The sequence below is a fragment of the Nostoc sp. genome (genome assembly GCF_036917415.1).
GTDB lineage: Bacteria > Cyanobacteriota > Cyanobacteriia > Cyanobacteriales > Nostocaceae > Nostoc.
In genome coordinates this window covers 1-57671 of sequence record NZ_JBALDJ010000123.1, presented here as the reverse complement: position 1 = coordinate 57671, position 57671 = coordinate 1, and the positions used below count along the sequence as shown (strand labels likewise).

Below are 57671 nucleotides of genomic sequence, written 5' to 3'. Positions count from 1 at the left end.
CTTGCCAGAGTCGGATTATGTTGTAAAAGCTTCCTAATCAATGCATTTTGCTCACCCACTGGCAGAATTCGCTGGCAGTAACATGAAACAAAATGCAAGAATATATAAAGCTATTTATGAAAATACACCTATCTAGTGCCGCTACGCCCAAGTCTAAAGTCTAAAGTCTAAAGTTAAAAACACCTATGTCTTCAAATCCCCAGTACCTAAGCGGTAACGAAATTCGCAACATATTTCTCGACTTCTTTGCTCAACGGGAACACCAAATTCTCCCAAGTGCCTCCCTCGTGCCAGAAGACCCAACTGTACTGCTGACGATCGCGGGGATGCTACCATTTAAGCCAATATTCTTGGGGCAGCGCACACCAGAATTTAAACGGGCTACGACTTCGCAAAAGTGTATCCGCACCAACGACATCGAAAATGTTGGACGCACCAAACGGCATCACACGTTTTTTGAGATGCTGGGCAATTTCAGCTTTGGTGATTATTTTAAAGAACAAGCGATCGCTTGGGGTTGGGAAATCTCTACACAAGTTTTTGGCTTTTCCCCCCAAAATCTCGTCGTCAGCGTTTTTGAAGATGATGATGAAGCCTTTGGGATTTGGCGCGATCAAATCGGTGTGCCGGTAGCGAGAATTAAACGCTTGGGCGAAGACGATAACTTTTGGGTATCTGGCCCGACTGGACCTTGTGGCCCTTGTTCAGAAATTTATTACGACTTCCACCCAGAACGCGGTGACGAAAATATCGATTTAGAAGATGATTCCCGGTTTATCGAGTTTTACAACCTCGTGTTCATGCAATATAACCGGGATACTTCAGGCAATTTAACGCCACTGCAAAACAAGAACATCGACACTGGTATGGGTTTGGATAGAATGGCACAAATTCTCCAAAAAGTGCCCAATAACTATGAAACTGACCTGATTTTCCCAATTATCCAAACAGCAGGGCAAATTGCTGGTGTTGAGTACCACAAAAGTGATGAAAAAACCAAAGTTTCTCTAAAAGTCATTGGCGATCATATTCGCGCTGTCATCCACATGATTGCTGATGAAATTCGTGCTTCCAATGTCGGACGCGGTTATGTGCTGCGGCGATTAATTCGGCGGGTGGTGCGTCATGGGCGATTAATTGGGATTTCTGGCGAATTTACTACTCAAGTTGCGGAAACTGCGATCGCTCTTTCCGAATCAGCTTACCCCAATGTGCGCCAACGAGAAGCAGCAATTAAAGCTGAGTTGCAACGGGAAGAATCCAATTTCCTCAGAACTTTGGATAGAGGCGAAAAACTGCTAGAAGAAATCATTCAAGAGGTGAAACAGCGAGGGGAAACTCAAATTAGCGGTGAAAGTGCATTTACCCTTTATGACACCTACGGATTTCCCCTTGAACTTACTCAAGAAGTTGCCGAAGAAAATAATCTGACAGTCGATGAAGCGGGATTTGATGCCGAAATGCAAAAGCAGGTGGAACGTGCCAAAGCAGCACATGAAACCATCGATTTAACTGTGCAAGGTTCCCTCGACAAATTAGCAGAACACATCCACGCTACCGAATTTATAGGCTATACCCAACCTGCGGCAACTACGAAAGTCGAAGCGATTTTGGTAGAAGGTGTTTCTCAAGAAGAAGCAGAAGCCGGCACACAGGTGCAAATTGTTCTTGACAAAACGCCATTTTATGCTGAATCCGGCGGACAAATCGGCGATCGCGGTTATATCTCTGGTGATGGTATCGTAATTCGGGTAGAAGACGTGAAGAAAGAATCTGATTTCTTTGTTCACTTCGGACGCATCGAACGCGGTACACTGCGCGTAGGCGATCGCATCACTGCCCAAATCGATCCAGCTTGTCGGCGTCGCGCCCAAGCAAACCATACCGCAACGCATCTATTGCAAGCGGCATTGAAGAAAATTGTTGATGAGGGCATATCTCAAGCAGGTTCCCTCGTTTCCTTTGACAGGTTGCGCTTTGACTTCAACTGTCCCCGCGCGTTGACAGCAGAGGAAGTTCAACAAGTTGAGGAACAGGTGAACACTTGGATTGCTGAGGCTCATGCTGCAAAAGTGGAAGTATTACCTTTACCAGAAGCGAAAGCTAGGGGTGCTGTTGCCATGTTCGGAGAAAAATACGGTGAGGAAGTGCGCGTGATTGACTTTCCTAGCGTATCAATGGAATTATGTGGTGGGACTCATGTAAGTAACACTGCTGAAATTGGCGTATTCAAGATTATCTCGGAAGCTGGTGTAGCTTCTGGAGTGCGGCGTATTGAAGCTGTTTCGGGGCCAGCAATACTAGATTATCTCAATCTTCGGGATAAAGTAGTTAAAGATTTGAGCGATCGCTTTAAAGTGAAACCTGAAGAATTACCAGACAGAATCACAAGTCTGCAAAGCGAACTGAGAAATAGCCAAAAGGAATTAGAAACCTTAAAGGTACAGCTAGCGATCGCTAAATCTGACAGCTTGCTACAAACAGCCCAAACCGTAGGCGATTATAAAATTATTGTCGCCCAACTAGAAGATGTCGATCCAGAATCATTGAAAACCGCAGCCGAACGCTTGTTGCAAAAAATCGGTAACGGTGCAGTGGTGCTGGGTTCTGTTCCTGAAGAGGGAAAAGTGAGTATAGTTGCAGCTTTTAGTCCAGAAGTGAACAAAAAAGGTTTGCAAGCTGGTAAATTTGTGGGTGCGATCGCTAAAATTTGTGGTGGCGGCGGCGGTGGAAGACCGAACTTAGCCCAAGCCGGCGGACGCGATGCAAGTAAATTACCAGATGCGTTGGCACAAGCGGAAAGTGATTTAAAGTCCGCGTTGGGTTAATTTTCAGATCAGGTCGAAAAGTTAACCCCCAAGGCTCATTTTCTACAGAACTTACGCACAAGCACTCAGGGGCAATTCATGAATTGCCCCTACAAAAAAAATCAGGGTTTCGGCTATTGTTTGCGTCAGTCCTGTTGTATTTACAAAGCAGGTCTATTGTTATTTATTATTATTCCCCCCTGCTTCCCCTGCTCCCCCTGCTTCCCCTGCTTCCCCTGCTCCCCCTGCTCCCCCCTCTCCCCATTCCCAATTCCCCATTCTTCAGATATGCTTCAGACTTTTCTATAATAATGAAGTCATTCCCGTCATCAAAAACAGCCTGTGACTACCACTCCCCTATCTCCAAGTTCAACTGCTCAGGTTCCAGATCCGCTAGGCCGCTTCGGACGCTTTGGCGGTAAGTATGTACCTGAAACGCTCATGCCTGCCCTGGCTGAATTAGAAACAGCTTATCAGCAATACCGCAATGACCCTGGTTTTCAAGCAGAACTACAGCAGTTGTTACGAGACTATGTAGGACGTGCAACACCATTGTATTTTGCTGAACGCCTGACTGCTCATTATGCCCGACCCGATCGCACCGGGCCACAAATTTACTTGAAACGTGAAGATTTAAATCATACTGGCGCTCACAAAATCAATAATGCCCTTGGTCAGGTATTGTTGGCGAAACGCATGAAGAAGCAACGGATTATTGCTGAAACGGGTGCTGGACAACATGGAGTTGCTACAGCCACAGTTTGTGCTCGTTTTGGGCTGGAATGCGTAATTTACATGGGTGTTCAGGACATGGAACGCCAAGCTTTAAATGTTTTTAGAATGCGGCTGATGGGGGCAGAAGTGCGACCTGTGGACGCGGGAACCGGAACTTTGAAGGATGCTACTTCCGAAGCAATCAGAGATTGGGTGACAAATGTGGAAACTACTCACTACATCCTGGGTTCGGTAGCAGGGCCTCATCCTTACCCAATGATGGTACGTGATTTCCATGCAGTAATCGGCGAAGAAACCCGCGCCCAAGCAATGGAGAAGTGGGGTGGATTACCTGATATTCTCTTGGCTTGTGTCGGTGGTGGTTCCAATGCGATGGGACTATTCTATGAGTTTATGAATGAGCCTTCTATACGCTTCATTGGGATTGAGGCAGCCGGGGAAGGTGTTAATACCGAAAAACACGCAGCTACATTGACAAAAGGACGAATTGGTGTATTGCACGGAGCCATGAGCTACCTACTGCAAGATGAAGATGGGCAAATCATTGAGGCACACTCAATTAGTGCGGGGTTAGATTATCCCGGCGTGGGGCCAGAACATAGCTATTTAAAGGATACTGGTCGCGCTGAATACTATAGTGTGACAGATGCAGAGGCTTTGGCGGCATTTCAGCGATTATCGAAATTAGAGGGGATTATCCCGGCATTGGAAACAGCCCATGCGATCGCTTATCTCGAAACTCTCTGTCCTCAACTAATCGGTAGTCCTCGGATTGTAATTAATTGCTCTGGACGTGGTGACAAAGATGTACAAACGGCAGCCAAATTATTATATCCAGCGTAAATCTACATAAAATATTTGGGAGAAAACAATAATGGATCGACAACTCCAACACCCAATGTTACCGCAACCCACTCACGACGAGTTGGCACGCCAAAGCTTTGTGCAAACTATGAAAATGCACATTTTCAAGAATATCCTTCCTGGTAATAAGGAAGTTTATGAAAAACTAGGCAAGCCGAAGTTTGAACAAGCACATCAGCGTTCTCCCCAGAATCGTTATGAAATTCGGGAAGTAATGCAGCACGAACCCTACTATCGCTGGACTAGTGCTCTGAAGCGCATCAACCAGGAAATGTTATGGGATGCTGTAAATGCCAACGTTGACAGACAACTGCCAGAATTGATAGAGCGTGCCAAAGATAAGGGCGGTGAACTGGGTACTTTAACCCTCGACCCAAATTTTCAAATACCTACTCATCAAAAGGCTGTAGACATTCACTGTATGCCCGGAGGATATCACAGTGAATTCACTGCTGATGATGTCGCAGCCGGTGCAACCTACGATCGCGGCGCTTACGTTTATGGATTCGGTTGGTTGGGGCCGCTCAACGATGATATGGGGCTATCTATAGTCCAAAACTACCTTTTAGCAGAGTTTCCCAACTTTCGACCGAAAAGAATCCTTGATATGGGATGTTCTATCGGCAATAGCACATTACCTTATGTCGATGGTTTCCCAGATGCAGAAGTCCATGCCATAGATATAGGCGCATCTATGCTGCGTTATGCTCATGCAAGAGCCGAAGCCTTGGGAAAAGGGGTACATTTCTCTCAGCAAAATGCCGAACAGACTAACTTCCCCGATGAATCATTTGACTTAGTGGTTTCTCATATTTTGCTGCATGAAATTCCCCCGCCATCTGTGCGTAAAGTTATGCAAGAGTCTTATCGTTTACTGGCTCCCGGTGGCATGATGATTCATTTAGAAGCACCTCTGTATCATCACATGGATGTTTATACACAGTTTATTTCTGATTGGGAAACTGCTAACAACAACGAACCTTTCTGGAGTGCTGTACGCGATTTAGATTTGGTGCCGCTAGTTACTGAGGCTGGTTTTGGAGCAGATAAGACATTCGAGAAATTTGTCCCCAATGGGGCATGGAAAGCAAAAGAAATTAATGGTATGTTTCTAAATCGGAACTCAGCCACCCAAGGCACTTGGTTTATGGTTGCTGCAACTAAGTAAGCTGAGGAAGTTTCGTAATTCGTAATGGGCTATGGCCTGCTACGCTAACATAATTCGTAATTGAGAAAGTCAGATTTTATCTGGCTTTCCTCGTTTTGTGTGTCTAGTCTTATTTTTGGAGAATTAGTATTAGGATGAGAAAAATAGCCAAAGGTAAACGACCTGTTTACTTAGAAAATCCGCAAACTGATAAATTGTTAGCGATCGTCATGGCTTTGACTGGTGAGGTGTCCGTGCTGCATGAGCGGCTAGACACCATTGAACGGTTACTAGAGATTAAAGGTATTTTATCGGCTAGTGAAATTGAAGCTTACGAGCCGGATGCCAAAGTAGCTAAAGAACGGGAACAGTGGCGTGCAGAATATATTGCACGGGTGTTGCGCGTGGTACAGGAAGAGTTAGAAACCCTCAACCAAAGCTAGTTGAAATCACGCAGATATTTTGCTGAATAAATCTAGCCTATTTATATTCTATATTCCGTATCTTCAACTGTCACAATCGGTTTTTACTGTTTTTTGTAAACAAATAAAGCTATTAAATATACTTAAAAACAGTAAAGCAACTGAATTTCTCAGGTAGATAAGCATAATCTGAAACTAAAAAATCCCAAAAAATCTAGTAATTACACTACTATATGACAGCTAAGTGCGGAATGTAGATATAAATAATCATACTAATGGTAGAAGACGATTATTGATTAAACAGCACTTTTTTTCCGTTAAATCGTGCATTTAAACGTTTGCTAGTAGTTTTTGAACAAAAAAGCCTACAAATAGAGCTATATAGACCTATAAGCAATTTGTCACATTGATATTAGTTGGTTACATTGTCTAAAAGTTTACTTCTAGCAAATGAGCAAACCAATAATTTACAGCGTTGCTTTAGGCACTATTATTCTCAGTAGTGGAGCGATCGCTACTCCTGTAACAAATCCAGCTTTTACGCCGATAGTTTCAGATGTATCAAATAGTACTGTAAAAATTGCAGCATCTAGCATCAACACTGCCGCTCTAGAACAGTCGATTTTTAACCAAATTAATAACTACAGAATTTCCCAAGGGCTATCAGCACTGACTCGTAATCCTGCCATCGATAATCAAGTTAGGATTCACAGTCAGAACATGGCTAATGGTACAGTTCCCTTTGGACATACTGGATTTTCAGAACGTGTTAAAGCAACCCGTATTTCTTACAAAGCAGCTGGTGAAAATGTCGCTTACAACCAGGGATATAGCGATCCTGCCACAATAGCTGTTCAAGGCTGGCTCAAAAGTCCAGGGCATCTTGCCAATATCAAAGGTAATTATAATCTGACGGGGATTGGTGTTGCCAAAAACAGTCAAGGTGCAATCTACTTTACACAAATGTTCATTCGCTCATAAGTTTGACGCAATGTGCGACTATAATATTCTGACCTCACTTCCATTCTTCTCTCCGGCAAAAAGAGGCTTTGAAAGCAAGGGGTTGGGAGATGAGGTTTGAGTAAAAATTGCACACAGCGTTAGCATTTGGTAAAATTTGGGTTTTTCTCAAATTCCCCAGACTTCAACCTGTCAGCAAAGCTTTTGCAAGATATTTCATGAAAATCTTAAATTATCAACAAAATTAACCGTGATTTTCATGAAGCTGACTTATTGAAATACTGACAATTGGAAATGATTGTTTGTGTTACTTGTAAAGGATGTAGCCAAATTGCCGAAATTCATCATTACTTAACAGTATTGTGGTATATATCCTTGGAACAATAGGGTAGAGTAGAAGTCTTATATCTCTACACATTACGCAATTCTCCATGTTCCGACAAACTGCTTTTGGCATCGCTTTAAGTGCGCTTGTCCTTGCTAGTGGATTAACGACTGCTCCGATACCAAATCATACTTCTACAAATACATCCACCCGTAATAAGCTGTTGTCGCTTTTTTCTAGTCAGGTTGCAATATCGACTCCTACTTTTAAAACTACTGAGCTAGAAAAATCAGTATTTGACCAAATTAATCGATATCGGGCTTCTAAAGGGCTGCCAAAGTTGACCTTAAATGCAAATTTAACTCGACAGGCAAGAATTCATAGTCAAAATATGGCTAAAGGCAAAACCCCATTTAGCCATCAGGGATTTGAAGGGCGAGTCAAAGCTATCCCGATTCGCTACAACAGTGCAGCAGAAAATGTTGCTTTCAACCGGGGATATAGCAACCCCGTAGAGGAAGCTGTTACTGGTTGGATCAACAGTCCCGGACACCTAAAGAATCTTAAAGGAAAATACAACCTGACTGGAATTGGTGTTGCTACTAATAACCAAGGCGAAGTCTACCTGACGCAAATGTTTTTTCGCACTAGATAGATTTAATTTTTGATTTTTTGCACAATAATAATGTAGTGTCTGACAAGATTTTTGTCTGCTGGACACTGCTATTATTTTTGAACCATTGATGACATTACCAGATTTTCAGGTGAGCGATCGCGACCTCAGTGACGCAGCCCTTAGCCAGTATTTAGAATCTACAGCGATCGCAGTTGATACAGAAACGATGGGATTGTTGCCGCTGCGCGATCGCTTGTGTCTCGTCCAGCTGTGCAATCTAGAAGGGAAAGTGACTGCAATCCGCATAGCCAAAGGACAAGCTGACGCTCCCAACTTAAAAAAACTCTTAGAAGCAGTCAATGTTGTGAAAGTGTTTCACTTTGCTCGATTTGACCTTGCCACTTTGCGAGCCAATCTGGGGATTCAGGTAAGGCCAATTTTTTGTACCAAAATTGCTAGTAAATTAGCTCGTACTTACACAAATCGCCACGGACTCAAAGATGTGGTACAAGAGTTAGAACAAGTGGAACTAGATAAAAGCTCTCAAAGTTCTGATTGGGGTAACGCCGTGAGCTTATCTGAAGCTCAACTAAGTTATGCTGCCAATGATGTGCGCTACTTACTTAGTGTGCAGCAGAAGCTAATACAAATGCTCAAACGAGAAGAACGCTGGCAAATTGCTCAAGAATGTTTTGAATTTCTACCAACGATAGTTTCTTTAGATTTATTGCAATTTAAGGATTTGTTTGAACACTGATCAAACCGTAAACCTATTGTAAAAGTTATTGATCTGGAGGACAAATATCACTAGATAGAATATTCTGTCTTCTGGTGGGAGCTTGGGAGTTTCCGGCTCCATTTGTGAATTCTGACTTTTCTGCTGATGAAAAATCGAGATTAGACCTCTTGGAAAATTTTCTAACACCGCACCCCTAACCTCTCCTCACAATCAAAAAGGAGAAACTTTGACGTTAGTCAAAGGCAGAGTGGGGTTCTTATGCTTGATTTATACAAGAGGTCTAGTCGCTAACTTTCTAAGTTATTTTTTGCCTAAGCTCCAATATTGGAATTATTCAGTGTCTCTAGGAGTTTTAGATTCACTAATGCCTTCTTTGACATTACTGGCTCCCTCTTGAACGTTTTCTTTGAGGTTACTGGCTCCCTCTTGAACGTTTTCTTTGAGGTTACTGGCTCCTTCTTGAACGTTTTCTTTGAGATTACTGGCTCCCTCTTGAATGTTTTCTTTAAGGTTACTGGCTCCCTCTTTAATGCCTTCCTTAAGGTTAGCGGCTCCCTGTTTAATAGATTCTGTAGCGCTAGTGCCTCCCTTTTGCAGGTTTTCTTGGTGATTCTTTAGCCGATCTACCACATTGTAGTCGTCTGCACCTGCGGGAGTTTTTGATTCAACAATGCCTTCTGTTGGACCACCGATCGCCTTCCATGCGCCAAGACCACCTTTGAGTTGGGAGACATGCTCAAATCCATTAGAACGCAGTTGTTGTGCGGCTTGGGCAGCTTCTTCTTCATTAGCACCGTAAATGTAAATATCACGACTCTTATCCAAAGAAGCTACTGCACGCTCTACCAATTCATTTGCTGGCATTGGCATCGCTCCCATAATGTGACCTTCGTTGTAGGTCGGGCGATCGCGCACATCCAGGATTGTAAAAGCTGGTTCACCCCATTCCAGACGAGTCTTTAGGGTATGAGCCTCAGTTTGTGCTTCTATTGGTGGTTGTGGGGGAATGATGCCGCCGACTAAATTATTAACCATAATTTTTCCTTACTGACGATATTAATAGCAATTTAGCGAACTGAAGATATTTAATTGATCTTTCTCTGGTATGAATATTCTCAAACTCTCTCTTCAGATAGATGGAGTGATTTTCAAAAATTCTACCAATTAATCAATTGTAAATAACGCCATTTGAGAGTATGGATAGACATGATTTCCTCTAAATCTAATTAAATATATTTATAGTTTATGTTTTTGATATTTTAGTCATTTAGATATTTTTCATTTTACTAAATTCCTCATAAATCGAGAAAAACATTAGTTTAAAATGAAGAGTATTTAGCGATGAATATAGTAATTGATACCTTTTTAATATGAGCGATCGCTAATATGGCAGTCCTAAATCATTTGTGAAATATTTTTGGAGTTGGCTGTCATTTGTCTTTTGTAATTACAAATGACTCTTGACAAATAACCAAGGACGACCACCATAACAAAAATTTTCATAACTCAAATAGGATTGCTATAATAATATTTCTTTAATTTCCTGCCACGCTTATAGAGTTATATACAGCAGATTAGAAGTTTGTGAGATACACAAACTAAATCTGTTAACCAGATATAAAGGGTGTTTTACTTCTCTTAGCGCAGCGTGGCGTAGCCCATTGTGAATTCTGCTATCAGCAGTACTATTGAGGCAAGCTATCAGCAATTTATTGACATCATAATAGCATTGCTAGAGCAATACTATTATGATGTTGCTTTTGTCTGTTAAAGCTGGTTTTGCTGCCCTATATACCTTCTGGGGATGCTTTCAGTCCTTAGCTTGTTATAGTCTCAGGCTGAAACTTGTAGTATAGTATATGCTTAAGAGGGCAGCTACATGTAAATGCACCAGGGTAGATTTTCGTAGACCTTCTTCAAGAGAACATACCTATTGGCTAGAGTACAGTCGAGTAAGTAGGAGTTGAGAATCTAGATTGGCTGATAAGTTAGTTTGTCAGCTTTTGTAGAGAACTAACTAATCAGGGAGTGTGTTGCTCTTTTAAAGTTGTAGCAATTGCCGTCGCTTCTGGATGTGTCTTTTGACTATTTGCGGTTACGGAGATGGGTTTTAAGTACACTTATCCAAAAGGAAAACATTAATATTATACAATATAAATTTAAAATTATGCAAGAATAATGCGATAATTATGAATTTTATCGGCATGACAATGGCTGAGGTTGTCATAAGCTTCATGAAAATTAAATATATACAAGTACTACAGTAGCGATGGTACTCAGCAGAGAAGCGCCTAAATAAACTCTCAATAGAAACACGTAAAGTAAAACTGGTGCAACAGCAAATCGCCCAATCTACAATAGACAGCATTATGGTTATGGTTACTGCTACTACTCCCAAAATTCTGATCGTTGATGACGACTTCGGCGTCCGAAATCTTGTATATCGTTTTTTAAGCCGGAAATATCAAATAGAGTCGGCAGCAGATGGTAGGACAGCCTTATCGTTGTTTGAGCAATTCAACCCAGCTTTAGTAATTCTGGATTGGAATTTGCCGGATGTTACTGGTTATAACCTTTGCCAAGAAATGCAGAGTCGTACTAATGTTTTAGTGCTGATACTGACTAGTAGGACTGACGAGGCTGATAAAATTAAAATTTTAAGCGCAGGTGCTGATGATTTCATGACTAAACCATTTAGTCTTGCAGAAGTTGAAGTTAGAGTAGAAGCTCTTTTGAGGCGGATACGCTACATCAGTCCTTCCCCAACACAAAGTATCATTTTCAAGCAACTAGTAATTAATCCAGAGGGCCGGGAGGTAACACTTAACGATAAAATCCTTGCCTTAACAGCGTTGGAATTTAATATTTTACATTTTTTGGCAAGTCATCCTAATCAGGCTTGGAGTCGTCCACAACTAATCCAACAAATCTGGGGTTGCGACTACGTAGGAGATGGCCGGGTGGTTGATGTGCATATTGGTCAGCTTCGCAAAAAGATGGAAGTCGATCCTAGCATACCGGAGTTTATTAAAACTGTGCGAGGCTATGGTTACAAGTTTGAAGCACCCGATGAGAATACTAGTTTTTAAGGTTACCACAGAGTTACAAACAACATTGAAATAAGAAAGAAATGCTTAACTGAACCATATTGGGAACTGATTTGGTCGTGTCTTAACTATTTTCAGCAAAGCTGTACTTTAAAGACTATTCATTATTTTTCTTAGCCAATCTTTGACTAACCAACTCAGCTGCTAAATGTATCGCTGCTTTCATACTCGTAGCATCAGCAATTCCTTTACCCGCAATATCAAACGCTGTTCCGTGATCGGGTGAAGTCCGAACAAAAGGAAGACCTATAGAAGTATTAACTGCCCGATCGAACGCCATCAGCTTCATTGGAATTAAGCCTTGGTCGTGGTAAAGTGCCAAGTAGGCATCAGCGGGATTTTGTACTAAAGAATTTCCATACCAAGCTTGACCAGGTTTAACCCACATTGTATCTGGCGGTATTGGCCCATCTAGTTGCAATTGTGGTCGGTTTTGTTGCTCTTGCTCCAACCAGGGAATTAACCAATCTTGTTCTTCATCTCCAAGTTGTCCCTGTTCCCCACTGTGGGGATTTAACCCGGCGATCGCAATTCTTCCTCTATATATACCAAAATCTTTCTCTAAACACTCCACCAGCAAATCCAGTTTTTGTGTCAGCAACTGCGGTGTCAACACATCAGCTACTTGACGTAGGGGAATATGTGTGGTTGCAAGTAAAGCGCGGAGTGTCCAACCAGTATGGGGCGATCGCGCTACGAATAACATCCCAAAACGGTCAACACCTGATTTTTGTGCTAAAAGTTCCGTTTGCCCTGGATAATTGTACCCTGCGGCTTTCCAGGCAGATTTAGCGATCGGCCCTGTGACAATACCATCAAATTTACCAGCCAGTGTTTGAGCGATCGCATATTCCATATATGCAAAACTAGCCGCACCACTGGCTGCATTACCTATTCCTGAAATAATTCGATCTTTAATTTTTCCATTTAACTGCACATCGCTGACTGACAACTCATCTGGATTTGCCAAAGCTACTAAATTCTCAGTTAAATTCAGTTTGTGATACATCTGTGCAAGCAAATCCCTGTTACCCACTACTGTAACGTCATATTTTTTACGAATTTCTGCATCGGCTAAAGCTTTCAAAATCACCTCCGGCCCAATCCCCGCCGGATCTCCCAGCGTCAGCGCCAAACGCGGACGATTTTCTTTCACAAAATTTCTTAAACTACCTTGATTATTTGGATACATAAAATCTCTTCATAATTATTATCATCAAAGTTTCCCAATTTACCCATCTCCCTACTGTCATCAGTAGGGATTGCCCCCCGAACCAGTAGGGATTACCTGCTAAACTAGTTTAAAATTATTTACACAGGTCTAATCCTACAGCAACCATTGAAAAGCTTCTGTTAGACCTAGTTTACACACCACTTTGCATAAGGAGAATCATACTAATGGGCGGCGAAATTTTGAATGCAGCTCTATTGTCTTTCGGTTTAATCTTCGTGGGCTGGGGCTTAGGCGCGTTGTTATTGAAAATTCAAGGCACAGAAGAATAATTAGTACTGAGTTAAGAGTTAGAAGTAGAGACGCGATTAATCGCGTCTCTACAGGGGTTATTATTCTCCCCACTCCCCACTCCCTTTTTCATCGAAATGAGAAAAAAGCTTGTCCGTTAACCGGACAGCTATTTTCCCATCAGTCTATCCAAATAAATTGATTTTCTGAGAAAAGATGTAAACTTTTGTTTGCATAGGTTATTCTGATAACATTCTTTTCATAAAACATTAAAATTTATTACAACCCTCATGACATTATTAATCGTCGGTGCCACTGGCACCTTAGGAAGACAAGTGGCTCGTCGTGCTATCGATGAGGGATATAAAGTACGCTGTCTTGTCCGCAGCAGTAAAAAAGCAGCTTTTCTCAAAGAGTGGGGTGCAGAACTCGTACCCGGAAATTTGCGTTACCCCGATACCTTAGCGGAAGCATTGTCAGGTGTAACCCAAGTTATTGATGCTTCAACATCTCGCCCTACAGATTCACTAAGTATCAAACAAGTAGACTGGGAAGGCAAAGTAGCATTGATTCAAGCAGCAATTGCAGCAGGTGTCGAACGTTTTATCTTCTTTTCAATTTTAGATGCTGATAAATATCCAGAAGTGCCGCTAATGGAAATTAAGCGGTGTACAGAACTATTCTTGGCTGAGTCAGGCTTGAATTATACCATATTGCGACTAGCTGGATTTATGCAAGGGTTAATCGGTCAGTATGGGATTCCCATTTTGGAAGGACAGCCAGTTTGGGTAACAGGTAATTCTTCTCCCATTGCCTATATGGACACTCAGGACATTGCTAAGTTTGCGATCCGAGCATTGAGTTTACCAGAAACGGAAAACCAAGCTTTTCCTGTAGTCGGTACTCGTGCATGGAGTGCAGAAGAAATTATTAACTTGTGCGAACGCTTATCTGGAAAAGATGCCAGAGTAACGCGGATGCCAATAAACTTACTGCGTGCTGTTCGTGGCATAATGCGGTTCTTTCAGTGGGGATGGAACGTAGCAGACAGGCTGGCGTTTACAGAAGTATTGGCTAGTGGTAAACAGTTAAATGCTTCAATGGATGAAGTATATACAGTGTTTGATTTAGATCAGCAACAAACCACAACTCTAGAAAGCTATCTACAAGAGTACTTCAGCCGAATAATGAAGAAGCTCAAAGAAGTAGACTACCAGAAAAATAAAAATAAAAAGCAGAAACCTAAAAAAACTCCTTTTAAACAGTCTTCAAAAGCCAATAGTCAATAGTCATTACGAAACAGACATTAGTCGTAAAACTCTAGACTCTGGATATTTGATTCTAGATTAATGACTACATGACCAAAAATGTGTAACGATTACATAATACAGAGCATCGCCTAAACTTGGATATTTGAATGTGCCGAAAGCAGGCATTATCTACAATGACGTTAAACCGATAGCGGGTCGTGTCGCTATCGAGTTGAAAGACAAGCTAACCGCAGCCGGTTGGAATGTATGTATCACATCGAGTATTGGTGGTATACTGGGCTACCCTAACCCGGAGAGTCCTGTGTGCCATACCCCCATTGACGGTCTGACACCCCCTGGTTTTGACTCAGATATGGAGTTTGCAGTGGTATTAGGGGGAGACGGCACTGTTTTAGCAGCGTCTCGTCAAGTAGCCCCTTGTGGTATTCCACTACTAACAGTAAATACCGGCCACATGGGATTTTTGACAGAAACTTTCCTGAATCAATTGCCCCAAGCGCTAGAACAGGCGATGGCAGGTGAGTATGAAATTGAAGAACGAGCTATGCTCACTGTCAAAGTGTTTCGGGATGATTCAGTGCTATGGGAAGCCCTATGCTTGAATGAAATGGTGCTACACCGGGAACCTTTGACCTCTATGTGCCATTTTGAAATTGCCATAGGGCGTCATGCACCAGTAGATATTGCCGCAGATGGTGTGATTGTTTCTACGCCTACTGGTTCTACAGCTTACTCATTGAGTGCTGGTGGCCCAGTGGTGACTCCTGGTGTACCTGTTTTACAGCTAGTACCAATTTGTCCCCATTCCCTAGCTTCTAGAGCATTGGTATTTCCAGATACTGAATCGGTCAATATCTACCCAGTCAATATCCCTCGGCTGGTAATGGTAGTAGATGGGAATGGAGGGTGCTATATCTTACCAGAAGATCGAGTATATATGGAGCGATCGCAATATAGTGCCCAATTTATTCGCCTGCAACCGCCTGAGTTTTTCCGAATTTTGCGAGAAAAATTAGGTTGGGGTTTGCCACATATCGCTAAACCAACTTCGGTAGAATTGCCGTAAGGATTGGGGATTGGGGAAGGTGGGGTTCCCTCTGGGGATAAGGGGTAATGGGCATTGGTTATTAATTCTTTTCCCTTATCAAGGAAGGCAGGAGGCAGAGGGCAGTTCAAGAGTGGAGGAAAACTGCCCTCTACCTCCTGCGGCGATCGGAGGGAGCAGGGGTTTAAGACCTCACCGTTTATACGGCGCTTAAAATTGGGAGGGGTCTGAATCCTCTTCCAATTGTTCCTTCTGCCTCCTACCTCCTGCCTCCTTCAACGCTTTCATCAACCTACTCTCCATGCCCCATGCCCCCATTTGCTGATTTACTTGCAAAATTACTGGTATGGAGATGGAATTTGGAGTTAGTTATTAAGATTGCATCGGAGAATTCGATAGCTGACACCTGAACGTGCTAAAACATCCTTAGCAGCGCGTCAAATCAGGATTGTTACATCACTAAAAGCTCGTAATTGCACTTTATAACTGATGTAAAGATTTTCCCTGGAATATCTTTACAATCCCAAATCAAATATCCCAAATTGTTATGACAGTTGCTCAAAGTCCCTGTGTTTTGGTGATTGAAACCGATGAGAGCCTAGCAAATCAGCTTTCTTGCGATTTGCAAGAAGCCGGTTATGAATCAATTTTGGCTCATGATGCGAGGAGTGGTTTACAACACTGTCGCGATCGCCAGCCTGCTTTAATTGTTTTAGACCGGATGCTAGCAGGAGAATCAGGACTCTCATTGTGCAAAAATATGAGAAGCACTGGTATGCGATCGCCTGTATTGATTTTAATGGCAAGGGATACAGTTGACGATCGTGTAGCTTGTCTAGAAGCTGGAGCGGATGATTACATCCTCAAACCTTACCGTTCAGAAGACTTTTTGAAGTTGATTCGCCTCTATTTAAAACCCGATGTCGATACCACGGAGCAATTACGCTTTGGGGATTTAATTTTAGACATAGCAACTCGCCGTGCCATACACAACGGACGACCAATTGACTTGACAATGAAAGAATTTGAACTATTAAAATTTTTAATGGAACATCCCCGTGAGGTATTAACTCGCGAACAAATTCTAGAAAATGTTTGGGGTTATGACTTTCTGGGTGAGTCGAATGTAATTGAAGTGTATATCCGTTACTTGCGGTTAAAAATTGAAGATGAAGGTCAAAAGCGCCTCATTCAAACAGTGCGAGGCGTAGGGTACGTTTTAAGAGAATCCTAATACACTAGTACTGCAAGGCAGAAGTCAAAAGTCAAAAGAATTGTATTCCGGGCTTTTGTGCCATTTTGAATGGTCTGTTATTTACACCGTGGTGTACTAGGAAGTTTGCCTATCTCCTTGCCTTGTTCCCAGTCTCAGCCAGGGAATGTATATTTGGGTGTTGCTGCCTTCCACCCAAGGGGTTTTTCTGCCTACAACACTGTAAAATTGAAGTCTAAATTACAAAATCGAAAAACTATATGACTCGTCGGCTAAGTTTGCTCTCGATGTTGCTGAGTATTTTTCTGATGGGTTGTTCTGTGCCAACAACAGCTAAATCTCCCAGCCTCATGTCTGATTCTCAAACTCCAGCACCAAAGAGTTTAGGTCAAACACTACCAATTTCTGCTAAAGCGATTGTTCCTAATGGTACAACGATTCAATTAGAGGTAGCGCAGACGCCACAACAGCAACAGATGGGGTTGATGTATCGACCAGCTTTACCAGATGACCGGGGAATGCTGTTTGGGTTTCGTTCAGCACAATCAGTCAGTTTCTGGATGAAGAATGTACCTGTACCTCTGGATATGGTATTTCTACATAAAGGTGTAGTTAAATATATTCAGGCTGCTGCACCTCCTTGTGCAAGTGAGCCTTGCCCTACCTATGGCCCCAATACACCAATCGATAAGGTGATTGAACTTCGCTCTGGAAGAGCTGTCGAATTGAAGTTGAAAGTAGGCGATATTCTCAAAATTGAGTTTTGAGACTCCAGTGCGTTGCAAGGATAAAAATTTGGGTGGTTGCTCTGTTGAGAACCTAATACGGTCGAAATATATGTTGTTTCTGTAAAAAATGTCACTTTATGTGGCAAAACAGTCACTTGTAACGCTACTATTTAAAAACTGTGGTAATAATGTAAAATTCTACTGTCTCCAACCTTAAATCACAGTCTTAAGGTTTGGTTGCAAAAATATTCCCTTGGGCGTAACTGTAAATAGTCGCTAATAAGAGAGTATAGGCTATGGAATCTTTGTTACTACCTGTGTAATTAAATAAAGCACAAAAGTAAACAGGATGGAGCCAATTTAACTAAGTAAAAATACTGCTTGAGAATCGAGCAGATGATTTATACGAAAATTTCTATCTTTTAGAACCTCTATGAGAAGCCTCTGTTGAAGGCAGATCAAAAAAACTGTGCTGAGGTGTATAGCCGATAACGGCACAGTGACAGATGAAATACTGGCTACTGTCTACCAAGTAATAGTGAAGTGATATATGACAATACATTCTGCACAAGGAGGTGAGATACAAATGTCACCATCAAAATATTCTCGACTGATTCATTTTTTGCAAGAAGATTTGGCAATTTCCACAGCATCACTAGCGGTGGCGCTTCGGCATCGGGAGCAAGACCCAGGCCCTTTGGCAATGATTCTTTGGCAGTATGGGTTAATTACTCTAGAGCAATTAGAAAAAATTTATGATTGGCTGGAGACGGCATAGGTTATACCAATTTTGGATTTTAGATTTCGTCGTGACATTTCCCTACGGGATGCTACGCGAACGACAAGCTCAGTAGAAAGATGCTCAGTCGAACGATTTTGGATTTTGGATTAAAAGTTTTTAGCAAATGCCTGTTACCAGAATCTTCAACAATACTATTTATGCCAATTTGGTATGATACTAAGTTGCCTAAGTTAATATTGTTTGGTATCAAAGACACTGTGCGATTGTCTCCAGAGCAAATAATACTATCTAGGGGAAGTTGGTATCATTTAGGAGAATTGAGGCATGTTTTATCAAGTCTACCTGATGGAAAAGTTGATATATAGCTCTCTTGACTCTGACGATTTCTACTTATTTATATACAAATTAAAAGAGCGAGTTGATAATCTAACTCGCTCTTTTAATTTAGTACTCAGGACTGACTAAACACTCTGACTGCTGCTGCTACACCAGAACCAGGGGTAAAGTCTTCGTAGCCAAGTTCTGTGAGGACAACTTCTAAGGATGCTATACAGCTAAGGATATCGCGATCGCTCACAAAACCCAAATGACCAATACGGAAAATTTTATTGCTCAAATGATCTTGACCACCGGCTAAAGCAATATCAAAGCGTTTTTTCATCAATGACCGAATCTTATCCGGTTCAATTCCTTGTGGTGCTACAGCCGTAATCGCCGGACTAGCGGAATTGTCTGCTGCAAGTAAGGGTAAATTTAATCCTTTAATGGCGGCGCGGGTAGCATTTTTGAGCCGTTCATGTCGAGCAAATATTGATTCTAAGCCTTCCTCTTTCATGATTCGCAACGTGGTGTATAACGCTACGATCAAGTTCACAGGCGGAGTAAATGGAGTTGTATTTTTGGCTGTGGCTTTGCGATATTTGCCTAAGTCCAAATAATATTTCGGTAGCTTCGCAGTTTTGTAAGCTTCCCAAGCTTTGGGACTGACAGAGACAAAACCCAATCCCGGCGGAATCATATAACCTTTTTGGGAACCGGAGGCGACGATATCCAAACCCCAAGCATCGACGGGTAGATTGAACGCACCCAAGCTGGTGACGGCATCAACGATAATTAAAGCTTCACCGTGTTCTTTGACATGGCGGTTGATGGTTTCTACGTCATTCAACACACCCGTCGAGGTTTCGCTGTGGGTAATGATTACGGCTTTGATTTGCTTTTGGGTATCTGCTTGGAGTTTTTCGGCAAATACTGCGGGGTCTAAGGGTTTTCCCCATTCCACCTTAACTTCTTCTACATTCAAACCATAGGCTTGACCGATTTCTACCCAGCGTTCACCAAATTTACCATTAGAGCCAACTAAAATGCGATCGCCTGGAGAGAGAAAATTAATTATTCCCGCTTCTACAGCACCCGTACCACTGACATTCAGCATCAGCACATCACTTTGAGTTTGGTGCAACCACTTGAGGTTTTCTGTCACCTCTGCCAAGATGTTGCTAAATTCATTAGTACGGTGCCCAATCGGATGCTTGGCTAATGCCAGTAAGGCAGCTTCTGGCACCGGTGTAGGGCCTGGAATCATCAGCATCAGCTTATCGTTCATGTGTCTATCCTAAAAGTCAAATAAAAGTCAAAATTGTGGAAAGTTGGTTAAGTCTGATAGCAAATCCTAGATGTTCATCTACAAATTCCACTCAGATTGTTTACCAACATTGTTGTATATTTTCCAAATTCATAGGAAAAGTATCGTGGGAGTTAACGATCGGTCAGCTTGACCTTTGCAATTTATACCAGACTCCAACTCAGATAAAACCTTTGTTCCAGGCAATCTTACCACACACTTAGACGCCAGGTTAAAGTGTCTGTTCGTAGGCGAACGGCTATTTTAGGCAAAGATGAAACATCTATCTAGATGAGGCATAGGTACGAGAAATTTTTAAATCTACCTATAATCCACCTCAGTTGTTTTTATAAAAAACGCGAAATTGTTTTGAACATCGCGGTAATTGTCAGTGAAAAAGTTGTGTTTTGCTTCCACGAAAGAAGTAACCCCCTACACTATACAGAAGACTTGGATGTTACCGTTTGCTAAGAGATAGAAGATACCCAACCCAAACTTTTCAATCTATTTGATTCAAAGATTTGTTCTTGGGTTGCCATTTTCTAAAAAATACCTTCATCTATGATTTATTTGAGTCAAAATCGCTTCGATGCCAATATCCAAGACTTTTCTGGCTTATTTGTAGCGACTAATTTGACGCAGAATTTGAGATATCTATGCTACTAATTGCTGCACTTTTTGATACTGTACTTAGTGGTAAGCAATGCCGACGGCGGGTACTAATAAACTATAAGTTTTTATACTATACTTACAAAATTGCTACAATCGTGCTTAGTCTCCTTAGTTACTATTCACGGTGAGTCGTTTTTAACTAGTGTTCAGTTCATAAACTGTCACTCACTAGATCCCCGGTATTCTTACAAAAGAGATATTCTTAGTTAGTGCAAGGAGTGATACCATTTCACCACATGTTTGTCACAAGTTATCCCCGTAATACTCCCTCCTCAGGGAGTGTTGCAGATTTCAAATGTTGCATCAAACGAGTGAGTTGGTATAAGCTTTTACGGAAAAGCGTTTGAGTGAGCAAAACTCTCAAGCGCTTTTTTGTGTATAAATAAAACAGTCCAACTTTCTAGACGAACGGTATAGATGTTTTTAAATACACATACACCAGAGAAGTCAACTACTAAAAGAGTTGTTGCAACATATACTTGATGAGTTTAGCATTTGGTGTTCCATCAAAACCTTTTTAAGTGACTGGACGTACCACACGAATTAGTTTTCCTTACAACGGTTCTTCTGCTGCCACAGCCTCATCTATCCGTGCTGCAAATTGTTACCAATTACGATTGTTTGTGCAAACAATAATACCGAAGTGGTTAGAATCACGACGATGCAAACGGATAAAATCAACTCTGTTGATAATTAATATTGAGTGTTCTTGACTTATGGCAAATGCTAGTACTTCCTCATCAGATATACCTCGGTCTGTATTTTCTGCTTCTTAAACTGTCAAAACATCATGTCTCAAAGCGCGTAATAATTCCACAACTGGAAATGAAACTGCTCATCTGCATAAAATCGTGCCATCGATTAGGCAGCCTCATTACGCTCAATTGCCAATTTGATTTCATCGGGATAAGCTTTTGCATATACCCAAGCATTAGCTAAATCTGTAGCTGTAATGGTTGGATAGCTCGTCAAAAAGTCAGCATCACTATATCCAAGATGGTGAGCTTCCACAATTACCCAAACGGGAATACGAGTTTTAGCGATGCGAGCCTCTCCACCACAGACTCTATGAATTTTTTCAATTCCTTTCCAATTGTTACCAAGACTTTGAGCAAGTAACTGTATAGCCTGCAATTTTTCATCAGGATTCAGAGCAAGAAGTTGTTGTTCTAACTCTTTGAGTGTCATGGATGTAAATCCTCTGATGTTTTGTCAGGCTACATTTACAATTTTATCGATTCTAATACAAGTACAAAATTTAATTAATTCGTAGCGAATTATTTGCGCCCCTACCCTGCAAAAAGGCGAAGCGCATCTGCGTTTAAATTTAAACCCTCAATTCGCCACGATTTTATGCAAAGCTGTACTTAGCTAACTACAAAATTCACCAACTTTCCAGGCACTACAATTACCTTTTTAATCTCTTTACCTTCAATGTAACGCTGGGCAATTTCTGATTCACGGGCATATTTCTCCAACGCTGCTTTATCTGCTTGTGCTGGTACTTGAATCGAGCCGCGAGTTTTACCCATAACTTGAATCACTAAAGTAATTTCATCAGCTACCAAAGCATCAGGGTCAAATGATGGCCAAGTTTGAGTGTGAACTGAATCACTTTCACCCAATAAATGCCACAATTCATCAGCAATGTGTGGTGCAAAGGGTGCTAGTAAGACCACCAAAGTCTGAATTCCTTCTGCGTAAATTGGTGAATTTTTCGCTTCGGCATCAGTTAAAGCATTACTCAACTTCATCAATTCTGAAATAGCTGTGTTGAATTGATATTCGTCTTCTACGTCTTCTGTCACCGCTTGAATAGCCTTATGAATTACCCGCCGCAATTCCTTTTCTGCCTTAGTTAAATCAGATTGGGCTTTTTTACGGGATACCCCAGCAGCAATATAATCTGTCACCAAACGCCAAACCCGATTTAAAAAGCGAAATTGTCCTTCTACATCGGCTTCATCCCATTCCAGGTCTTTTTCTGGCGGCGCTTTGAACAAGATGAACATCCGCGCTGTGTCTACACCGTATTTAGAAATTACATCTTCTGGCGCTACACCGTTACCCTTTGATTTAGACATGGTGGCATAGAGACGTTGTAATGGTTCACCTGTCTCGGGGTCACGGGGGTCGGCTGAATTTACCAGATTAGAAGGAATCCATTTATCTTTACCACCCTTATTAGGATTTAGGTAAGTTAAACCCTGTACCATCCCTTGAGTTAACAGGCGTTGAAAGGGTTCGTCAAAATTTAACAAACCTCTGTCCCGCAGAACCTTAGTAAAGAACCGCGAATATAACAAATGTAAAATTGCGTGTTCAATCCCACCTACGTACTGATCAACTGGCATCCAGTCGTTTATTTTACTAGAATCGAAAACCTGTTGTTCATTTTTAGCGTCAGGGAAGCGCAAGTAATACCAGGAGGAATCAATAAAAGTATCCATCGTGTCAGTTTCCCGCTTCGCTGGAGTGCCACAAGTCGGACAAGGTACATTTACCCAGCTTGACAACTGAGTCAAAGGTGAACCGCCACGTCCAGTAAATTCCACCTCTTCTGGCAACTCTACGGGTAAATCTTTGGCAGGTACAGGAACTATCCCACAGTTGGGACAGTGAATTACAGGTATCGGTGCGCCCCAGTAACGCTGCCGCGAAATCAACCAATCCCGCAAGCGATATTGCACCCGCACTTTACCAAAACCTTGTTGTTGGGCGTATTCAATTATTGCTTGTTTAGCATCTGTGGAAGTCATACCAGTAAAAGCCCCAGAATTAATTAAAATTCCTGGTTCTGTGTATGCCTGGTTGTATTCAATTTGAATGAGTTGTGTGACTTCATCAATCTCTGATGTTGGGGTTAAGTCAAAACCTGCAACATCATCTGGGGAAACAATGACAAAATCAATTGGCAAATCGTAATTTTTGGCAAACTTAAAATCCCGGACATCGTGTGCTGGTACACCCATAACTGCTCCAGTACCATACTCATACAGTACATAGTCAGCAATCCAAATCGGCACTTCTTCCCCTGTAAATGGGTTAATTGCCTTACCACCTGTGGGGATACCCCGCTTCGGTTTATCTTCAGAGGTACGTTCCAACTCACTTTGATGGGAGACTTCTTTAATAAAGGCTTCTACCGCTGCTTGTTGTTCTTTTGTGGTGACGCGCTTTGTTAAGGGATGTTCTGGTGCTAACACTAGGTAGCTAACACCATAAACTGTATCTGGACGTGTAGTGTACACTCCGATTTTTTCATCTATCCCAAGAATGGGAAATTCTAAATAAGCGCCTGTAGATTTGCCAATCCAGTTTGCCTGCATCGATTTGACGCGTTCCGGCCAACCTGTCAATTGATGCAAGTCATTGAGCAATTCTTCGGCATAGTCGGTAATCTTGAAAAACCACTGGCGTAATAATTTGCGCTCAACTATTGCCCCACTCCGCCAAGAACGTCCCTCGTTATCAACTTGCTCATTTGCCAGCACAGTTTGATCAATCGGGTCCCAGTTTACAGCTGCTTCTTTTTGATAAGCTAACCCTGCTTGCAAAAACTGCAAAAAAATCCATTGTGTCCACTTGTAATAATCTGGCGAACAGGTAGCAAGTTCACATTCCCAATCAATGGATAAACCAAGACGCTGCAATTGTTGCCGCATCTGAGCCATATTCTGATAAGTCCACTTTGCTGGTGGTACACCACGGTCAATGGCAGCGTTTTCTGCTGGCAAGCCAAAGGCATCCCAACCCATTGGGTGTATTACCCGATACCCTTGCATTCGTTTGAGGCGGGCAATCACATCGGTAATCGTATAATTACGGACGTGACCCATGTGTAGGCTGCCCGATGGATAAGGGAACATGGAAAGAGCGTAGAATTTTGGCTTGTTGCTAGCTGTAGGTGTCTTATCTAAGCCAAGTTCTACCCATGTTTTTTGCCATTTTTCCTCAATTGCTGCTGGGTTATATCGGGAATCAACAGAATCACGTATTTCCAATGGTTTCATGCCTGTTACACTTTACTTCTACTAATTTTCTAGTATTTGATCTTTACTAGGACATTTGAACTACTATGTTGAGGGAATTATCTGTCTAGTAATTTTCTAATTTAATTTATAAAATCAATTTACTATTATTTCTTTCTACCCTCTGTTTCTATCTATCTTATATCTCTAAAGTCCAACAACTTTGGGTATATAGGACATAAAAAAGTCCCTAAGCTTAGGATGTTGGGGACTAAATGTGTTATGGTTTTAAACTGATTTACTGAGTTAGCAGTCCGATCGCCATTTCAAGGTGCATCTTAGCCTTGTGCAAGTTAAGCAAATTCTCTTGAGCATATCTGTCAGGATAGCTCATCGCTTTGCCCTCCATCGTCAGCTTGATCAGCGCTGCTTGCTCATCAGTGGGTGAATTCATCTCATCTACCACCCCTTCAAGGAATTGAATAACGCTAAAGCCTGGTGACTTCAATCCTCTTCCCTGGCTTAGTTGAATGAGTGCTATCTGTGGGAATGCCATTAAGGTGACAATCCAACTAGTCTTGTAGCCTCCATTCCCAGTAGGCTTTAATCCGTAACGCCTACACAAGTCTCTCAACTCAGCAGTGGTTTTGATTTCGAGTTCTGACCTTGTGAACATAAAATAGAGTTACCCATTTGTAAAAGTGGTATCGGTGGTGAACCATTTACCAGGATGAAAGCACCACCGATTTAAAATCATATTTACTCGCTTCCACGTAGATCAAGCTATATTTACATCTCTCAACAATGGCTAATCCTAAAGGAAATCCAGAAAATTTAAAAAAATTCACTACTGACAGAGAGGAGCCACTGACCGAGAAAATGAATATACGCATGACTAAGACAATGAAAGAGGAAGTGCAGCAACAAGATAACCCTCCTGAATTTTGTAGAGAAGCTATTCAAGAGAAGTTAGATAGGAATAAAGGGCAAGAGTAGTACTTAATTGTTTAACTATTAATCTAAGTAAATAAAAATACCTCTAGAACTGATATCTAGAGGTATTCAACATCATAGGTTTTTATTGCTGTCAAGTTAGATGGTTAAAATAGGCGATGGTTGAATCAAATCTAAAATTTACTGATTTGGTGAGGGTTTTTGTCTACGGCACGCTCAAACCAGGTGAAGCTAACTATAAAAGATACTGTAGTGGCAAAGTAGTTGATGTCAAAATAGCTCTTGTACAAGGCAAATTATTTGCTCTGCCAATGGGCTACCCAGCGATGACACTGGGGGATAGCCAAGTTTACGGATATTTACTCTCTTTTTCCAACCCAAGGATTTTAAATGAGCTAGATGTGCTGGAAGATTACCAGCCCAATAGAAAAACACCAGAAAACCTCTATAATCGGCAAATTATCGAGGTTTATGACCCACAGTCGCTTTATCTGGGTTGGGCTTGGGTTTATTTAATGACTTTAGAGAAAGTTGAGCGATTAGGAGGATTCCTCCAGCCTGGGGGCTGGTGGAGCGGCTGTGGTTTAACCCCAAAGTACAGTTATGAACTGTAAACTGTTAACTTTGCGATTAGTTTATATCCTGTTTGGGGTCGTGTCGTTGCGGCTGTACCTGATAAATTGAATTTTCTGGAGAGGCTACTGCTGCTTTCGGAATTTCAATTACCGGGTTATTTAGTCCCACCATCAGCGGGGAAGGGGGAACTATAGATGCCGAGGACGTTTGTATAGGTTCTCTTTGTGGTCGTTGTGCCAGTTGCGGCACCATCGAACCACCACCTACTAAGCCAGATACTGCACCGATTACACAAGCAGCAACGGCTGCACCTCCCACCATCCAGTTTAAACGGGAGCGACGGCGCAAACGTGTCAATACTTGCTGAACTGTTTCTTCTGGCGACTGTTGGGCTGCTGGCACTGGGAGCGTCCGCAAGCCTTGGCGCAGCTTTAACAGTCGAGCATACAAACATTGAACTGAGGCATCATTTGCCAGCCATTCTTCTACTTGCCTGCGTTCGGTGGCTGTGACTTCACCATCCAGGTAAGCACTTAATAATTCGAAGCGATCGCGCTTCACTATATTCATAAGACCCGTTGATTCATTGGTATGCTTGGCCATTCCATCTGACAAATCTTGAGGAAGTTGCAAAGGAGAACGGTCGTAAAACTGAGAATCAGTAGTCATCTTAACATTATTACCAATTCATACACGGGTAAACTGGGTGCAAATTTCCGGAAAATTAGCCAATTTTCCTCTTAAAGGGAGAAACAATCTACGTCTTTCTAGTAATTTTTAATCTATGCTTAAATTCTGCCATTGGGCAGAGGCAAGATACTGTAAATTAGGAGTCTAGATAATTCTGCAAGTGGGCTTGCAACCTCGATCTAGCTCTGGCTATTCTTGACTTCACAGTTCCTAGAGAAACTCCAGTGATTTCGGCAATTTCTTCATAAGCCATGCCTTCGATTTCTCTGAGGACAATGGTAGTACGAAAAACTTCTGGTAAATCCGCGATCGCTTCTTGCAATTGCTCGTAAAATTCTCTAGTTGTCAGTTCTTCCTCAGGACCTGGGGTATCGCCAGCTATTTCCCAATCCATCTCGCCGTCCTCTAAGGAACGGGGAGCATCCAGTGACAAAGGACTCATAACCCGCTTGCGTTTCCGTAACTCGTCGTAAAACAAGTTCGTGGCAATGCGGCTTAACCAGCCCCGAAATTTAGCAGGCTCTTGTAATCGGTTAATATTCCGATACACTCGAATCCAAACCTCTTGAGCTAAATCGGCTCTGTCAGGCCAATCTGGAGCCAGGTGGTATAGAACTCGATCGACTTGACTTTGATAGCGGCGTAATAGTTCCGCAAAAGCAGCACGATCTGGTCGCAGTCCGGCTTGACAGCGCAAAATTAAATCGTGGTTAGGGAGTTTGTCAACTTGCACTGATGCTTCTGGATACTTTGCATCAACCGTTGACCAGGATACAGTAATCGATTGACTCATAGATCGTACTGGCTCTAAATCATCCCTATCTATTAGACCTGCTAATGGGACAGAAGTTCCACGCTCAGGTGACGGATTGATGACTGGAACACTGAAGCATACAATTTTGGATACATTTATAGCAATAAGCAGAGCCACTTTTCCTTATACTGCTCCCATAGTTGCCTAAGACCCATCAACGAACAAAGGCGCAATTCAATGCACATTTTAGGACTTTTAGCAACTGGGTATATACGCTTGCTCGAGATAATTAAATTTGGCTATAAAAATGAAGATAAAATTTTGTAATTCTAACTTCTTGATACCTTTAAAATTCGGGTAATAATTACTGGAAGTTAGGTTGCTGTGGTTGCTAAGATGGTGATTTAATTTTTTGATTTCGTTAGCAGAATAGTTGCTGATTGTTCTGCTTGTGGTCCGAAGGCAGCACTAGAGTTATGTTGCTCTGGTACGCGAACTTGAAAAAAGAAATTCAGGGAAAATGTAATTGTTACCGCTAGCAATAGTTTTTCAAACATGATTTTTCATCCACCCACACCATTAATGATTGATTGCTACATTTCAAGAGTTCCACCAAAAAGTCCGAGGAGAGGCTTACGATCCTCAGAATTTTTGAGGAATGAGGTTGCTCACTTAGAATTTTGCCGCTGGGACAATTTGTATAGTCTTAGTTTGCCCAGAGGTGTTGGCAGATTTACAAAGGAAATGATAAGTATTGATAAATTTTTGATAATTAGATGATGAACTCATCCAATTACTCGGCTGAATATGTCAGGGATAAACAATAGGCGATGGCAATGGTAAGAAACGAATCTGTAGGGCGTATGGTAATGCTGCTTTGTTTTGGCACAGCATTTTTATCCTTAGCTGTCCATTGGCGCATTAGTACGGCGGAACGGCAGTATGAGAAGTCTGCATCTACTTTGATGCGGCGAGATCCTACCCGAACCAATATTAAGGGAAGCCGGACAGAGGGAGTCTACAAAAATCTTTCCCAAGTGAGTTTGGGGGAAATTGCGCTGGGTGGATCTGTGCCACCTGATGAAGTTACCCAAGGCTCGACTGCCCAGAGGACATTTACACCAAAGTCCTCTGCTATTAAATCTAAAACTAAATCAAAAATAATTAAGAAGAATCTAGCTAAAACAACTACTCGTAGGGTTTCTACATTCAAGTCTTCTACGATTAAGTCGCAAATAATTAAGAAGAATCTAGGGAAAGCAACTACTCGTAAAGCTTCTACACTCAAGTCTTCTACCATTAAGCCTCAAACTATTAAGAATAATGTAGCTAAAGCAAGCGACCTACCAACTCAGACGCGGCTGGTGGGACAAGTAGAAAGACAAAATCCAGTTGCGGATAGTTGGCCAAAAGGTCTGTGGTCTCAGGCTTCAGCCCAACAAATACCATCTAATAGGCTGGCAAATGTCAAGACGCAAGTGGTAGTTGATTTAAGCGATCGCCGCACTTATGTATACGCAGGAGATGAGGTGATAGCCAGCTATCCCATTGCTGTTGGTAAGAAAGGTTGGGAAACCCCCACAGGTTCTTTCCAGGTGATCCACATGCGACACTATCCAATCTGGCGTCACCCGATTACTGGCAAAGTATTTCAGGCTGGTACAGATAGTCCCTTGGGAGATAGATGGATTGGTTTTTGGTCAGATGGACGGAATGAAATTGGCTTTCATGGCACACCGGATATTGACCTGGTAGGAACGGCTGTATCCCACGGCTGCCTGAGAATGCGTAATTCTGATGTCCGATTGTTATATGAGCAAGTGAGTATAGGGACAAAAGTGTTAGTACGTGAATAATTAATTAAGAGTCGTTGTCATCTGGCTTGTCATTTGGCTTGTCATTTTGCTCAAAATTAGGTGCGTATGTTTGGAGTAAAGCACTAACTTGGCGTACAACCTCATTGCCAGTGTTTTTGCCCAAGGCTTGCCGTTCTGGAAAGAAATTGGGTCGATCGAGGTAACGGTTAATTGCTGCACTTATTTGTTGAGAAATTAAGTCTTGCAGTTGTGCCTGAGCTGTTTGGCGCTGGAAGTTAGCACCTTCTTCTGTAGTAGCATACAAAGGTGGTAGGCGGTTGAGAGCGTAAGCAGCAATATCCCCGACATCTAGAGAACTTTCGCTGGTGGCTTCAATTTCTGCAACTCGCGCGATCGCTTCTGTCAGCACCAATTCTTCCATAACGTTAATGAATTGTTTGCGAGGTACCGCCACTACCTCACCAGTTAATAGCGCACCCATTAGCCGATCTAACGCCATATACTCTTCAATTGAGAGTTCTGAGGCGTTGTCACAGATTCTACCGACTTCTGCTTCCATTGCTGGTGTCAAATAACCATCCTGGAGAGCTTGTTCTACAATTTTTTCGATACTCATAACACTTATCATCACTTATGTTGGGCAAGCAAGGTAGGGACGGTATCAATCCAATTTATTTTGCCTAATTATCAGCAAAAAATACACAAATTATGCAAAGACAAGATCAATTCTGCCTCTACTAGTTAACGACCTTAGTTCGCCAAGGTGTTGGATCGACAGATTGTCCGTTGACATACAAACCCCAGTGTAAATGTGGTCCAGTGGCTGCACCTGTTGAACCTACTGCACCAATTAGTTGACCAGCTTTCACAAAATCACCTTCTTTAACGTTAATACGACTCAGGTGCATGAAAATACTGGTTACTCCTTGACCGTGATCGATGCCAACTACGTTACCGTGTATCCGAAACCCTTGGGATACCCTACCTACCAAAGCAACTCGCCCAGAGGCTGGGGCAATTACCGGTGAACCGGCAGCACCAGCGTAGTCAAGACCACGATGATAGTAGTCTTTTGCAAATGTACCATTATAGTAGCGACGTACACCATAGTTTGTACTCATCCGCCCTGCATTTGGCTTCAGGAATACTCCATTCCAATACTTTTCTGGTGTTTGTAGCGCTTTAAAAGCCGCCACACGCTTCAGTTCATACTCTGTGGCATCCACTCCGGCTTTGCCAGGTGGCAAAGTAATGCGTTGTATGGGGAATTTACGATTAAGCACATTCACTGCCAAGTTTCGCACTTGACCATCCCCTGCAACCCGAAGTGTTCTAGTTCCAGCTTTTTCTAGTGGAGTTGTGGGAACAAAAGCCCGATAATGATTGGGTGCAATTTCAAAGGCTGGGTATGTATTTTTACCACTGGCTACTGTTGGATTTGTACCATTCTCTGGATTATCTAGATTAATCACCACCGAGAGTGTATCCCCTAATTTAGGATTAGTTGGAATCACCTTTACTTGCAAAGCATCTACAGGCAATGCCAAGGCAATCGGGAGAACAGCAAATATTCCCTTTAACATATTTATTGCACGGCGATTGGCTGTCAAACTTTTGACATCAAAACCGAGCAACTTTTCGTTTGAACTACTAACGCTATTCTCAATAATCATAAAACTACAAAAAATCCCTTGCTTGTATTGGAAAATAGATTAGCTTATTATCGCTAGTATTTCCTGTTTGAAGCCAATGTTGTTGCCAACCATAAATTTTTGGAAATTCTCCAGGTACTTATGGATTGCAAGGGCAAATCATTTTATCTGTAATTTTAGGAAATTGGTCTTAACTCTAATAACCAAGGTGTATGACATTGGTAATGAGCATAAAATTTAACTGTGATTACATAAATAATACTTGAAGTAAATCTTAGAATCAACTGGACACTTTTTCAACTGGACACTAATATCACATTGTTAGGTTGAAATTGGTATAGGGAAATTACTTAAATTAGATTAAGTAAGTCGGTGAGCATAAATTAAACTATATACTAGTCGTAAATATTTTAAAATTTGCTGATAATAGCGCTTTATTTGCCGTGAAACTGCGAGATTAAGCCAGAAATGAGAGTCTGCCATGCCACAGTTAAGATTTACTTTATAAATCAACTCTGAATAATGGAATACGCTAATTAACTTTAAGCTGATAGTATTACTTTTGACTTGAGTTTACCATCTTCCATCTGGACAATGCGATCGGCAATGTCTAGGATGCGGTTGTCATGAGTAACCATCAAGATAGTACAGCCTTGTTCTTTTGCCAGTTTTTGCATGAGATTGACTACATCTCGTCCTGATTGACTGTCAAGGGCGGCAGTGGGTTCATCTGCGAGGATTATTTGAGGATGACCGACTAAAGCACGAGCGATCGCTACTCGTTGTTTTTGTCCCCCAGACAGTTGATCGGGATAGTAATGCAAATGATTTCGCAATCCTACTTGCTCTAACATTTGGGCTGACCTAGCTTGCATTTTTTTTAACCCAAGATGTTTGTGCAATTCTAAAGCCATTTTGACGTTTTGGAGTGCCGTTAAACTACCATGCAAGTTATGTCCTTGGAAAATATAACCGTTATGGCGTCGTGCTTGCACCAGTTCTTCAGCACTAGCACCACAAAGTTCTCGTCCCAACACTTGCAAACTACCAGATTGGGCAGAACGCAACCCACCCACTAAGGTCAACAAGGTAGTCTTTCCAGAAGCAGAGGGCCCAGTCATGATAATAATTTCACCAGCGTTAATCTCTAAGTTGATATTACATAAAACTTGCTTGCGGAGTGAGCCGTGACCAAAGTGGTGGTCGAGATTCTGGATAGAGATGATGGATTGACTAGTCATAAATAGATCGATTACTCGTGACGATCGCCATTGGTCATTTGTCCAAAGTCCAATTGCAAATGACCAATGACCAATGACAAATGACAAATTTAAAACATATCAGCGGGATCGGTGGCTTGGAGTTTGCGAGTGGCGATCGCACCAGAAATTGTACACATAATGATAGTCAGCACTAATACCTGCAATGCTCGAATCGCAGTCATGTAGATGGGCAAATTTGTAGCACTGCGAGTCAGTTGGTAAAGTGCTAAAGACACTCCCAGTCCGGGGAAGAAGCCCAATGCTGCCAAAATCAACGATTCTTCAAGCACCACACCTAGCAGGTAGTAATTGCGATATCCCATTGCTTTGAAGGTGGCGTATTCTCGAACGTGGGCATTAACATCGTTAGACAGGACTTGATAGACAATTATCACGCCCACCACAAACCCCATCGATACACCTAGACTGAAAATAAACCCAATTGGGGAATTTGTTCTCCAGAAGTTATTTTCAAATTCAATAAATTCGGCGTGAGTTAATACTCTGACATCATTTCTGAGGTAGGCTTTGAGCATTGCTGCTACTTTTTTCGGTTCATAGCCTGGTTTCAGAAGAATCAAACCTAGACTGACACTGCTGGACTGTCGCCCAGAAAATAGCCGCAAAAAATTTTGATCGCTGGTAATCAGGTTGCCATCAAAGCCAAAGGAAGCCCCGACTTGGAATAAGCCATTAATGGTAATTGTGCGCCGTTCTATTTCGGTAGTCAGGGTTTTACCTTGGTCAATTTGAGCGATCGCTTTTTGATAATCTCCTCTTGCACCACGATCGAACAAGACGGTATCCGGCATTTTGATCGCTTGCAATTGCTGGTTAACATCTGGTAAGTCAAAGGCTGGCTTGTCTGGGTTAAAGCCGATAACTAACACCCCTGTCTCACGGTGTGTTTGGGGATTCTTCCAGATTGTGTTGTTGAAATACATTGCTTGGGCCGACTTTACCCCTGGTATATCCATTGCTTGGTAAAGTCGCCGCCGAGAAAATGTAGACAAGCTTGGTAAGTTACGGGCTTGGGGACTGGTTAAAACAATGTCTGCTTGCAAACTGCGATGTAATCTGGTGTTACTGTCATACAGCGCAGTTTGAAAGCCTAGCTGCATGAACATCAGAAGATCCGCAAAGGCAATGCCTGATAATGCCACTAAAAGACGGCTTTTTTCATGATTTAGTTGCAGCCATCCTAGAGGAGTTCGCCGTTGCAGTTGTTTGATCAATCCCATCATAAGAAAGAAGTGGGGAGTGGGGAGTGGGGAGTGGGGGGCAGGGGAGGCAGAGGAAGAAGACTGTTGATTATTGACCAATGACAAATGACAAATGACCAATGACCAATGACTAATGACTAATGACTAATGACAAATTTCACAATTCAATTACTGCCTTAACTTGCATATTGGTTAAGGTAGCGGCTTTTCGGCTGGAAGCTTCATCTAGTCGGATGTGGACTTCTACTACTCTGTTGTCGATATTGCTGACGGGATCTGTGTTAATAACATTCTGCCGTCGCACTTGCAAGCCTTTGCGATCTACAATTCCCCGCAATTCAATTGGGAGGGAATCACCAAGTACTTGCACTTGCTGCCCTGAATGCACTTTGCCAATATCGCTTTCGTAGACTTCGGCGATGACATACATCTGGCTAGTTTGTCCAATATCTGCAATGCCATCATTTGAGACTAATTCCCCAGGATGGGTATGGATCTCAAATACCTGTCCATTTTGGGGCGATCGCACTACAGCCTGTTCGAGATTAACTTTTGCCAGATTCATCGCTGCTAGGGCACGATTGATTTCTGCTTTAGCAGCTTCTACATCCACTCCGCGCACTTCGGCGATTTCATCAAGTGTTGCTGTGGCTTGTTTAACTTGTTGCTGACTAGTTGATTGGGTACGATTTAACTGTGCTTGGGCTTCTTGCAAGCTTTTTTGGGCGGTTTCCAAGTTTAAACGCTTGCTATCCCGTTGGGAGGCGGAAATTGCGCCTTGTTGATATAGTTGCTGATAGCGTTCGTCTTCTGCTTGGGCGTTATGCACTTCGGCTTGAAATCGCTCAATTGTCGCTGCTTGGGTATTAATATCACCTTGGCGTTCTGCTTTTAGACGAGCGATCGCAGCTTTTTGGGCGGTAATTTCACCGCGTTTAGCACCTGCTTGAGTGCGGTTTAGGTTTGCTTGGGCTACTTTCACTTGTTCCTGTGCCTCTTTAAATGCCGCTTGCAACCGATCGCGGCTGTTCAAAATTGCGATCGTCTGTCCTGGCTTTACCCTATCACCCTCCTTCACCAACAACTTTTCTACCCGACTTCCTTCCGCAGACACCGCAGCAGAGAGTTTAATTACCTTTCCTTGCGGTTCGAGTCGCCCTAAAGCTGTTACTGTTTTTAACTGTGGCAATTGTGTTGCTGGTACTTGTGCTTCTTGATTGGCATAATTTTGCCTGCGTTTTACTATATAAAAACTTATTCCGCCAACTAATAAAGATATAGTTATACCTATAGCAACGGATGGACGCAGAATAGACTTAGGGAACGTTCTGTACCCTAGCTTTGAGTTTCGCACCATAGATTTACCTCTTAACTAGTGGCGCAGAAAAAATAAAAAGAACAGATTAGGCTTTTCTCCGTACTTATTTGCTAATTCCTAATTTTTTAGTTAGTTCTTGTTGATTTATCAATGAAAACTCCATAACAAAATTGTAAATTGTTGATATTTTACTTAGATAAGGTTATTTAGATGGATAGAAAAATAACAAATCATTTTACTGATTGAGAAGTTACTTTTCTTAAGAAACTACCTTTGGTTTATGAAAGTACTTAGGTATAGTAAACCGTTTCAAAAATACGGGTTGTAACAGCGCCAACAATCATAATCAAATTAAGTAAACAAAATAAGTATTTTTTGTCAAAGTTATGAATAATTCCAATCAATGTCAAATTTTGATGATTTACTTTATGTAAAAAGCAGATCGTGTTGATAATAATAGTAAATCGAAATAATCTAATTAGATACTAATTATGTCTATCTAAAATTTAGAGTGATTTCCACACAGAAATTATGAAATTTTTATCCAATACTTTCAAAAGTTAAGGAATATTTAAAATTTATCGTTCGGATGCAATACGGAGTAGTAAATTTAATCTAAAATCGGTGTTTAGAAACTTATTAGACATCTCCAAAAAATAATGTAGAGACGTGGCACTGCTACGTCTCTACAAAGGCTCTGGATAACGCATATTTAATTTCACCAGATATCTGTTGGAAGACCTAGCAGCTTAACTAGCTGCAACAACAGCATTGTCATTTACTAACTTGCCATCTTCCATGTAGACGATGCGATCGGCAATATCTAGAATGCGGTTGTCATGAGTAACCAAGAGAATGGTACAATCCTGCTCTTTAGCTAGTGTTTGCATCAGGTTGACCACATCTCGTCCCGATTTACTGTCAAGGGCGGCGGTGGGTTCATCCGCTAAGACAATTTTAGGACGACTGACCAACGCACGAGCGATCGCAACTCTTTGTTTTTGTCCCCCAGATAAATCATTAGGATAATAATTCAGGCGCTCTCCTAATCCTACCTCCTCTAACATTAGGGCTGACCGGATTTTCATTTCTGCTGGCGAAATATTATTATGCACTTCCAAGCCCATTCTGACGTTTTGGAGTGCTGTCAGGCTACCGTGCAAGTTGTGTGCTTGGAAAATATAACCGTTACTGCGTCGCGCTTGGGTAAGTTGTCGTTTGTTAGCGCCACACAGTTCTTGTTCCAATATCTGCAAACTGCCAGATTGGGCAGAACGCAAGCCACCGACTAAGGTGAGAAGTGTAGTTTTACCAGAACCAGAAGGCCCTGTCATAATAATAATTTCGCCGGCGTAAATATCCAGGTTGATATCAAAGAGAACTTGCTTGCGGAGTTGACCATGACCAAAATAATGGTCGAGATTTTTTACAGAGATTACGGGTTGACTAGTCATAAATAGCTTGATTACTGGTAATGCTCGTCATTTGTCATTGGTTCTTTGTCCTTTGCAAATGACCAATGACCAATGACAAATGACAAATTTAAAACATATCTGCGGGGTCGGCAGATTGTAATTTCCGGGTGGCGATCGCACCAGAAATTATGCACATAATCATAGTCAGTGTTAATACCGTCAAGGCCCGTGCTACAGTCATGTAAACTGGCAGATTGGTGGCATTACGAGTTAAATGATAAAGTCCTAAAGGTGCGATCGCTCCTGGGATAAAGCCCAAAATTGCCAAAATTATCGCCTCTTCAAACACCACACCTAATAAATAGAGATTGTTATACCCCATTGCTTTGAAAGTGGCGTATTCTTTAATATGGGAATTCACATCTGTAGAAAGAACTTGATAGACGATAATCACGCCCACCATAAATCCCATTGCGACACCCAGGCTGAAGATAAACCCAATCGCCGTATTTGTTTTCCAGTAATTTATTTCAAATTCGAGAAATTCTGCTTTGGTTAAAACTTTGACATCATTATCTAAATGAGATTCTAAAGCTATTTTCATCTGTTTCGGGTCATAGCCTGGTTGCAGCTGCACCAAACCGAGACTGACACTGCTTGCTTCTTGTCTGGGAAATAGTCGCAGAAAATTCTGGTCGCTGGTGATTAAAGTACCATCGGCTATGAAGGAAGCCCCGACTGAAAATAAGCCGCTAACAGTAATTGTCCGCCGTTCTATTTCGGTTGTGACAGGTTTACCTTGGTCAATTTTGGCGATCGCTTCGTTGTAATCTCCTCTAGAGGCGCGATCGAACAGAACAGTATCTGGTAGCTTAATAGCATCTATCTGGCGATTCACATCCGCTAAGTTCAACACTTGCCGATCGGGATTGAACCCCATAACTAATATTGTCGTCTTCTGATGTGTTTGGGGATTTTTCCAATCAACAATGTTGACATACATTCCTTCTGCCGACTTTACACCTGGTACATCCATTGCTTGATACAACCGCCGCCGCGTAAAGCTAGACATATATGCTAAGTTACGTGCTTGGGGACTGATGACAAATATATCAGCCTGCATACTGCGATGCAGCATTGTGTTACTTTCAAACAGGGCATTCTGAAACCCTAGCTGCATGAACATCAGAACATCGGCAAAGGCAATACCTGACAATGCCACCAAAAGACGACCTTTTTCATGACTTAGTTGCAGCCATCCTAAAGGCGTTCGCCGCCGCAGTTGCTGGATAAATCCAATCATAAAAAGTAGGGAGTGGGGAGATGAGGGAGTAAGGGAGTAATACCAATTTAAAATTCAAAATTCAAAATTCATGCATTAAGAAAGCCAGACAGAACAAAGGTATGTCCGTATGTATCTGTCGCATTCTTTTTTCAAATTGGTATAACCAAGAAGAATTAATAACCAATGACTAATGACTAATGACTAATGACTAATGACTAATGACTAATGACAAATTTTACAGTTCAATCACCGCCTTGACTTGCAAATTAGTTAAGTTAGAAGCATTTTGGCTGGATAGTTTATTTAGTTGCACATGCACTTCCACTACTCTGGCATCAATATTGCTAGAGGGGTCAGCATTGATCAGATTTTGCCGCTTTACCTGCATACCAATCCAATCGACTCTTCCCCCTAATTCATTGCGGAGGGAATCACTGCTTACCAGCACCGGTTGTCCCGGACGCACTCTCTTGATATCACTTTGGTAGACTTCCACTACTGCATACATCTGGTCGGTTTGACCTAAAGCCACAATTCCTTCATTGCCAACAGTTTCTCCGGCTCGTGTATTAATCTCCAAAATTCGACCAGCTTTAGGAGCCACAACGTATGCCTCTGCCAGTTCTGCTCTAATTTTCTCCACGGTGGCTTGAGCACTGTCTATCTCTGCCTGTGCATTTGCTATATCTGTGGGACGAACTTCAGTGGTTTGATTGAGGTTAGCTTTTGCTTCGTTAATCTGCTGTTGCAAGCTGGCAAGGGTTTGATCCTGGTTGGCTTTTGCTTCGTTAAGCTGCTGTTGTAGGGTCGCTACAGTTCTTGTCTGGGTGGCTTGGCTTTCAATTAAAGCTTGAGTAGAAGTTTCGGCGCTTAGGCGTCTTTTATCAACTTCCTGGCTAGAAATTGCTCCTGCTTTGTATAAAGTCTCGTAGCGCTGCACGTCAGCTTGGGCATTACCTTTCTCGGCTGCTACGCGAGCCACTGTTGCTTGCAAGCTGCGTTGTTGCCCTTGCAGTTCTGCTTCTAGACGATTAATTGTGGCTTGCTGAGTTTTAATGTTTCCTTGTAGTTCTACTTGTACACGATTCACCGTAGCTTGGCGTGCTCCAATTTCTCCCTGTTTGGCTCCAGCTTTTACCTGGTTAAGGCGGGATTTGGCAACTTGAACTTGTTTTTGTGCTTCACCCAAAGTAGCTTGTAGGCGAGCGCGGTTATCCATAATCGCAACTACCTGCCCAGCTTTGACGCGATCGCCTTCTTTCACCAATAGTTGCTCCACCCGATTTCCTTCACCCATTGAAGAAGGCGCTGACAGTTTTATTACCTCTCCCTTTGGTTCTAACCGCCCTAATGCTGTTACTGTTTTTACCACAGGCTGAACTGCTACTGGTGCTTTTTGCTTTTCATTACCTGTAGCCTGAAGCCTCATTACTGTATAAACACTGAACCCACCTATGGCAAAAGATGCAATTATTGTAAGTAAAAGAGGCGATCGCAAAAGATTCTGAGAAGACCTTAAACCCTCTGAATTCCTGTTTTGCTCCATACTATTTTCCCCTGACCACCAGTAGCAACTTGTACTAAACTGTACAGTTCAATTTATGCTAAACTAAACGGACTAGTTTAGTCAACATGATATAACTAAACTTGTCAATCAATTTGCAAAGGCATTATGCAGCTGAATGTTATTCCCTATTGCGATTGATTGTCTACTAGAAGAAAGTAGAACAGAGGAAAGCTGATAAAAGAGGCTTTTGAGCTTTATCGAAGGGTAAGTAAGTTGGCACAATTAAACTAAACTATGTGAAGAAAATAAACTACACTAAAACCCTCTTCCGTCCTGCCTCCTGCCTTATTCCAACGAGAAATTTCTCCGCCGACCTACTTATGTTTATTTTCGCCATTTTGTACTGGGTATTTTGCAACATCTATTAATATTGTTTATAAGAAAGGATGATTAATAAATGATACGCATCAAAGCTGACGAAGTTGATCGAGACAATTCCGTTGATAAAGTGGAGCAAATTCTGCAAGGGGCAATGCAAGAATTCCTTCAACATGGCTATGCTGGTACAAGCATGGATCGGGTAGCGGTAGCAGCAGGTGTTTCTAAAGCGACAGTCTACAGCCACTTTCAAGATAAAGAAGGACTTTTTAAAGTACTGTTAGAGCAACTGACAAGCAAAAAGAATAGCTCCATTTTTGGCACAGAACCTATTGAAGGAGAACCAGGCGTCATACTGCACCAGGTAGCAACCAAAGCATTAGATCAGATGCTTAACGACAAAGAACATAGTGCATTTATGCGAGTACTAATCGGGGAATCTGGGCGTTTTCCTGAGTTAGCTCAAATTTGTGTTCGGGCGATGATTAAGCCAGTAGCCCAAACTCTCACTCAATACTTGGCGGCTCCTGAACTAAACATACCTGACCCAGAGGCAACAGCAAGAATTCTCATGGGAGCATTGGTACATTTTCATATTACTCAGGATGTGATGCATGGAAAAGACATTGTACCAATGGAAAGCGATCGCCTGATTGATGCCTTTACACACCTAATCACTAAATGCGCCAATTAGATGGGCTATTTCCCGGCGCATGTTCGGTCAGAAGGTCAAATATCACCTTGATTGAGATCGTGTCCGCCAAATTACCCATAATAAAAAAACCCTTCTTCCAACCCCTCCCCGCCTGCGGGGAGCTCGGGGCCCCCTCTGGGGATTAGGGGCAGCAGGGTGGTTTCATACAAGCAGAGAAAAACTAAAACTGGGTTTCAAAGCCTCTCCCCCCGTGGGGGAGAGGAATGGAAGTGAGGGAAAAAGCCATGCCACTTTCACGAGAAATCAAGACTTATGTATTTTTCTTTTTTCGTATGAAACCACCCTGCTCTGGGGATTAGGGGCGGGGTGGGGAACTCCTGGTTTAATAAGTAATCAAGCAGAGATCACATAACCAATTCCTTATTATATGCCACCTGCGGGTGGCATATAATAAGGATACAATACTGCGTAGGTTTTGAAGATTCGTAGGTTGGGTTGAACATTCGTGTTACCCAACAAAGCCCCAAAAATGTTGGTTGGGTTTCGTTCCTCAACCCAACCAACATTTGAGTTATTTTTTAACCAAAACCTACGCAGTATTGGGAAAGAATACGTTTAATTAATAAGAATTGCAAAAGCTTACTTGGCGTAAAAACCTTGAAAAGGTATCAGTTAATTATTAAAAAACTGCTGGACAATATCTCTTCAAAATTGGCTAACCTCCTATAGTTATTCTTATAAATCTTCGGATGGCATAGCTTAACAATATTAAAAATAGTTAATAAACAGGCTCTAACAAAAATATGGCTACTGAAAACGTTCTGCTCACAGCCTTGCCCCCCGAGGTGTACAAGCGGATAGAAAGCAAAATGGAGCAGGTAGAGCTTTCATCCGGCGAGATACTCAACAGACCCGGCGAAGCCATCGAAGAAGTCTACTTCCCCCTCACTTGCCTGATCTCAGTCACCATCACGATGATGGACGGCAGTACGGTTGAAGCCGGAGTGGTCGGAAGCCGCGAGATGGTCGGAATCAACGCCTTCATGGGCGGTGAGGAGACGACACAGACGCAGTACATCGTTCAGGTTCCCGGTAAGGCGGTGAAAATGAAGGCACATCTGCTGCTCAATGAGTTCGACACCAATAAGTCGCTGCGGGACGTGATGCTCAAATACACACAGGCTTATATCGCGCAAATCTCGCAGAATGTTGCCTGCAACCGCACTCATACTATAGAAAAACGCATGGCGCGTTGGTTGCTTGAGTCGAGCGATCGTCTCTACTCCGATGAAGTGTCCCTGTCCCATGAGTTCCTCTCGCATATGCTGGGCGTGCGCCGTTCTGGTGTCACCGAAACCGCCCACATCCTAGAAAAGAAAGGACTTATCCAATGCGGCCGAAAGAAAATCAAAACCATTGATCGGCAAGGACTAGAAGATGCTGCCTGCGAGTGTTATGGGGTAATCAAAGAGGAATACGATCGCCTGCTAAACTTTGAGTCAGAGAGATAGCAGATAAAGCTCTTCTTAGAAACTTCCAAATAAAAAATACTCAACGGCTAATAAGGGACTTCCAAAAAATAAAATAGCTAACGAACGAAAATGATAATCATTATTGGAGGGAAGGGATTGCCGCAGGCGGGAGGATCTTAACCGAACCGTATTGAGCGATGTCGCGCACTATCCAGTGCCAACCTGTTAACTTGCCTTTAACGTCGCGCATAGGAGCTACAGTCATAGCAGCCTCAAAAGGCTCACAGTAACGGGGCTGTATACCTAATATCAAATCTCGCACATAGTCACACTCACACTCGTGCATCTGGTTTAGTTGGCAACGAAACGCCTGACGTTCTTCTACTGCAATGAAACAGACCAACGGTTTGTTGACCAAAAATCGTTGTTGAAGATTGAACAGTGTGGCAGTGGCACGATTAGCTGACAAAATTTTCCCTTGTGTATCGCTCACCAAGTAAGCATTTGGTATGAACTCGAATAGGTCTTGGTAGCGCTTGTATTCCTCTCTAAGCCGTACTTGTACATTTACCAATTTTTGAGTTTGCTCGAATAGCTTCTGTGTAGTTATATCTAGTATTTTTGAAGCAGTATCAAGTTCCTTTAAAGCTGCTAGCAGCAAATTGGCTTCTGGCTGTACTACGGTATTCGCATCTTGGTACAAGTTAGCTAAACGCCCTTGCAGTGACTGTAACTGCTGGGGAAACATATCTAGATTCATATTATTTAATTCAGATAGCATCTAAATTTCAATCCCTGAATAGAAAGAAATTAAGCAATTACTAATGGATTTTATCCCACCAATTGTTAGTTACTGGGTTTTAGCCACTAATGAGAAGTTAAGGGATATTGCCATCGATGAATTTGCTCCCAAATTTCTTAGATGTTCGGGATTGCCTATATTTAAGTATTGTTTAAATACTAAAAAATTCAGTCGCTCACAGTCAGTACGATTTCGTACAAAGCTATGAAATTCCGCTCTCGATACTCCAACTCCAGAGTTGCCACGAGAGGAGCATTCCACTTTTTTGAATGGAGTAAAAGTACTAATTGTCAAACCATCGATTCTACGGGGATTAAGATTTTATTCTCTAGACACGAAATAAAAGCTGAGATGCACCCTGCCACAAGTTCTTACCTCCAGACAACCTACAAATATTTTCTTTTTTCCGAGTAATAAAAGAGCCTTAGTCCATCTTGCGGTAAACAACATAAACACAAAAACCGCACCTTTAAGTGTTAGTGCGGCTTTGAGTTCCACAGAGATGGGGTTGGTTATATCAATATTCGTAGAATGGATCTGAGATGTTTCGATGTCCCAGTACTTGGGGTTATAACATCCCCACTGCTTTAAAGTTCCATCCTCATCTCCAGTGTAGCTCTGTGTAAGGACGACTCAATGCACAGTGAAAAAATCCCCTTGCTGTCTTCAGTGGGGAGAATCTCAATGTTTTTTCCATAGAAGCTACAGTGTTGCCTCCAGCTTTTTTCGTTTCTTACAAGCTGCTACAAATACATCCTCTAGCGATCGCCAGATAACTAGGCAGGAATGACTTGAACAACTAGGGCGCGTTTATCCAGTGACTGGATTTTACCTACTTGACTGAGATCGTTTGCAATTCGGTCTAGCAGTTCTCCCGCTTTGTCACGATATTGATGTTCTCGGCCTCGTAAACGAATGGCAAACTTGACAGAATCGCCTTTACTCAACCACTGACCTGCTTGTTCGATGCGTAAATTATAATCAGCCACACCCACGTTGAGACCGAATCGAACTTCCTTTACCGTGGGCCTAGCACTTTGGCTCTGACGTTTTTTCTTTTGATACTGAAGCTTGCCATAGTTGAGAATCTTGGCGATTGGAGCGTCTTTACCTTGGGAGACTACAACTAAGTCAAGCTCTAAGCTTTCGGCTAGCTGTAACGCCTCATTGGTGTCGATCAGACCACGATTGTTATTTTCATGGTCAATCAAGAAGACGCTAGGTGACTTGATTTGTGAATTAATCAGTTGCTTTTGGATTGCGATAACGAATTTCTCCCATTTGTTCAATACTTTGCTTTACAAGCAGGTAATGCCAATTTAACACAACACTGAATCAGAGCAACTTTAACAACACAAAGGATAGCAATCTGTTAGAATGAACTACTGCGGCACTCGCTCTTCAGTCTTTGCGCTACTGCCCATCCAGCTTTTCAATGATTTTTTATCCGTCCGCCTAAGACTGACGCCATCATTGGCGACAGGCCGATGTTATTTTTGGAGTCTTACAGCAGTTTGCAACAAGCGTGAGGTACAAAACCGAGGACTCAAAAATTAAATTATTCTTCTGCCTCTTGCCTTCTGCCTCCTGCCTCCTGCCTCCTGCCTCAAAACTAGTGACTTTGTACTTCATCCAAACGAAAACTGCTGTATGTCTTTTTCCGATCTCGGCTTGTCCAATGAAATTATCCGTGCTGTTAGCGAACGAGGGTACACGGAACCCACGCCAATTCAGATGCAGGCGATTCCTGCTGTCTTGTCGGGTAGCGATTTGTTAGCTGGGGCACAAACTGGCACTGGAAAGACCGCTAGTTTTACCTTGCCGCTCTTGCATCGGTTGTCGTCTAACAAAAGCAAAGGTACGCCTAATGGATACCCACCAATCCGGGCGTTGATTCTCACCCCGACTCGCGAACTCGCTGCACAAGTAGAAGAAAGCGTGCGCGAGTACGGCAAGTACTTAAATCTCAACTCAATGGTGATGTTTGGCGGAGTCAGTATTAATCTGCAAAAACAGCGTTTGAGAGGTCGAGTGGATATTTTGGTTGCTACTCCAGGGCGACTGCTAGACCACGTACAGCAGGGTACGCTGAACCTATCGCAAATTGAGGTTTTGGTGCTGGATGAAGCAGATCGAATGCTGGATATGGGTTTTATTAATGATATCCGCCGCATTCTCTCACTCCTGCCCAAACAGCGACAGAATTTGCTATTTTTCGCTACTTTCTCAGACAAAATTAAGGCACTGGCTGCCGGACTACTCAATCACCCGACGATGATTGAGGTAGCACGCCGTAACGTTACTGCCGACACGATCGCACAGAAAGTTTACCAGGTAGACCGTGACAAGAAACGCCAATTACTTGCTCATCTGATTCGGCGAGATAATTGGTATCAAGTGCTAGTGTTCACTCGCACTAAATATGGCGCTGACCGTTTGGTGAAGCAGTTGGGCGAAGACCGCATTCAAGCATTGGCAATCCACGGTAATAAGAGCCAGCCGGTGCGTACTAATGCTCTAGCAAAGTTCAAAAATGGCAGCTTACAAGTACTGGTGGCAACAGACATTGCTGCTAGGGGACTTGACATCAGCGAACTGCCCCATGTTGTTAACTTCGATTTGCCCAATGTGCCGGAAGATTATGTTCATCGCATTGGTCGCACCGGTCGCGCTGGCGCATCAGGTGAAGCTATATCGCTGGTGTGCGTTGATGAACAGCATTTATTGACAGATATCGAAAAACTGATTGAGCAGCGCTTGCCGAAGGAAGTGGTTACTGGTTTTGCGCCCAACCCCGATACCAACCCCGAACCAATCCCAAATGGACGGCAACACAGAGCCAAGCCGGGAGGTGACAAGCGTTCGGCTCGAACTGCTAAACCGTTACCACAGACATCAGCTAAACGTAAGGCAGCGCCACCTGCCACCAATGGCGAGAAACCTAGCGCTCGTTCGTCTGGATCGCGTCGTTCTGCTAAACGCGATCGCTGATATTCGTTAGCTGTTCAATAGATTGATTTTTCACGGGTTCTGGAAAACCTCACTTCCATTCCTCTCGCCTACAAATTTTCGGTGTATACACAAGTCTTTATAGAGTTGTGCCAGAGACTTTTAATCCAATATGCTGTAATATCTGTCACCGAAACAGTGCTGAGTGCTGAGTAACGAGTGCTGAGTAAAAAAGTAATAATTGCACTCAGCACTTTATGTTTGAAGCCACGGCTTTTAAGCCAAGGAAAAAGAAATAAATATTTATTTCGAGCGGAAAGTGCAACAAGAAATAATACGTCCAAGATCAATCCCCTAGATTTATCTATGGGGTTACTCTAAGCCGAGGCACTCCTGAAATACAGTTGTCGGAATGCAGTTAACAGTGTCATAAAGAAAAGGTGAAGGTTAACCTGTAGGGTATAACTTACCTTAGAGTTGCTTGACCTCTAGCTTCGATGGATCTATCACACTCATGACTGAACTGACGCTACGCCTACAAGAGGGAGATACCGAGACAACGATCACAGTTGACCAAGATGTATTTACAATTGGTCGTTTGCCGGAATGTAACTTGTACTTACCTTTTGGCGGAGTATCCCGCAACCATGCTCGCCTGGTAAAAACGGCTGATGGTGTGTGGACTATTGAGGATATGGGCAGCAAAAACGGGACGCAAGTCAATAAATATCTGGTTAACTATCCCCAAGAGTTACATCACGGCGATATCATTTGGCTAGGTAATGTCAGTCTGGTAGTGCTGCTCACAAACCCTGTTTCTCAACCAACACCTGAGTATGCCGAAATTTCGGACATTAATGAGCAAAGAACAATTCTTCACAATGTTGAACAATTACAACAGCAATGGATTGCAGCTGATAGTAAGGATGGCAACATCAATAATAAGGACAAAACTATTGCCCGTCTCAAAGACTTAGTGGACATAGCAAAAAATCTCTGTGCAGCCGCGTCTATAGAAGAGATTTTTTCTCAGGTGCAGCAAGTAGTTTTTCGTTACCTTGATAGTATTGATCGCTTGGGATTATTAATTGATGTCAATGGTTCCGGCCAGTTGGAATTAGTGAATGCGGCCACTAGAAATATCTCTCAACAGAAACAACTCCCTTCTGATGGTAGTTGGATTAGTCGTAGTATCTGTCAAAAGGTATTTGACGAAAAAGTAGTCATTCAAACCGGTGATACTCATCAGGATGAACGGTTTGCTAGCGAACAGAGTATTTTAGTCAAAGGCATTCGTAGCGCGATGGCAGTGCCTTTATGGGATGAAAATAAAGTTGTGGGCGTACTGTATGCCGATGCCAATTTTTCTTCTTACCATTGGGCAAATGAAGGTGAAGAAGAATTGAGCTTTTTTTCAGCTTTAGCAAACCTTGTAGCTTCTAGTGTGCAGCGTTGGCTATTAGTAGAGAAACTCAAAACAGAAGAGATGATTCGTCACCGACTAGAACGTTATCATTCTCCAGCTGTTGTACAGCAATTGATTTCTGTAGGCGGATTACCGGGTGGTCGTTTAGCTCCCGCCGAAAGCGAAATCAGTATTTTGTTTGCTGATTTAGTGGGCTTTACAGCAATTTCTGAACAATTAACACCAACTGCGATCGCTCAACTATTAAATAATTTATTTGAAGAAATGCTAAAAGAAGTGTTTGGTTGCGGCGGCACTTTAGATAAATATATTGGCGATTGTATTATGGCATTTTTTGGCGCTCCAGAACCGCAAGCAGATCATGCCGATCGCGCTGTTACTGCTGCCAAGGGAATGCTCACTCGTCTCGAACATCTTAATGCCAATGGTTTTTGGTACGAACCCCTGCAATTACGTATTGCGATTAATAGCGGTAAGGCTGTAGTGGGAGATGTCGGTAGTTCCCAGAGGGTAGATTATACAGCATTAGGTGCGACGATTAATCTTGCTGCTCGGATGGAAGCAGTTTGTCCCCCTAGTGAATGCGTGATTAGTGAAGCCACCCATACAATGCTTTCACAACCCTCAGACTTCCAAGAAATGGGAGATTATCGTTTCAAAGGTATTGAGCGATTAGTTAAAGTTTATCAGACGAAATTGCAGCCAGTGCCAACAATCATTGCTCCAATCATTAATCTTTAGGGATTGGGCATAATATCATGTCTGGTCAAAGACTTATCATTTAGACCGCAGTTCTTGCAGGGAGCAGTTCTTGCAGGGAGCAGGGAGCAGGGAGCAGGGAGCAGTTCTTGCAGGGAGCAGGGAGCAGGGAGCAGTTCTTGCAGGGAGCAGGGAGCAGGGAGCAGGGGGAAAGAGACTTTTCCGATTTTTGCACAGATCCGGTAATCATAAGTAATTAACCGAACTTGATATAATGGGGAATAAAAAAAAATCATTAATAATGAATTACGTTAGGGGTTTCCAAATAAAAAATATCTAACTATCTTGGTTAGGATAAATCTGCTATGTACAGCTGTGACAGCCTCTTTCTATGAAAGGTTGAATGGCCTGATGCTAAATTTAGCTGACTGTGCCAGCGCGAAAAATTTGCTCTGCGGTCAAATTAAACTCTGGAAATGTTGGCGACTGGATACGGTCATCTCCTCGAAACTTACTAACGCGATACTCACCTTCTTCTAAACAGCAAACCAAAATAGTAGGTTGTTTGGGCTTGCCAATAAATTCTCTACCGCCCAATGCAGCATAATCTACAATCCAGTATTCAGGAATTCCCATTTCTTCATAGTCAGCGTATTTTTTCAGATAATCATCACGCCAGTTTGTACTTACCACCTCAATTACTAAAGGAATTGATGCTGCTTGAGTAACAGTTGATTCTTTTTTCCACAGAGGTTCATTAACTAAATTAGGCTGATTTAGTATCAGGACATCTGGGGAATAAGCAGATTCGTTCTCAACTGGTTTGACGAATACTGTTTTGGGGATGAAATAACGAAGATTTAAGCGACTGTATTCTAAAGTGATTTTTGTGGCTAAAAATCCAACCACCTCTTCATGGTCGCCTGTAGGTGGCGGCATCTCAATTATTACTCCATCATATAGTTCGTAACGTTGTCCTGTGTTATCTGGATATTTAGCAACGAATTCATCGAATGTAACTACTTTGCGTAAGACTTGAGTCATAGCTTGATTCCTCAATTGTGCAAATTATAGCAACTTTACTTGTATTTAATTCATCAATATTAATACTTATTAATTGGTATATTTTATTTCAAAAATAATTGCAAAATTGTAATATTTAGCAACTAATTCTGGGTTATAAGACTAGAATTTGGGTGGTAGCTTCCAGAATTAATCTGTGTAACACTAGGAAGCCTAACAAAGCTATTTTTTAACGGGAGGTCAGGTAATGGCGATCGCCACGATTAATCCCGCCACTGGGGAGACGCTCAAAACCTTTGAGGCGCTCAATGATAAAGAAATCAACGCTAAACTCGATTTAGCTAATCAGACTTTTGAACACTATCGCCAGACTAGTTTCTCTCAACGATCGCAATGGCTGCAAAAAGCTGCTGATATTTTAGAGCAAGACAAAGCAGAATTTGCGAAGTTAATGACTCTAGAAATGGGTAAACCATTTAAAGCTGCGATCGCAGAAGTCGAAAAATGCGCCGTTGTCTGTCGCTACTATGCCGAACACGCCCCTGATTTTCTAGCTGATGTCAGTATAAAAACTGATGCCAACCAGAGTTTTGTACGTTATCAACCAATGGGTGCGATTCTCGCGGTGATGCCGTGGAATTTTCCCTTTTGGCAAGTGTTTCGCTTTGCCGCACCAGCACTGATGGCGGGAAATGTCGGCTTACTCAAACACGCTTCCAACGTGCCGCAGTGCGCCTTGGCAATAGAAGATATTATCCGACGGGCAGGTTTTCCTGAAGGTGCGTTTCAAACTCTATTAATAGGCGCTGCCAAAGTTGCCGATTTAATGGCTGATGACCGCGTAAAAGCTGCTACCTTGACAGGAAGCGAACCAGCCGGCGCATCCCTCGCCGTCGCCGCCGGCAAACAAATTAAAAAAACAGTTTTGGAATTAGGAGGAAGTGACCCGTTTATTGTGTTAGAAAGTGCTGACTTAGAGACAGCAGTTGTCACAGCTACTACAGCGCGGATGTTGAATAACGGGCAATCATGTATTGCAGCGAAACGTTTTATTGTCGCAGAAGCGATCGCAGACAAATTTGAAAAATTGCTTTTAGAAAAATTTGAGGCGCTGAAAGTAGGCGATCCTATGCAACCAGATACCGATTTAGGCCCACTAGCAACACCTGGTATTCTCCAGGATTTAGACCAACAAGTGCAAGGTGCTATTAGCAGCGGTGGTAAAGTCATCACCGGTGGACATCCTTTATCAGATCGTCCTGGAAACTTTTATCCGCCAACGATTATCATAGATATCCCCACTGACACACCAATCGCCAAAGAAGAATTCTTTGGCCCGGTAGCCTTGTTATTCCGGGTTCCAGATATCGATGCTGCCATTAAACTCGCCAATGACTCACCCTTTGGCTTAGGTGCAAGTGCTTGGACAACCAACGACCAAGAGAGCGATCGCTTGGTTGAAGAAATCGAAGCAGGTGCCGTGTTTATCAACAGTATGGTCAAATCCGATCCTCGGTTGCCCTTTGGTGGCATCAAGCGTTCTGGATATGGCAGAGAATTGAGTATCCAAGGTATACATGAGTTTGTCAATGTTAAAACTGTGTGGGTGAAGTGATTAGTCATTAGTCATTGGTCATTGGTCATTGGTCATTGGTCATTGGTCAAAGAACAAATGACAAAGGACAAATGACTAATGACAAAGAACAAAAGTCTTATTCGTTAATAGAGTTGTCGGAAAATAAAATGAATACAGCAGAGTTATTGGTGCAGTGCCTAGAAAATGAAGGAGTGCAATACATTTTTGGACTTCCTGGTGAAGAAAACCTGCACGTTTTGGAAGCGTTAAAACATTCTTCCATTAAATTTATTACGACTCGTCATGAACAAGGTGCAGCATTCATGGCCGATGTCTACGGACGCTTAACAGGAAAAGCCGGAGTGTGTCTTTCTACTCTTGGCCCTGGAGCAACCAACTTGATGACTGGGGTAGCAGATGCTAACCTCGATGGTGCGCCCTTAGTGGCGATTACTGGTCAAGTGGGAACAGATAGAATGCATATTGAATCCCATCAATATTTAGATTTGGTGGCAATGTTTGCACCTGTTACCAAGTGGAATAAGCAGATTGTGCGACCGAGTATTACACCAGAAGTAGTACGGAAAGCATTTAAGCGATCGCAATCTGAAAAACCCGGTGCAGTTCACATCGATTTACCAGAAAATATTGCTGCCATGCCCGTCGAAGGCAAACCTTTGCATAAGGATAATAGCGAAAAAACTTATGCATCTTTTGCTAGCATTCGGGCCGCAGCCGCCGCAATTTGCCAAGCAGTTAACCCATTAATTTTAGTCGGAAATGGGGCAATTCGCGCTCATGCCAGTGATGCTGTAACGCAATTTGCTACTTTACTGAATATACCTGTTGCCAATACTTTCATGGGTAAAGGCGTGATTCCCTACACACATCAATTAGCTTTGTGGTCAGTGGGATTACAGCAAAGAGACTTCATTACCTGTGCCTTTGATAACACAGATTTAGTAATTGCGATCGGCTATGATTTGATTGAGTTTTCCCCCAAGAAATGGAATCGTAATGGTGAAATTCCGATTGTGCATATTGGGGTAAGTCCAGCAGAGATTGATAGTAGTTATATTCCCAACGCCGAAGTTGTGGGAGATATTTCAGATTCCCTCTATGAAATTTTAAAATTAGCAGACAGACAAGGTAAACCCGATCCCTTGGCGATTAGCTTAAGGTCAGAGATTCGGGCTGATTATGAACAGTATGCCCATGATGACGGATTTCCTATTAAGCCGCAAAAGTTAATTTATGACTTACGCCAAGTGATGGGGCCTGATGATATCGTCATCTCTGATGTTGGCGCACATAAAATGTGGATGGCGCGTCATTATCATTGCCATAGTCCCAATACTTGCATAATTTCCAATGGCTTTGCAGCTATGGGTATTGCTATTCCTGGCGCTTTAGCAGCAAAACTCGTTCATCCTAAGCGCAAAGTCGTTGCTGTAACAGGCGATGGCGGCTTTATGATGAATTCTCAGGAATTAGAAACAGCCTTGCGTGTCGGTACGCCCTTTGTCACCATAATTTTTAATGACGGCGGCTATGGATTGATTGAGTGGAAGCAAGAAAATCAATTTGGCAAAGGAAACTCATCTTTTGTGCATTTTAGCAATCCTGATTTTGTCAAATTAGCTGAAAGCATGGGTTTAAAAGGCTACCGAGTTGAATCGGCTTTAGATTTGATTCCCACTTTGAAAGAAGCCCTCGCTCAAGATGTACCCGCCGTGATAGATTGTCCTGTGGACTATCGGGAAAATCACCGCTTCAGTCAAAAAGCCGGCGAGTTGAGTTGTGCGGTGTAAAACTTAGAGACGCAATCGCGTCTGTACAAGAGAGATGCGATTAATCGCGTCTGTACAAGAGTTAGGAGTTATTTATTCCTAACTCCTTATTAATTTCTGCTCCTTTAGTGTTTTGGTAGGGTACGTTACACCAAGGACTAACGCACCGCTTTAATTAACTTCATTTATAGATATATTTCTTCTCTTTCTTTGCGTCCTTTGCGTCCTTTGCGGTTCGTAAAAAAAACCACGAGTATCAAAGACTCGTTCACGAGTATCAAAGACTCGTCAGCGAGTATTAAAGACTCGTCAGCGAGTATTAAAGACTTGTCAGCGAGTATTAAAGACTCGTCAGCGAGTATTAAAGACTTGTCAGCGAGTATTAAAGACTCGTCAGCGAATATCAAAGACTCGTTCACGAGTATCAAAGACTCGTCAGCGAGTATTAAAGACTCGTTCACGAGTATCAAAGACTCGTTTACAATAAATTAAAAGTTATTGATTCTAACTCATCACTGATTTTTACTCTTAATTAATCGTCTTCTGGTCGGAATTTGTGCTTTCCTGCTTTTGGGCAATATCTTCTACTGCTTTGCATTGCCTTTTGTCAATATCTGACTTAATAATGAGTCCCTTAGTATTGAGCGCTATTTCCACTTGGTATTGACCATTTACCATATTAATAGCGGCGTAAGTTACTGTACCAAACATTATCACTCCGCAAAGTGATAAGGTAATTTGCAAAACTCCCAGTACTCGTTTCATTCTCAAAGCCCTTAATCGCTTACATTCTCTATTAAAATTTGCTGCTAGCTGGGAACTGAGTTGGGAAATAGTCACGATTAGACGAGTTGTTAGTTGATTATCGGTTAAGTTCAGGATGACTATAATTTCTAGAGTGCAAGACGTTATCGCTAAATAGCAAGGCTATTTAGCTAGTATAAAAACCTGATATACTCACAGCAGTTTCTCTATGAGGAATGATGGTGCGATCGCTGCGAGTAGCCCCAGAGTATATTGATAAAGTTAAGTCAGCACCTCAGCGTCATGGCTATCCCAGTCAGCAGTCCTTGGCTAGTGATGTTGGGTTTTCTCTCTCCACAGTCAAAAGCTTTCTCACTGGTAAACCTGTTGACTATCTAAATTTTGTAGAACTTAGCAAAAAATTGGGGTTAGAGTGGCAAGACATTGCATACAAAGAACCAGAAACTCAACCAAATAAACCTCAGCCAACTAACGGGGAAACATCACCCTTCATCACTGGAACCCCCATCACCCAGCCGCGTTACTTTTTCGGACGCGAAAAAGAATTAAAACGCCTTTTCAACTTACTCAAACGCCACCCGTTACAAAACTCCGCCATTATCGGTAAAAAGCGTAGCGGCAAAACATCCCTGCTGCACTACCTAAAAAATATCACCACCACCCCAGCAGAACAGTTGCGTCCTGAGCAAAAATCTGACTGGCTACCGCATCCAGAAAATTACTGTTGGATTTTTGTAGACTTACAAGACGCACGAATGCAAAGCCGAGAAGGACTACTAAAGTACATCCTAGAATCTCTGAAGATGCAAGTGCCTACACTTTGCGATTTAGATCGTTTCATGAATGTAGTCAGCGATAATTTGCATTCTCCCACAGTCATCTTATTGGATGAGATTGGCGTTGGCTTGCAACGCTGTCCAGAATTAGATGATGGCTTTTGGGAAAGTTTGCGGTCTTTGGCGACTAACCACACAGGCGGAAATCTCGCGTTTGTCTTAAGTACCCCTGAATCACCAATTGAACTAGCGCACAATACAGGACACAGTTCACCCTTTTTCAATATTTTCGGCTACACCGCACATCTGGGAGCATTGACTCAGATAGAAGCGCGAGAATTGATAGCAAGTTCGCCGATTACTTTCACTGACGAAGATGTAGAGTGGATTTTGACACAAAGTCGCTGCTGTCCACTGTTATTGCAAATTCTGTGTAGAGAAAGATTATTTAACTTAGAAGAAGGGGAAAATGATGATAGTTGGTGCGAAGAAGGGCTACGACAAATGAAATCATTTACTCATTTATTAGATTCATAACTAGCAGAGTAACCATGAAAGCACACCGAATTGAAACAAAGTTAACTAAAAACGGAACCTTGATTCTTGAGGATTTACCGTTTCAGGCTGGGGAAGCTGTTGAAATTATCATTCTAGAAACTCAGACTCGTCCCCAAGAAGCGAATTTGTATCCTTTGCGTGGCAAACAACCCTACCATTATGATGATCCTTTTGAACCTGCTGTGCCTCTGGAAGATTGGGAAGTCTTGCAATGATTATACTGGATACCCATATATGGGTTTGGTGGGTTCAAGGTGATGCAAGACTGACCAAACAACATCAGAACTGGCTGCAACAATATGAATCCCAAGGATGATTAGGAATCTGCATAATGTCTTGTTGGGAAGTTGCCAAATTGGTAGAGATTGGCAAACTAACTCTACCGTCTCCCATTGAGGAGTGGTTAACAGAAGCTTTAGCTTATCCAGGAGTGCAGCTACTCGAACTAACAATTCCAATTATCGTTGAATCAACCCAACTTACAGGTTTTCAGCGAGATCCATTTGACCAAGTTATTGTAGCCACTGCCAGAGTTTACAACTCTCCTTTACTAACTGTTGACGCCAAAATTCTGGGCTATCCTGGGGTGCAAACTCTCAAAAAGTGAAAGAAAAGTTGGCGTTGCTGAATTAACCTATGAATTGTACTTTGCATCTTTGTACCTTTGCGTAAGTCCTAATTCTGATTCAGCAATACCAAGTTTTAAATAGGAGTGCAGAAACGTTGACTTCACCACAACTACCCCCTAACGCCTACACCAATGCACCCCAGCAGCACCCCAACTTAATCCTCGGTAGCCTGCAACTACTTTTCTGGCTTGTCTTTCGCCCCTCAGCGTGGCGTAACCACCTCAAGCGCATTGACCCCATTTTAGACACAAACTCCTCGCTGATTATCTTGTTGAGACAAGGGCGATGGCCAAACCTTGCTCTACGGCGGCTGCTTATCCAGGGATACTTCATCTTACCTATTTTGGCTAACTTACTATTGGGCTTAGTGCTGTGGGCATTGGGTAAACCAATCGCAAATATAGCTTTTCACATGACGTGTAGTGTAGTGGGGAGTGTGGTGGGAGGTCTTGTGTTTGGCGTGATGGGAGGAATGGCTTTTGGCCTGGTTTTTGGGCTGGGGGTTGGTGTGGCGGCAGGACTGGCGGTAGACCTAGCAGTGAGTCTAGCAGGAGATATGGCGATAAGCGTAATGAGGGGTATTGTGGTAGGTGTGACGTTTGGCCTAGCGGTTGGTTTAGCAGTAGGTGTGGCGGGAAATGTAACAAAAGACGTGGAGTTTGGTCTGGCAATAGGCTTTCCAATAGGCACTTTGTTTGGTATAGCAGGAGGCGTAACCCAAGCAGGAGGTTTAGCGTTCAGCCTGGCGATACGCCTGACGGAAGGTGTAGCACAAGATACCGTGGGAAGTGCAACAGTAGGTGTGGCGCTAGGGATAGTCGTAGCAGGTTTGTTTAGTGCGGCAGGAGTTAAGGTAGCAGGACTAGCATTTGGTCTGGGAGCAAGCGTGGGAATAACTATTAACTCATGGCGACCTGTTGTATCTTCTCCATTTCTCACTGTGTGGAATTATCTGCTTTATAAATTGGAGAAAAGGCGTAATGGTATAAGCCCTTGTTTATTGCGCTATAACTCCGCCTTCTGGGATGAGTTCCAGCCTTCAAATCTGCGTGACTTAAATAAACATCTCCTCTTTGTAATAGAATATAACCCAGTTGAAGGACAAGCTGCCCTAGAATATCTGAGTGGCAGTACCCAGTTCTTGGTACTTCAAACTACACAAATCGAGTTGGAAGTACGCCGTTTAGAAAGTTGTGCAGATGTGGAAGCTATTGCTAGTGTTCATCGCAGCTTAGCAAATAGCGAACTAGAAAGCCCTATTAGTAATCTGCTGAACATTTTCAGTCGTATTAGTAAAGATGTTGATGCTGCTTTAAATCAGGAAACTACTTACAACAAGCGTAAAATACTCAGCGCTGTTGCAGAACGTTTAAACGCAGAAAGTCAGGCATTGAAGCGCAGTAGCCACAAATATGCCTCTCGCTTCTATCCAATCTCTCAAAGCTGGCTGAACATTGTCAGTAATAAGATAGACAAACTGGTTAAAGCCACCGAACTACGGCAAGAAATTGACAATCCCTACATTATAGGCGTACCCCTAAATGAGCAATTAGAACTCTTTACTGGACGCACTAGCATTGGCATACGAATTGAGCAATTACTCTTAGACCACCGTCGCCCACCTCTGCTACTATACGGTCAGCGACGCATGGGTAAAACTTCCCTCCTCAACAACATCGGAAAGTTACTACCCAATTCCATCATCCCCATGTTTGTGGACTTGCAAGGCGCACCTTCATCAGCCAGTGACCATGCAGGTTTTCTCTACAACCTGGCTAGGGATATGGAGAAGTCAGCAAAAAAGCAAGGTTTAACTCTACCGTCCCTAACCCGCGAAGTATTACAATCTGACTCCTTCACCTATTTCTATGAATGGCTAGATAAAGTAGAACAGGCTCTAGAACAAAATACCGCCTTACTAGCGCTAGATGAATTTGAGGTGCTAGACAACGCCATAGCCAAAGGTCGCTTTGATGAGCAGGATGTTTTGGGAATGTTGCGTCACCTCATCCAACATCGTCCCCGCTTCAAGGTGTTACTGGCTGGCTCTCATACTATCGAAGAATATCAGCGCTGGGCTAGTTATCTAATTAATGTCCAAGTAGTTCATATCTCCTACCTCAAAGAAGCAGAAGCACGACAATTAATTGAACATCCCGTCAAAGATTTTACCCTCCGCTATGAAATTAACGCCGTTGAGCGAGTGCTACAACTCACCCGTTGTCACCCATTCTTAGTACAACTACTCTGTGCAGAAATTGTCGTCCTTAAAAACGAGCAAGACCCCTCTATCCGGCGATTGGCAATTTTAGCGGATGTGGAAGCTGCGATACCAGCAGCTTTGCAAAGTGGTGGTTTCTTCTTTGCTGATATTCAAAACAATCAAGTAGACGCCACTGGACAAACTATTCTTCGTTTTATCGCCGCTCAAGGGGAAGGAGCTATAGTTAGCCGCCAAACTCTATTGCAACAGTTCCCTGATGCTGATATTACTTTCAACTTGCTGTTGCAACGTGAGTTAATTGAGGAAGTTGACGACGGCTATGGCTTCCAGGTGGAGTTGATTCGTCGCTGGTTTATTTGAATCATGTCCGGGAAGTTAACTGATAACAAATACTACTTGTGCTGGCGTAATTGCTCTACTATATATTCTTCCAGTTCTTGTTTTTCTCTGTTACTAGCATTTCGTTGATAAGTTCTTCCAGTTTCTTGAATAAACCTACGTTTCTCGCTGGGAGAAGATTTGAGTTTACCTCCAGTTCCTTGCAGTTTTTGCTGCAATTCTTCCCAAGTCTTTTCACCCACACTTTCACCTAGTTTGACCAGTGCCTTTGGGAGTAACATTTTTGCCTCTCGTTGAAAATCTTCTTCTGTCTCAAGGGAAGCTAAATCTATATTGCTGAAGTCGATATCGATTTGAAACTTACTCATAAAATTGTATTTATTCTGTTCAAAATTATTACCCCAATCGGGGGAAGATAGGTTTTTAATTTTCAGCTACGATCACAAGATAGTATGATTGTACTGTTTAAAGTTGATAACTGAGTTGAAAACATCAATTCCGAAAGTTGATTGAATACTTCCGGTAGTATAGCCCTACTTAATCATTCACAACAAGATTCCCGACTTCTTAAAAGTAAGTAGGGAATCTGAGCCTTTTGATTTTCACTTATACAATAGACCTCTTGCAGAATAATTTTATGGTAAGGTAGGAGGTTTTGACATAAATTTGTTGCGCCAATGCGATACGAACAAACTTTGCGACTGTCC

At 42.4% G+C, this 57671-nt stretch carries 49 protein-coding genes and 1 pseudogene; 27 read left to right on the top strand and 23 right to left on the bottom strand.

Going from position 1 to position 57671, the window contains the following annotated elements; genetic code table 11:
- Positions 1-185 precede the first annotated feature (185 nt).
- The 7 genes from alaS to V7K41_RS30080 all read left to right on the top strand — a co-directional run bounded on the left by alaS (position 186) and on the right by V7K41_RS30080 (position 8633).
- On the top strand, positions 186-2828 hold the full coding sequence (gene alaS / locus V7K41_RS30110) for an alanine--tRNA ligase (protein ID WP_334854173.1): 2643 nt from the start codon (positions 186-188) through the stop codon (positions 2826-2828).
- Positions 2829-3149: 321 nt separating this feature from the next.
- The gene (gene trpB / locus V7K41_RS30105; RefSeq protein ID WP_334854172.1) at positions 3150-4385 is read left to right on the top strand and encodes a tryptophan synthase subunit beta; all 1236 of its coding nucleotides are present in this window, start codon (positions 3150-3152) and stop codon (positions 4383-4385) included.
- Between the two features lie 31 nt (positions 4386-4416).
- On the top strand, positions 4417-5574 hold the full coding sequence (locus V7K41_RS30100; RefSeq protein WP_334854171.1) for a class I SAM-dependent methyltransferase: 1158 nt from the start codon (positions 4417-4419) through the stop codon (positions 5572-5574).
- Between the two features lie 134 nt (positions 5575-5708).
- A complete protein-coding gene (locus V7K41_RS30095; RefSeq protein WP_334854170.1) occupies positions 5709-5996 on the top strand; it encodes a hypothetical protein in 288 nt (95 codons plus the stop codon).
- 429 nt (positions 5997-6425) lie between these two features.
- Complete coding sequence (locus V7K41_RS30090; RefSeq protein ID WP_334854169.1) at positions 6426-6956, top strand: CAP domain-containing protein; 531 nt, start codon at positions 6426-6428, stop codon at positions 6954-6956.
- A gap of 410 nt (positions 6957-7366) precedes the next feature.
- Positions 7367-7915: a CAP domain-containing protein gene (locus V7K41_RS30085; RefSeq protein WP_334854168.1), complete on the top strand. Its 549-nt coding sequence runs from the start codon at positions 7367-7369 to the stop codon at positions 7913-7915.
- Positions 7916-8003: 88 nt separating this feature from the next.
- A complete protein-coding gene (locus tag V7K41_RS30080; protein WP_334854167.1) occupies positions 8004-8633 on the top strand; it encodes a ribonuclease H-like domain-containing protein in 630 nt (209 codons plus the stop codon).
- A gap of 570 nt (positions 8634-9203) precedes the next feature.
- On the opposite strand, the pseudogene V7K41_RS30075 reads toward V7K41_RS30080, so the two are convergent.
- Positions 9204-9650, bottom strand: a pseudogene (locus tag V7K41_RS30075) (rhodanese-like domain-containing protein); the annotation flags it as partial.
- Positions 9651-10984: 1334 nt separating this feature from the next.
- Here V7K41_RS30075 and V7K41_RS30070 point away from each other — a divergent pair.
- Positions 10985-11704, top strand: a complete 720-nt coding sequence (locus V7K41_RS30070; RefSeq protein ID WP_334854210.1) for a response regulator transcription factor — start codon at positions 10985-10987, stop codon at positions 11702-11704.
- 115 nt (positions 11705-11819) lie between these two features.
- Here the strand turns inward: V7K41_RS30070 and pdxA are convergent, their stop codons facing one another.
- On the bottom strand, positions 11820-12914 hold the full coding sequence (pdxA, locus tag V7K41_RS30065) for a 4-hydroxythreonine-4-phosphate dehydrogenase PdxA (RefSeq protein ID WP_334854166.1): 1095 nt from the start codon (positions 12912-12914) through the stop codon (positions 11820-11822).
- Between the two features lie 206 nt (positions 12915-13120).
- Here pdxA and petM point away from each other — a divergent pair, with 206 nt between their 5' ends.
- The 6 genes from petM (at position 13121) to V7K41_RS30035 (ending at position 18219) form a co-directional block, all read left to right on the top strand.
- Positions 13121-13225, top strand: a complete 105-nt coding sequence (petM, locus tag V7K41_RS30060) for a cytochrome b6-f complex subunit PetM (RefSeq protein ID WP_094344256.1) — start codon at positions 13121-13123, stop codon at positions 13223-13225.
- Between the two features lie 249 nt (positions 13226-13474).
- Positions 13475-14473 carry an SDR family oxidoreductase gene (locus V7K41_RS30055; protein WP_334854165.1) on the top strand — a complete coding sequence of 333 codons (999 nt, stop codon included), beginning with the start codon at positions 13475-13477 and terminating at the stop codon, positions 14471-14473.
- A 130-nt stretch (positions 14474-14603) separates the two neighbouring features.
- On the top strand, positions 14604-15521 hold the full coding sequence (locus V7K41_RS30050) for an NAD(+) kinase (RefSeq protein WP_334854164.1): 918 nt from the start codon (positions 14604-14606) through the stop codon (positions 15519-15521).
- 526 nt (positions 15522-16047) lie between these two features.
- On the top strand, positions 16048-16734 hold the full coding sequence (nblR, locus tag V7K41_RS30045) for a response regulator transcription factor NblR (RefSeq protein ID WP_334854163.1): 687 nt from the start codon (positions 16048-16050) through the stop codon (positions 16732-16734).
- 239 nt (positions 16735-16973) lie between these two features.
- A complete protein-coding gene (locus tag V7K41_RS30040) occupies positions 16974-17480 on the top strand; it encodes a DUF192 domain-containing protein (RefSeq protein WP_334854162.1) in 507 nt (168 codons plus the stop codon).
- Positions 17481-17991: 511 nt separating this feature from the next.
- Entirely contained in the window at positions 17992-18219 is a 228-nt protein-coding gene (locus V7K41_RS30035; protein ID WP_190633019.1) for a DUF2949 domain-containing protein, read from the top strand.
- A gap of 415 nt (positions 18220-18634) precedes the next feature.
- Here V7K41_RS30035 and V7K41_RS30030 read toward each other — a convergent pair whose 3' ends face one another.
- The 5 genes from V7K41_RS30030 to V7K41_RS30010 all read right to left on the bottom strand — a co-directional run bounded on the left by V7K41_RS30030 (position 18635) and on the right by V7K41_RS30010 (position 25126).
- Entirely contained in the window at positions 18635-19789 is a 1155-nt protein-coding gene (locus V7K41_RS30030) for a pyridoxal-phosphate-dependent aminotransferase family protein (protein WP_334854161.1), read from the bottom strand.
- Positions 19790-21083: 1294 nt separating this feature from the next.
- Positions 21084-21179, bottom strand: coding sequence for a hypothetical protein (locus V7K41_RS30025; RefSeq protein ID WP_334854209.1), 96 nt, complete (start codon positions 21177-21179; stop codon positions 21084-21086).
- A gap of 161 nt (positions 21180-21340) precedes the next feature.
- A complete protein-coding gene (locus tag V7K41_RS30020; RefSeq protein ID WP_334854160.1) occupies positions 21341-21667 on the bottom strand; it encodes a DUF433 domain-containing protein in 327 nt (108 codons plus the stop codon).
- Positions 21668-21846: 179 nt separating this feature from the next.
- On the bottom strand, positions 21847-24492 hold the full coding sequence (gene leuS / locus V7K41_RS30015; protein WP_334854159.1) for a leucine--tRNA ligase: 2646 nt from the start codon (positions 24490-24492) through the stop codon (positions 21847-21849).
- Between the two features lie 256 nt (positions 24493-24748).
- Complete coding sequence (locus tag V7K41_RS30010; protein ID WP_334854158.1) at positions 24749-25126, bottom strand: hypothetical protein; 378 nt, start codon at positions 25124-25126, stop codon at positions 24749-24751.
- A 128-nt stretch (positions 25127-25254) separates the two neighbouring features.
- Here V7K41_RS30010 and V7K41_RS30005 point away from each other — a divergent pair, with 128 nt between their 5' ends.
- Entirely contained in the window at positions 25255-25446 is a 192-nt protein-coding gene (locus V7K41_RS30005) for a hypothetical protein (RefSeq protein WP_334854157.1), read from the top strand.
- 116 nt (positions 25447-25562) lie between these two features.
- On the top strand, positions 25563-26018 hold the full coding sequence (locus V7K41_RS30000; protein WP_334854156.1) for a gamma-glutamylcyclotransferase family protein: 456 nt from the start codon (positions 25563-25565) through the stop codon (positions 26016-26018).
- Between the two features lie 16 nt (positions 26019-26034).
- Here V7K41_RS30000 and V7K41_RS29995 read toward each other — a convergent pair whose 3' ends face one another.
- The 3 genes from V7K41_RS29995 to V7K41_RS29985 all read right to left on the bottom strand — a co-directional run bounded on the left by V7K41_RS29995 (position 26035) and on the right by V7K41_RS29985 (position 27981).
- Positions 26035-26649: an anti-sigma factor family protein gene (locus V7K41_RS29995; protein WP_334854155.1), complete on the bottom strand. Its 615-nt coding sequence runs from the start codon at positions 26647-26649 to the stop codon at positions 26035-26037.
- 157 nt (positions 26650-26806) lie between these two features.
- Positions 26807-27463 carry a sigma-70 family RNA polymerase sigma factor gene (locus V7K41_RS29990; protein ID WP_104909929.1) on the bottom strand — a complete coding sequence of 219 codons (657 nt, stop codon included), beginning with the start codon at positions 27461-27463 and terminating at the stop codon, positions 26807-26809.
- A gap of 365 nt (positions 27464-27828) precedes the next feature.
- Positions 27829-27981 (bottom strand): hypothetical protein, encoded by a 153-nt coding sequence (locus V7K41_RS29985; protein WP_334854154.1) that lies wholly within the window; start codon positions 27979-27981, stop codon positions 27829-27831.
- A gap of 666 nt (positions 27982-28647) precedes the next feature.
- Between V7K41_RS29985 and V7K41_RS29980 the strand changes: the two genes are divergently transcribed.
- A complete protein-coding gene (locus V7K41_RS29980; protein ID WP_442943309.1) occupies positions 28648-29280 on the top strand; it encodes a L,D-transpeptidase in 633 nt (210 codons plus the stop codon).
- Between the two features lie 4 nt (positions 29281-29284).
- On the opposite strand, the gene V7K41_RS29975 is transcribed toward V7K41_RS29980, so the two are convergent.
- From V7K41_RS29975 to V7K41_RS29940, 8 genes are all read right to left on the bottom strand, one after another.
- Positions 29285-29857 carry a late competence development ComFB family protein gene (locus tag V7K41_RS29975; protein ID WP_334854153.1) on the bottom strand — a complete coding sequence of 191 codons (573 nt, stop codon included), beginning with the start codon at positions 29855-29857 and terminating at the stop codon, positions 29285-29287.
- 121 nt (positions 29858-29978) lie between these two features.
- Positions 29979-30914, bottom strand: a complete 936-nt coding sequence (locus tag V7K41_RS29970; RefSeq protein ID WP_334854152.1) for a M23 family metallopeptidase — start codon at positions 30912-30914, stop codon at positions 29979-29981.
- Between the two features lie 521 nt (positions 30915-31435).
- The gene (locus V7K41_RS29965) at positions 31436-32134 is read right to left on the bottom strand and encodes a DevA family ABC transporter ATP-binding protein (RefSeq protein WP_334854207.1); all 699 of its coding nucleotides are present in this window, start codon (positions 32132-32134) and stop codon (positions 31436-31438) included.
- Positions 32135-32223: 89 nt separating this feature from the next.
- The gene (gene devC, locus V7K41_RS29960; protein WP_334854206.1) at positions 32224-33396 is read right to left on the bottom strand and encodes an ABC transporter permease DevC; all 1173 of its coding nucleotides are present in this window, start codon (positions 33394-33396) and stop codon (positions 32224-32226) included.
- Positions 33397-33535: 139 nt separating this feature from the next.
- Positions 33536-34735: an ABC exporter membrane fusion protein gene (locus V7K41_RS29955; protein ID WP_334854151.1), complete on the bottom strand. Its 1200-nt coding sequence runs from the start codon at positions 34733-34735 to the stop codon at positions 33536-33538.
- A 710-nt stretch (positions 34736-35445) separates the two neighbouring features.
- Positions 35446-36150, bottom strand: coding sequence for a DevA family ABC transporter ATP-binding protein (locus tag V7K41_RS29950; protein ID WP_334854150.1), 705 nt, complete (start codon positions 36148-36150; stop codon positions 35446-35448).
- 88 nt (positions 36151-36238) lie between these two features.
- Positions 36239-37414 (bottom strand): ABC transporter permease DevC, encoded by a 1176-nt coding sequence (gene devC / locus V7K41_RS29945; RefSeq protein WP_334854149.1) that lies wholly within the window; start codon positions 37412-37414, stop codon positions 36239-36241.
- Positions 37415-37631: 217 nt separating this feature from the next.
- Positions 37632-38942 (bottom strand): HlyD family efflux transporter periplasmic adaptor subunit, encoded by a 1311-nt coding sequence (locus tag V7K41_RS29940; protein ID WP_334854148.1) that lies wholly within the window; start codon positions 38940-38942, stop codon positions 37632-37634.
- Between the two features lie 418 nt (positions 38943-39360).
- On the opposite strand from V7K41_RS29940, the gene V7K41_RS29935 reads away from it, so the two are divergent.
- Positions 39361-39975 carry a TetR/AcrR family transcriptional regulator gene (locus V7K41_RS29935; protein WP_334854147.1) on the top strand — a complete coding sequence of 205 codons (615 nt, stop codon included), beginning with the start codon at positions 39361-39363 and terminating at the stop codon, positions 39973-39975.
- A gap of 764 nt (positions 39976-40739) precedes the next feature.
- Positions 40740-41447, top strand: a complete 708-nt coding sequence (locus V7K41_RS29930; RefSeq protein WP_334854146.1) for a Crp/Fnr family transcriptional regulator — start codon at positions 40740-40742, stop codon at positions 41445-41447.
- 100 nt (positions 41448-41547) lie between these two features.
- Here V7K41_RS29930 and V7K41_RS29925 read toward each other — a convergent pair whose 3' ends face one another.
- A complete protein-coding gene (locus V7K41_RS29925; protein WP_334854145.1) occupies positions 41548-42189 on the bottom strand; it encodes a PAS domain-containing protein in 642 nt (213 codons plus the stop codon).
- A gap of 797 nt (positions 42190-42986) precedes the next feature.
- Positions 42987-43499 (bottom strand): translation initiation factor IF-3, encoded by a 513-nt coding sequence (gene infC, locus V7K41_RS29920; protein ID WP_334854143.1) that lies wholly within the window; start codon positions 43497-43499, stop codon positions 42987-42989.
- Positions 43500-43860: 361 nt separating this feature from the next.
- Between infC and V7K41_RS29915 the strand changes: the two genes are divergently transcribed.
- Positions 43861-45201: a DEAD/DEAH box helicase gene (locus V7K41_RS29915; RefSeq protein ID WP_334854142.1), complete on the top strand. Its 1341-nt coding sequence runs from the start codon at positions 43861-43863 to the stop codon at positions 45199-45201.
- Positions 45202-45673: 472 nt separating this feature from the next.
- Positions 45674-47326, top strand: coding sequence for an adenylate/guanylate cyclase domain-containing protein (locus V7K41_RS29910; RefSeq protein ID WP_334854140.1), 1653 nt, complete (start codon positions 45674-45676; stop codon positions 47324-47326).
- A 378-nt stretch (positions 47327-47704) separates the two neighbouring features.
- Here the strand turns inward: V7K41_RS29910 and V7K41_RS29905 are convergent, their stop codons facing one another.
- Positions 47705-48328, bottom strand: coding sequence for a Uma2 family endonuclease (locus tag V7K41_RS29905; RefSeq protein WP_334854139.1), 624 nt, complete (start codon positions 48326-48328; stop codon positions 47705-47707).
- 226 nt (positions 48329-48554) lie between these two features.
- Here V7K41_RS29905 and V7K41_RS29900 point away from each other — a divergent pair, with 226 nt between their 5' ends.
- Positions 48555-49922: an NAD-dependent succinate-semialdehyde dehydrogenase gene (locus tag V7K41_RS29900; RefSeq protein WP_334854138.1), complete on the top strand. Its 1368-nt coding sequence runs from the start codon at positions 48555-48557 to the stop codon at positions 49920-49922.
- 128 nt (positions 49923-50050) lie between these two features.
- The gene (locus V7K41_RS29895; RefSeq protein WP_334854205.1) at positions 50051-51694 is read left to right on the top strand and encodes an acetolactate synthase large subunit; all 1644 of its coding nucleotides are present in this window, start codon (positions 50051-50053) and stop codon (positions 51692-51694) included.
- Positions 51695-52201: 507 nt separating this feature from the next.
- Here the strand turns inward: V7K41_RS29895 and V7K41_RS29890 are convergent.
- Positions 52202-52438, bottom strand: a complete 237-nt coding sequence (locus tag V7K41_RS29890) for a hypothetical protein (protein WP_334854136.1) — start codon at positions 52436-52438, stop codon at positions 52202-52204.
- Between the two features lie 215 nt (positions 52439-52653).
- Here V7K41_RS29890 and V7K41_RS29885 point away from each other — a divergent pair, with 215 nt between their 5' ends.
- The 4 genes from V7K41_RS29885 (at position 52654) to V7K41_RS29870 (ending at position 56985) form a co-directional block, all read left to right on the top strand.
- On the top strand, positions 52654-53751 hold the full coding sequence (locus V7K41_RS29885; protein ID WP_334854134.1) for an ATP-binding protein: 1098 nt from the start codon (positions 52654-52656) through the stop codon (positions 53749-53751).
- Between the two features lie 14 nt (positions 53752-53765).
- Entirely contained in the window at positions 53766-53987 is a 222-nt protein-coding gene (locus tag V7K41_RS29880; protein WP_334854132.1) for a hypothetical protein, read from the top strand.
- Between the two features lie 116 nt (positions 53988-54103).
- Positions 54104-54379: a type II toxin-antitoxin system VapC family toxin gene (locus V7K41_RS29875; RefSeq protein ID WP_334854130.1), complete on the top strand. Its 276-nt coding sequence runs from the start codon at positions 54104-54106 to the stop codon at positions 54377-54379.
- A gap of 116 nt (positions 54380-54495) precedes the next feature.
- The gene (locus tag V7K41_RS29870) at positions 54496-56985 is read left to right on the top strand and encodes an AAA family ATPase (protein ID WP_334854129.1); all 2490 of its coding nucleotides are present in this window, start codon (positions 54496-54498) and stop codon (positions 56983-56985) included.
- Between the two features lie 32 nt (positions 56986-57017).
- Here the strand turns inward: V7K41_RS29870 and V7K41_RS29865 are convergent, their stop codons facing one another.
- On the bottom strand, positions 57018-57332 hold the full coding sequence (locus V7K41_RS29865) for a hypothetical protein (protein WP_104907687.1): 315 nt from the start codon (positions 57330-57332) through the stop codon (positions 57018-57020).
- Positions 57333-57671 lie beyond the last annotated feature (339 nt).

Coding starts and splice junctions, on each gene's coding strand:
- V7K41_RS30005 (WP_334854157.1), top strand. CDS start 25,255: ATGGCTAATCCTAAAGGAAATCCAGAAAATTTAAAAAAATTCACTACT.
- nblR (WP_334854163.1), top strand. CDS start 16,048: ATGACAGTTGCTCAAAGTCCCTGTGTTTTGGTGATTGAAACCGATGAG.
- V7K41_RS29885 (WP_334854134.1), top strand. CDS start 52,654: ATGATGGTGCGATCGCTGCGAGTAGCCCCAGAGTATATTGATAAAGTT.
- devC (WP_334854206.1), bottom strand. CDS start 33,396: ATGGGATTGATCAAACAACTGCAACGGCGAACTCCTCTAGGATGGCTG.
- V7K41_RS30035 (WP_190633019.1), top strand. CDS start 17,992: ATGACAATACATTCTGCACAAGGAGGTGAGATACAAATGTCACCATCA.
- V7K41_RS29905 (WP_334854139.1), bottom strand. CDS start 48,328: ATGACTCAAGTCTTACGCAAAGTAGTTACATTCGATGAATTCGTTGCT.
- V7K41_RS29880 (WP_334854132.1), top strand. CDS start 53,766: ATGAAAGCACACCGAATTGAAACAAAGTTAACTAAAAACGGAACCTTG.
- V7K41_RS29970 (WP_334854152.1), bottom strand. CDS start 30,914: ATGATTATTGAGAATAGCGTTAGTAGTTCAAACGAAAAGTTGCTCGGT.
- pdxA (WP_334854166.1), bottom strand. CDS start 12,914: ATGTATCCAAATAATCAAGGTAGTTTAAGAAATTTTGTGAAAGAAAAT.
- V7K41_RS30090 (WP_334854169.1), top strand. CDS start 6,426: ATGAGCAAACCAATAATTTACAGCGTTGCTTTAGGCACTATTATTCTC.
- V7K41_RS30030 (WP_334854161.1), bottom strand. CDS start 19,789: ATGAACGATAAGCTGATGCTGATGATTCCAGGCCCTACACCGGTGCCA.
- V7K41_RS29965 (WP_334854207.1), bottom strand. CDS start 32,134: ATGACTAGTCAATCCATCATCTCTATCCAGAATCTCGACCACCACTTT.
- petM (WP_094344256.1), top strand. CDS start 13,121: ATGGGCGGCGAAATTTTGAATGCAGCTCTATTGTCTTTCGGTTTAATC.
- V7K41_RS29875 (WP_334854130.1), top strand. CDS start 54,104: ATGTCTTGTTGGGAAGTTGCCAAATTGGTAGAGATTGGCAAACTAACT.
- V7K41_RS29985 (WP_334854154.1), bottom strand. CDS start 27,981: ATGTTTGAAAAACTATTGCTAGCGGTAACAATTACATTTTCCCTGAAT.
- V7K41_RS29910 (WP_334854140.1), top strand. CDS start 45,674: ATGACTGAACTGACGCTACGCCTACAAGAGGGAGATACCGAGACAACG.
- V7K41_RS29930 (WP_334854146.1), top strand. CDS start 40,740: ATGGCTACTGAAAACGTTCTGCTCACAGCCTTGCCCCCCGAGGTGTAC.
- V7K41_RS30000 (WP_334854156.1), top strand. CDS start 25,563: ATGGTTGAATCAAATCTAAAATTTACTGATTTGGTGAGGGTTTTTGTC.
- V7K41_RS30055 (WP_334854165.1), top strand. CDS start 13,475: ATGACATTATTAATCGTCGGTGCCACTGGCACCTTAGGAAGACAAGTG.
- V7K41_RS30085 (WP_334854168.1), top strand. CDS start 7,367: ATGTTCCGACAAACTGCTTTTGGCATCGCTTTAAGTGCGCTTGTCCTT.
- V7K41_RS30070 (WP_334854210.1), top strand. CDS start 10,985: ATGGTTATGGTTACTGCTACTACTCCCAAAATTCTGATCGTTGATGAC.
- V7K41_RS29975 (WP_334854153.1), bottom strand. CDS start 29,857: ATGAGTATCGAAAAAATTGTAGAACAAGCTCTCCAGGATGGTTATTTG.
- V7K41_RS29950 (WP_334854150.1), bottom strand. CDS start 36,150: ATGACTAGTCAACCCGTAATCTCTGTAAAAAATCTCGACCATTATTTT.
- V7K41_RS29940 (WP_334854148.1), bottom strand. CDS start 38,942: ATGGAGCAAAACAGGAATTCAGAGGGTTTAAGGTCTTCTCAGAATCTT.
- V7K41_RS29900 (WP_334854138.1), top strand. CDS start 48,555: ATGGCGATCGCCACGATTAATCCCGCCACTGGGGAGACGCTCAAAACC.
- V7K41_RS29990 (WP_104909929.1), bottom strand. CDS start 27,463: ATGAGTCAATCGATTACTGTATCCTGGTCAACGGTTGATGCAAAGTAT.
- V7K41_RS29925 (WP_334854145.1), bottom strand. CDS start 42,189: ATGCTATCTGAATTAAATAATATGAATCTAGATATGTTTCCCCAGCAG.
- V7K41_RS29890 (WP_334854136.1), bottom strand. CDS start 52,438: ATGAAACGAGTACTGGGAGTTTTGCAAATTACCTTATCACTTTGCGGA.
- V7K41_RS30100 (WP_334854171.1), top strand. CDS start 4,417: ATGGATCGACAACTCCAACACCCAATGTTACCGCAACCCACTCACGAC.
- V7K41_RS29995 (WP_334854155.1), bottom strand. CDS start 26,649: ATGACTACTGATTCTCAGTTTTACGACCGTTCTCCTTTGCAACTTCCT.
- V7K41_RS29895 (WP_334854205.1), top strand. CDS start 50,051: ATGAATACAGCAGAGTTATTGGTGCAGTGCCTAGAAAATGAAGGAGTG.
- V7K41_RS30020 (WP_334854160.1), bottom strand. CDS start 21,667: ATGACACTCAAAGAGTTAGAACAACAACTTCTTGCTCTGAATCCTGAT.
- V7K41_RS30010 (WP_334854158.1), bottom strand. CDS start 25,126: ATGTTCACAAGGTCAGAACTCGAAATCAAAACCACTGCTGAGTTGAGA.
- V7K41_RS30095 (WP_334854170.1), top strand. CDS start 5,709: ATGAGAAAAATAGCCAAAGGTAAACGACCTGTTTACTTAGAAAATCCG.
- V7K41_RS29915 (WP_334854142.1), top strand. CDS start 43,861: ATGTCTTTTTCCGATCTCGGCTTGTCCAATGAAATTATCCGTGCTGTT.
- V7K41_RS29865 (WP_104907687.1), bottom strand. CDS start 57,332: ATGAGTAAGTTTCAAATCGATATCGACTTCAGCAATATAGATTTAGCT.
- alaS (WP_334854173.1), top strand. CDS start 186: ATGTCTTCAAATCCCCAGTACCTAAGCGGTAACGAAATTCGCAACATA.
- V7K41_RS30040 (WP_334854162.1), top strand. CDS start 16,974: ATGACTCGTCGGCTAAGTTTGCTCTCGATGTTGCTGAGTATTTTTCTG.
- devC (WP_334854149.1), bottom strand. CDS start 37,414: ATGATTGGATTTATCCAGCAACTGCGGCGGCGAACGCCTTTAGGATGG.
- leuS (WP_334854159.1), bottom strand. CDS start 24,492: ATGAAACCATTGGAAATACGTGATTCTGTTGATTCCCGATATAACCCA.
- V7K41_RS29935 (WP_334854147.1), top strand. CDS start 39,361: ATGATACGCATCAAAGCTGACGAAGTTGATCGAGACAATTCCGTTGAT.
- V7K41_RS29955 (WP_334854151.1), bottom strand. CDS start 34,735: ATGGTGCGAAACTCAAAGCTAGGGTACAGAACGTTCCCTAAGTCTATT.
- V7K41_RS30080 (WP_334854167.1), top strand. CDS start 8,004: ATGACATTACCAGATTTTCAGGTGAGCGATCGCGACCTCAGTGACGCA.